The organism is Rhizobium binae (assembly GCF_017357225.1).
Lineage (GTDB): Bacteria > Pseudomonadota > Alphaproteobacteria > Rhizobiales > Rhizobiaceae > Rhizobium > Rhizobium binae.
This window is the reverse complement of record NZ_CP071606.1, coordinates 57,672-113,419: the sequence shown is the minus strand read 5'-3', so window position 1 is coordinate 113,419 and position 55,748 is coordinate 57,672. Positions and strand designations below refer to the sequence as shown.

Here is a 55,748-nt window from a genome sequence, read left to right as displayed (position 1 = left end):
TCCTTGGCGACGTCAAGTCTGCCTCGTTCGTCCCGTGGATTCGCCGTCACGCCGACAAGCTCGGCCTTTCCCAAGATTTTTTGCACGCCGGCGCCGACCGGATCGAACTTGAGGTCGCGGGACCTGTCGAGCTGATCGACATGCTTGAAATGGGATGTTCACTTGGTCCGATCGATGTCTGGGTCGACGAGATTCAGCGCAGGATTGTAGACCCCGCCGACACACATCCATTCCCGTAGCATTGACCGATGCACTTTATTTAATCATTGTTGCCAATGCGAATCTTTTATGCAAGCCTCTGCGGCTGAGATTGCAAAGCTTGGGAAGCCGCGCTACATCAGTAGTGTCAAGCTACTGGCAAGATTGAGGAAATAACCGTCATGCCTTCCGATACGGCCGGCTCCTGGACGCCCGTCGCGCTTTCTGCCGATCTGCCGCCGGCAACCGTCATTCCGGCCTGGACCCCGGCAGGAGCGATCGCCCTCTGGCGCAGTCAGTCCGGGCGGGCATCGGCTTCTTCGGATCGCTGTCCGCATCGCGGCATGCGATTGTCTCACGGCTTCGTACGGGGCGAGGCGCTCTCCTGTATCTATCACGGCTGGAGCTATTCTGTGGCGGGGGGGTGCGTTCGCATCCCTGCTCATCCCGATCTTGCGCCGCCGGAAACGATTCGCGTCGCTGTCCAGCGAGTCGAAGAATCAGATGGTATTGTCTGGGTGGCAGTCGGCGAACCGGCACTGCCGCCGCCACGCCTTGGCGATCTCGTTCCGGTACGCTCGCTGACGCTCAGTGCCGAGATTGCGGCAATCGAAACGGCGGCCGGTGGAAAAGCGAATGCGGACGGGCTGATCCAGCTCGTCGAATCTCCGTGGATCCGGCTGCTGCCGGCGGCGCAGATCGGGGGCACTCTCGTACATGTCCTGGTCGAACTGGAGCGCACTGTCGCAGATCGGATTATGGCGTCCCGCATCGCCGAAGCCCTGCGCCGCCGGGTGGAGAAACGCCAGAAGGATGCCGCATGAACGAAGCCGGCGCGATGCTCGATGAATGGTACCCGGTCGGCCTCTTCAGCCAGCTCACCGAGGCAGGAAGCAAGACCGGCTTGATGGGCGAACCCATCGAGGTGATTCGCACAGCTGATGGCGCGGCGCGGGTCACATCGGGCGATGGACGTGCCCTGCCCGTTCGCGTCCGCTATGGTCACGTCTGGTCTTCTCTTGGCACCCCCGCCAAGGAGCTCTTCGCCATTCCCGAAGCCGATCAGCCCGGCCGCCGCTTTGTCGATGTCGGTGTCGTTCGGGTGCGCTGCTCTCCCTTAAGAGCAGTCGAGAATTTCCTCGACATCGCGCATTTTCCGTTCGTTCACACGGATATCCTCGGAGCCGAACCGCACACCGAAGTTCAAAATTATAAAGTGGAGATCCGTGAGAAAGAGGATGAAGTCTGGGCAACGCAGGTGAAATTCTTCCAGCCGCAGGCTGCAAAGTCGGCAACCGGGGGAATAACCACCGAATACATGTATCGCGTACCGGCTCCGACTTGCTCGGTGCTCTACAAGACCTGCCCTCCCCGCCCGGGCGAATGGGATGTCATTACCCTCTTCGTCCAGCCGCTTGCGGAAGACCTTTGTGACGTGTGGCCGTGGATGGCGCTCTTCGACGACGTGACGCCAATGACAGACCTCATCCATTTCCAACAGATGATTTTCCTGCAGGATCGGTCGATCCTCGAAAACCAGATCCCGGCGCTTCTGCCGCTCGACCCCGGCATGGAAATTCCGACAAGGGCAGACCTGACATCGATCGCTTACCGGCGCTGGCTGAAGCGCCACAACTATCTCTATGGCGCACAGCTGGTCGCACAATGAAGCTCTACGACTACATCCTCTCACCGAGCTGCTACAAGATCCGCCTGATGGCTGCCATCCTCGGCGTCAAGCTGGACATCCGCCCGGTCGATTTCCATCCCGGCATGGAGCATCGTGGTCCTGAGCTTTTGGCCCTCAATCCGGCCGGCTCGATCCCTATCCTCGTGGACGGCGATCTGGTGCTGACAGAATCCTCGGCCATGCTCGCCTATCTCGCCGCCCGAAGCGGGCCTGACTGGCTGGGTATGAGCCCGCCCGAGGAAACCGCGCGGGTGCACCAATGGCTCTCGTTTTCGCACCGGCTGACGACAAATCTCGGAGGGGCACGACTGCATCAGATGCTTCTGCGCCCCGGCAATATCGAGGCCCTGCGGGCAGAGGGGATCGCGGCACTGCGCGAACTCGAGGCCGGGCTCTTTGAGCAGCGGCTCCGCCAAATGCGGTTCCTCACATCAGACCGTGCGACGATCGCCGACATCGCCTGCTTCCCTTATGTGGCGTTGGCGCCGGATGGCGGAATCTCGCTCGATCCCTATCCGAACATCCGGCTCTGGCTGCGCGCCATCCGCAGCCTTGAGGGTTTCATCGAAATGCCGGGCATCCACCGGCTGCACGAGTTGAAGCCCGATCCTCATCCGGTCGACGGAGAGAAGTGAGATGGCGGGTTACCTTTTGAAGAATTGCGCAGCCATTATCGTCGACGACGGCAGTGGGCCTGCCGTGCGAAGAAATGCGGATCTGCTGACAAATGGCCCGGCGATCCAGGCAATCGGTACCAACCTACCGCAAGGGACGCTTCCTGACGATACAATCATTCGCGATGCATCCGGCTGGTTTGTCTACCCGGGCCTCGTCAACACTCATCATCATTTCTTCCAATGCTTCGTGCGCAACCGGGCCGATCTCGACTGGACGAAGCTCTCCGTGATCGAATGGCTCGACCGGATTTATCCGATCTTCTCACGGCTGAACGAGGATTGCTTCTATCATTCGTCGGTCACGGCCATGGCCGAGATGATCAAGCATGGCTGCACGACAGCCTTCGACCACCAATATTGCTTTCCCCGGCATGCCGGAAAGCGTCTGATCGACCGCCAGTTCGAGGCGGCCGAACTTCTCGGTATGCGCTTCCACGCAGGACGCGGCGGCAACACACTGCCGAAGTCCGAGGGCTCGACGATCCCGGACGCCATGCTGGAAACGACGGACGAGTTCATCGCCGATTGCGCCCGGTTGATCGACAGCTATCACGATGCCGGCACCTTCAGCATGCGGCAGGTGGTCGTCGCCCCTTGTCAGCCGGTCAATTGTTACCGCGAAACCTTCGTCGAATCGGTCGCGCTTGCCCGTGATCGCCGCGTCCGGCTGCACACGCATGTCGGTGAAGGCGAAAGCCCGGTCATCCAAGCGCGGCATGGGATGCGGACAGTCGACTACTGCGCCGAACTCGGCTTTGCCGGGCCTGACAGCTTTTATGCCCACTGCTGGGAGCTGACACACGAGGAACTGCGCAAGATGGCGGCAAGCGGCACGGGTGTCTCGCATTGCCCGGAACCGGTCTATCTGGTGGGCGCCGAAGTGACGGACATACCGGCGATGGCGGCGTTCGGCCTGCGTATCGGGCTCGGCTGCGATGGCGCGGCCTCGAACGACAATTCCAATCTCATGCACTGCATCCACTCTGCCTATATGCTGCAGTGCCTGACGGCCTCGACGCGCGCCCATCCGGTTCCAGCGCCGGTCGATTTCCTGAGCTATGCGACCACGGGCGGCGCAAGCCTGCTTGGCCGCAGCGATATCGGCCGGCTTGCTCCCGGCATGGCCGCCGACCTCTTCGCGATCGATACCAGGAGGATGGATTATGTCGGCACCCGCCACGACCCGTTGAGCCTGATTGCGAAGGTCGGGATCGGCATGCCGACCGATCTGACGATGATCAACGGGCGCATCGTCTGGCAAGCCGGCGAATTTGCCGGTCTCGACGAAGCTCAGCTTTTCGCCGCCGCGGAAGCGGCGCTTCAGACAGTCGAATTCTAAAAACCAAAAGAGGGAACTGACATGACCAACAATTTCACCCGCAGAACACTGATGAAGAGTGCGGCGGCTGCCGGTCTCGCGACTGCCTTTGCCGGCCGCTCGGCGCTTGCCGCCGACGAACCGCTCGGCATCGCCCTCGTCGTTCCCTCGCCTATCGGCGATGTTGGCTGGGGCCACGCGCTTGCCGCCGGCATCGACCCGATCAAGGCCACCTATGGCGACAAGGTGAAGGTCACGGTCATCGAAAACATCGCCGAAGGCCCGGACGCCGACCGCATCATGAACAAGACCGTCGCGGACGGAAACCATTTCCTGATCGCCGGCTCCTTCGGATATCAGAATGGCGCGCTGCAGATTGCCCGCCGTAATCCCAAGGTTACCGTCCTGCACGCTTCAGGCTTCCAGGTCGCACCGAACTTCTCGCCCTTCGCCGCCAAATATTTTCAGGGAACCTACCTGCTCGGCATGGCGGCCGCGGCCGTCTCCAAGACCGGCAAACTGGGCTCGGTATCGGCCTTCGCCATTCCCGAGCTGATCACCTCCATCAACGCCTTCACCCTTGGCGCGCAGGCCGTCAAGCCGGATATCGAAGTGTCTGTCGTCTGGGTCAACTCCTGGTTCGACCCCGCCAAGGAGCAGGAAGCCGCCAAGGCGCTGATCTCGCAGGGCTGCGACGTGATCTTCTCGAATGCGCAGGACACCCCCTCGGTGATTTCGGCCTGTGAGGAAGCCGGCATCTATGCCTTCAACCTCAACTCGTCGATGAAGAAATATGCCGAGAAGACCTATCTCGGCTGCGTCGCCACCGACTGGTCGCCCTTCTTCAAGGCATCGGTCGACGCACATCTTGCCGGCACCTTCAAGGGCACAAACGCCTTCCTCGGCGTCGCCGACAAGGTTGTCCAGGTCGTCGACTGGAACCCGGCGATTCCGGCCGATACGATGGCCAGGATCAAGGAAATCGAGGCCAATATTGCCGATGGCAGCTTCTCGCCGTTTACCGGTCCGATCACCAAGGCTGACGGCAGCGAAGGTGTCGCTTCGGGGACCACGGCGACGGACGCAGAGATCGTCGCGATGGACTGGCACGTCAAGGGTGTGACGACGCCGTTGCCGAAGTAAGCCATGCTGAGCCCGCTCCTGTCGCTGCGCGGCATTACCAAGAGCTACGGCCCGGTCGATGCCAATCAGCAGATCGATCTCGACGTCGCTCCACGATCCATCCATGCCATCCTCGGAGAAAACGGGGCTGGCAAGTCGACGCTGATGAAGCTGATCTACGGCGTCGAACAGCCGGACAGCGGCACGGTCGCATGGAATGGACAGCCCCTCAGCCTTGCCTCTCCCGCAGAGGCAAGGCGCGCCGGCATCGGCATGGTGTTCCAGCATTTCTCGCTGTTCGAGAGTCTGACGGTCGTCGAGAATATCCGCCTGATCGTGTCCGGCAAGAAGAGCGAGCTTGCCGAGCGCATTCGAAAGCTCGGTCATGAGTTCAGCCTCGAGGTCGACCCACACGCGCATGTCCATTCGCTTTCCGTCGGCGAGAGGCAGCGGGTGGAAATCATTCGATGCCTGATGACCGATCCGAAACTGCTCATCCTCGACGAGCCGACATCGGTGCTGCCGCCGCAGGCGGTTGAAAAGCTCTTCGAAACATTGCGCCGGCTGCGCGACGGAGGCGTGTCCATCCTGTTCATCTCCCACAAGCTCGGAGAGATCCAGTCGCTCTGCGATCGCGCGACGATCCTGCGCGGCGGTCGCGTGACCGGTCATGTCGATCCACGCGAGCATGACGCCCACGAGCTCGCGCGCATGATGATCGGCCGCGACATGCCTGAACCCATGCCTCCCCTGGCTTTGGCCGAGGGCGAGAAGCGCCTGGAGCTTATCGGCCTCGAATATCGAGTGGATCCCCTCGCCGTGCCGCTCTTCGATGTGAGCCTGACGGTACGCGCCGGTGAAATCCTCGGCATTGCCGGGATCTCGGGAAATGGCCAAAGCGAGCTTGCGGCGTTGATTTCGGGCGAAACCGTCTTGCCGCGCGACCAGATCTTCATGATGGGCCGAGATGTCGGCGGGCTCGACGCCGCCGCTCGCCGGCGACTCGGTTTCGCCTTCGTTCCAGAGGACCGCCTCGGCCGCGGGGCGGTCCCCGAAATGTCGCTCGCCCTCAATAGTCTGCTGACCGCCCATCCGTTCGACCTCGTCAGGCATGGCCTGCTCGACAAGACACGGGCGAAGAGCTTCACCAATGAGTGCATCCGCGACTATGACGTACGCACCCCCGGCCCCGAGGCTGAAGCCGGATCGCTTTCCGGCGGTAACCTGCAGAAATTCATTGTCGGGCGCGAAATCATGCTGGCGCCCAAGCTTCTTTTCCTCGCCCAGCCAACTTGGGGCGTCGATATTGGTGCAGCGGCGGCAATCCGCCAGCGGCTCATCAGCCTTCGCAACGAAGGCATGGCGATCCTGATCATTTCGGAGGAGCTTGAGGAATTGTTTGAACTCTGCGACTTCATCCAGGTTCTGCATCACGGTACGCTGAGCCCGCCGCTGGTCACGCGCGACACAGAGCCTGAAGAGATCGGCCGCTATATGATCGGAGCCCAGCCGCAGCGCGGGAAAGCCCCCGCATGAACAGAACCTTCCTCGCCCTGCCGACGCTGGTCCGCCGCGAGCGGGCATCGCTTATCGCCAATCTTCTCGCACCGCCCATAGCCCTCATCGTCACTGTCATTCTCAATCTTGGACTTTACGTCGTCATGGGCCGCGATCCGGCTGCGGTCGTCTATGCGATGCTGGTCGAGCCGTTCTTCTCGTGGGCCTCTTTCTCCGAGGTGCTCCTGAAGACCGGGCCGTTGCTCCTCATCGCGCAGGGGCTTGCGATCGGCTTTCGCGCCAAGGTGTTCAATATCGGAGCCGAAGGACAATTCGTGCTCGGTGCGATTTTCGCCTCCGCCATTCCGATCTGGTGGCCTGACGCAACGGGCCAATGGATCTGGCCGGCAATGCTGCTGCTCGGCACGATGGGCGGCGCGTTCTGGGCGTCATTCACCGCTTTCTGGCGCGTCAGGCTCAATGCCAATGAGATCCTCGTTTCACTGATGCTGAGCTTCGTTGCCGTGCAGCTCCTCAATTATCTGCTGCTTGGCCCGTGGAAAGATCCGAACGGCTTCAATTTCCCGCAATCCGTCATGTTCCAGTATGACGCGATGGTGCCGATCCTGATCGAGGGAACGCGCGTCAATGTCTCGCTCATCCTCGCCCTCCTCCTGTCGAGTGCCGCCTGGGTTTTCATGCAGAAGAGCTTCATCGGCTACAAATTGCAGGTCGGCGGATTGGCCCCCCGGGCGGCGAGCTACGCCGGATTCAGGGAAAGCCGGGCGATCTGGCTTTCCCTGCTGATCGGCGGCGCGGCAGCCGGTCTTGCCGGTGCGGCCGAGGTCGCCGGCCCACTCGGTCAATTGCAGCGTTCTATCTCCACCGGATACGGCTATGCGGCAATCATCGTCGCCTATCTCGGCGGCCTTCATCCGATCGGCATCATCATCTCAGCCATCGTCATGGCGGCGCTCTATATCGGCGGTGACAACGCCATGGTCTCCGCCAATCTCCCGGTTGCTGCCGTCCGGGTTTTTCAGGGAAGCCTGCTTCTCGCCTATTTGGTCGCCATCGCCTTCACGCGCTACCGCCTTGCTTGGCGTCCGGCGGCAGCGAGGAGCGTGACGTGAACGCCATCGAGTTCATCCTCGCCGGAATGCTGGCGGCTGCGACACCCTTTCTCCTGGCAGCCCTCGGGGAACTGGTCGCTGAGCGCGCCGGGGTTCTCAATCTTGGCGTCGAAGGACTGATGGCATTCGGCGCCGTCATCGCCTTCATCATCGTCTACCACGGCGGCGGCCATGTTCTGGCTTTCCTGGCCGGCGGCCTCGGCGCCGCCCTCCTGTCGCTGATCTTTGCGGTAATCGTCCTCGGCTTCAACGCAAACCAGGTCGCGACGGGGCTCGCCATCGGGATTCTCGGGCAGGGCCTGTCCGCACTGTTCGGCAAGAGCTACGAGAGCCTGACGGTCAGGGCTCTGCCGAAGATCGCCATTCCCGGTCTTTCCGATCTTGCCGTCGTCGGCGGACTGTTTGTCCAGGACATCGTCGTCTGGCTTTCGCTGGCCTTGACCAGCGCGATCTGGGCGATGTTTTCCTATAGCAAGGTCGGTCTGATCATCCGCGCCATTGGCGAAAACCCGAAAGCGGCGCATGCCATCGGCTATCCGGTCATCGCCATCCGCTTTGCCGCGGTCGCATTCGGCGGCATGATGGCAGGCTTGGCGGGCGCCTATGCGGCGACGATCTACACCCCGCTCTGGGCGGATGGGATGATTGCCGGCCGCGGCTGGATTGCGATCGCGCTCGTCGTCTTCGGAACCTGGCTGACCGGCCGCATTTTTCTGGGAGCGTGCCTGTTCGGCGCAGTGTCACTGATGGGCCTTGCCGCCCAGGCAACCGGTCTTGCCGTTCCCTCGCAGTTGCTCGCATGCCTGCCCTATCTGGTGACGGTCATCGTGCTCGGCATCATTTCGGCGGACCGCCGCCTGCTCAAGCTCAATGGCGTCGCCTCGCTCGGCGAGCCTTTCGAGCGATGATTGTGACGCCGTCGGAGCCGGTGGCAATTGAGAGACAACGCGCTTTGCGAACGCAGCCGCGAACCGTAGCCAGAACAAGAGACCGAACAATCGTATCAGCCGAGGCCAGACTTCCTCTGCCCGCGAGGTCGAAATTCGACGAGCAGCGACTTGAGTTCGACCTCTCGAACACGACGCGCCGCCTCATCAGGGCTGACCCATTGGAGAATGCGCTGGCCTTGCTCCTTGAAGTCATTTTCGATCTTGGTGACTTCAATTTGAAACAGGTCGACGATACATGGCGCCACATCGCCGTCGTCCAATTCCTTCAGATAGGTGTAGCGGCCGACAGGTTTCCTTTTCACCGCCCCGCGCACGCCCGCTTCCTCCCAGGCTTCGATCGCCGCCGCTTCAAAAGGCTTCTTGCCCTTCATCGGCCACCCCTTCGGTACGACCCAGCGCGCGCGCTCGCGCGATGTGATCACGAGAATTTCGATCTTCGACCCAGCATTGCAATAGCGAAAACAGAGGGCGCCGTACTGTTGGCGGAACGCTCCGGAAAAGAGCTTTGCAGGAACCGCAGCGAGCTGCCGCAGCAATGGCTGAGACTTGTCCGGTCGGGACTTGCTGGGTTTTTTCGTAGGCTTCATGACGCTCCGTCTTCAGCTCATCGTGCGGGCCGCGCATGGCTTTATCGGCTGCTCGCGGGTTATTTGCCGGTAGCCCTGGCATTTAGGATCGTTATCGCAATGTCGGCAAAGCCAAGCCCCGCAGGTTGGGCGGAGATCCATTTCGGCACATGCTGCAGATGCGGAAGAACAGGAAGGATATTGCTGACGCCGAAAGAGTTCCGGATGAAGCCGAACATCGACGCATCGTTTCGAGAATCGCCGACGAATGCCGTGACGGAGGGGAGTTCCGCGGGATCGACCCCGAACATGCCGGTCAGGAGGCGCTCGCTCATAGCGCGTTTGTCATAGCCGCCAATCCAGGTGTTGATGTGGATAGAACTGATGGCGACGGTCCCGCCCATTCCCCTGATTTCGGAGGCCAGCTCCTCGACGGCTCCCGCGTCGTGCCCCTGAATGTCGATTGCCACGTCAGCCAGGCGGAAGACCTGATCATGGGCAATCTTGAAGGTGCGACCCTTTTTCGAAATCAGACCTTCGATCGCCTGGAGATGCCGACGCTGACGCTCGCCCTGCAGCGCGCCGTCCTCCCAGTAATCGAAAACAACCGCACCGCTGCGGCGCGTAACGGCATAAGCGCCGCTTTCGCCGATGACCGCGGCAACGGGCCAGGCGCGGACAATATGCTCGCACCATCCGGCTGAACCACCGGTGACCGGAACGACGGAAATCCCCGCCCGGCTGAGATCCCAGAGGGCATTGTAGGTCTGGGGCAGAAGTTTCCCCTCGGTCGTCAGCGTGTCGTCGATATCTGTGAAGAGATAACGCACGTGCTGCAACTCGACCGCGGACGGCACCTGATCTACGAACGTCATATCGTCTCCTCGCCGCAGGTCACCACCTCCATGCTGCTCTCGGCGAGCACGCTGGCGATGGACGCATCGGCCGGCAGCCGGTCGGTGTAAAAGCGGGTGATCTTGTTGAAGGGCGCGACGCGCACGCTCGCGTGGCGAGTCCACTTGCTGACGTCGGCCGCCAAAAGGCGCGTCTGCGAATTCTCGAGCAGCGCATTGGTGATCTGCGCTTCAGCATAGCTGAAGTCCATCAGGCCGGTCAGCGGGCTGAGGGCGCCGGCGCCGACCACTGCATGGGTCGCATAGAATTTTTCGACGAACTTGATCACATCACTGCCCACGACGTCACGATCGTCGTGACGCAACAGCCCTCCGGTGAGATGGACTTCGACACTGGGAGATTCGCATAGCGTCAAGGCGACGTGGATATTGTTGGTGATGACCCGCAGACCCCGGTGATCGCGCAAAGCCTCGGCGACGAACTGGACCGTGCTGCCGATCCCAAGAAATACCGTCGCATCCGGGCCGATATCGGCAGCGACGCGCTTGGCAATCTGTCGCTTGGCACGGCGATTGAGCTGGGCGCGGGCGTTGAGCGAGATGTTGCTGCCCTCGACCGGCACATCGACGCCGCCGTGAAAGCGGCGAGCATGACCGAGGTCGCACAGGGCATTGATGTCGCGCCGGATCGTCTGGGTCGTCAGGTCGTACCGGCGCGCCAACTCGTCGATATACTGGACGCCCTCGGTTTCGATCAGCGCCAGTATTTCGCGTTGTCGGCTCGATATGACCCGGTGCGCCATCGCTGTTCCCTACGAGAGATAAAGGCTCGGGTCGTCTGTTATCACACCGGTCAAGCCGGCATGCCAGAAGGATGCGAGTTCTCTAGGATCGTTGGAAGTCCAGGCGCGAACCTTGATGCCGTGACGCACCGCTTCTTCGAGAAAGCCGATGCTGAGAGACTTGTAGCCAAGATGGACCGTCGTCGCGGGAATCGATTGGAGCACCTCTTTCCAATCATCCGGCACTTTGCTCCACAGCATGGCGAGCTCATAGCTTGGGTTGATTTCGTGCATGCGCTTGAGCGCTGCAGCATCGAAGCTCGATATCATGATCTTGGTGCGCGGCGCACGTGCCCGAAGATGCTCATCAACCGTTCTCACCAGCTGATCGAGCGATTTGTGATGCGGGTGCTGCTTGATCTCGACATTGGCATTGAGTCCCAGTTCTCCCAAGGTGGTTACCACCGCGGCAAGGGTGGGCAGGGGTTCGCCCTTGAAGCGGGGATCAAACCATCCCCCCGCGTCGATCTTATCGAGATCGGTTGCGCTGAGGTCGCCGAGGTTGCCCTGCGAAGAGGAGCAACGATCGACCGACACGTCGTGAATGACGACCGCCGTGCCGTCGCCTAAAAGCGCGACGTCGAGCTCAACCCATTCGGCCCCCTGTTCAGCCGCCGCCCGAAAAGCGGCAATCGTGTTTTCCGGGGCGACGGCCGATGCGCCCCGATGCGCCTGAACCTCACTGCGATCAGGTCCAGACCGATGCTCTAACTTTGCCATTGTCTCGTCTCTTTCGTCACTTCTTGAGGCTTGAACATATCCGAGGCTCATGGCGGCCCCTCAGTCCGTGCGCCTTCCGGTCCTGCTGTTGAAAGGGTGCATCTGATCGATGCGGGCAAAGACATCGATCCTGGCGGACTCGGCAAAGTCCGGCCGCCCCTGAACGGTCAGCACGATCGTCTGCTGGCCCTCGCCCAACCTGACATGCAGGTGGCTTTCTCCGCCGATCGGCTCGAGCAACTCGACGATCGCATTCAGGCGAATGGAAGGCCCCACAGGCTTTTCGACCAGCAATGCATCCGGCCGAAGCCCGACCACATCCGTTCCCTCTGGCAAAGCGAGGGTGCCCCCTGACGCATGGAATATCTCGATCGGCACCAGATTCATCGGCGGCGAGCCGATGAAGCCGGCAACGAACAGGCTCGCCGGGCGGTCGTAGACCTCCACCGGCGTGCCCACTTGTTCGACCAGCCCGCCATTCATGACGACGAGCCTGTCAGCGAGCGTCATCGCTTCGAGCTGATCATGCGTCACATAGATGCTGGTGGTCTTCAGGCGGCGCTGCAGCCGGCGTATTTCGACGCGCATCTGCACGCGCAGTTTGGCATCGAGATTGGACAGGGGCTCGTCGAAAAGAAACGCCGCCGGTTCGCGGACGATGGCACGGCCCATCGCGACGCGCTGGCGTTGACCTCCCGACAATTCGCGTGGCTTGCGATCGAGCAGCGGCCCGATCTCGAGGATGTCGGCCGCCTCCTTGACGCGGCGATCAATTTCCGCGCGTCCCGTGCCACGGTTTTTCAGCCCATATTCCAGATTTCCGCGCACCGTCATATGCGGATAAAGCGCGTAGTTCTGAAAGACCATGGCGATGTCTCGCTCTGCCGGCTCCGCCTTGTTGACGTTGCGGCCGGCAATTTCGACTTGCCCGTCACTGATCGATTCCAATCCGGCAACCATGCGAAGCAAAGTTGATTTGCCGCAGCCGGAAGGGCCGACGAGCACGATGAACTCGCCGTCTGCAACAGCCAGATTGACACCTTTGACGGCGGGAACGGAACCATAGTTTTTCTTGACGTCGATAATATTGATCGTGGCCATTTCATTTCTCCGTTTCGACCAGGCCTTTGACGAAAAGGCGTTGCATGGCGACGATGACGAGGACAGGCGGCAAGGCGGCGAGGATGACCGCCGCCATGACGAGATTCCATCTCGGCTCGGCGTCCGCGACGGCCGCCATGCGCTGGATCCCCATCACGACCGTGTAAAGGCTCTGGTCCGTGGTGACGATCAGGGGCCAGAGATACTGGTTCCAGCCAAGCACGAAGAGGATGATGAACAGCGCCGCGATATTGGTGACCGAGAGCGGCAGCAGGATATCGCGGAAGAATTTCATGGGCCCCGCGCCGTCGACGCGCGCCGCCTCCATCAGTTCGTCGGGGACGGTGAGGAAGAACTGGCGAAACAGGAAGGTGGCGGTGGCCGAAGCGATCAGTGGAATGATGAGCCCGCCATAATTGTTCAGCATTCCGAGGTCGGCGACCACCTTGTAGGTCGGTACGATGCGCACCTCGACCGGCAGCATCAGGGTGATGAAGATCATCCAGAAGGCGAGCGTGCGAAAGGGGAACCGGAAATAGACGATGGCAAAGGCGGAGAGAATGGAAATGGCAATCTTGCCGACCGCGACGCCGACCGCCATGATCAGCGAATTGAGCATCATCGGCCCGATCGGCGGCGCGCCGGAACTTGTCATTCCCGACGACAGCATGGTCGAATAGTTTTCGATCAGGTGCGGTCCCGGCACGAGCGGCACAACGCCGGACAGGAAGTCGTTCGGACCGTGGCTCGATGCGATGAAGGCGATATAGACCGGGAAGACCACGATCGTGACGCCGAGGATCAGGACGAGGTGGGCCAGGACATTCAGGATAGGACGGTTTTCAACCACCTTTGACGCTCCTCAATATTGCACGCGGCGTTCGATGAAGCGGAACTGGACTGCGGTCAGAGCAATGACGATCACCATGAGGATGACCGACTGCGCCGCCGAGGAGCCCAGGTTGAGGCCGATGAAGCCGTCGAAATAAACCTTGTAGACGAGAATTTCCGTGGCGCGCGCCGGTCCGCCCTGCGTCGTCGCATGAACGATGCCGAAGGTATCGAACATCGCGTAAACGATGTTGATGACGACCAGGTAGAAAGTCGTCGGCGAGATCAGCGGAAAGACGATCGTCCAGAAACGCTTTACCGGCCCGGCGCCATCGATGGCGCCGGCTTCCTGAAGCGAGCGCGGCACGGATTGCAGCGCTGCCAGGAAGAACAGAAAATTATAGGAAATCTGTTTCCAGGTGGCGGCGATCACGATCAGGATCATCGCATTGTCGGGGTTGATCAGATGGTTCCAGCTGATCCCCATGCTGCGTAGCATATAGGCGACGATGCCGATCGACGGATTGAACATGAACCACCAGAGGATGCCGGCGATCGCGGGCGCAACGGCGTAAGGCCAGATCAGCAAGGTCGAGTACAGCCGAGACGTCCGTAGCACACGCATGGCCGCGGCGGCGAGAATGAGCGCAATCATCGTCGACAGGACCGTCACCGCGACAGCAAAGACCAGGGTGTGGCCAAAGGCGTCCATATAGAGCGGATCGGCGAAAAGCCGGCGATAATTCTGGAACCAGACGAAGTTCGTTTTGAAACCGAAGGCGTCCTGGCGAAGGAACGACTGCCAGAAGGCGGTAGCGGCTGGCCAGAGAAAGAAGACGACGGTTATCAGAAGCTGGGGAGCAATAAGCAGATAAGGCAATACCTTGTTGGGAAAGACGGTCCGTTTGGTTTGCATGGGCCCTCACTGACGAACGGCAAGGCAGGGGCTGGCGCAGCCGTCCCCTGCCCCGCGAGCCCTTAATTGGCAGACTCAAAATCGCGAAGCTGTTCGTTGCCGCGCGCGACAACGGAATCAAGCGCTTCCTTCGCCGTCTTCTTGCCGCCGAGCAGTGCCGCGAATTCATCATCGATGATGCCGCGGACCTGGACGTAATTGCCGAACCGGATGCCCTTGGAATTTTCGGTCGGCGTGACCCGCGTCAACTGCTTGATGCCAACGTCCGCGCCAGGATTCTTCTCATAATATCCCTGTTCCTGGCTAAGCTTGTAAGCATCCTCAGTGATCGGCAGATAACCTGAGAACTGATGCCAGTCGGCCTGGACTTCCGGCTTCTGCAGGTAGGTGAAGAACTTTGCCACACCCTTATATTCTTCTTCCGGGCGCCCCTTCAGCGTCCAGAGTGTGGCGCCGCCGATGATCGAGTTGAGCGGCTGCTTGATGACGTCGTCATAATAGGGAAGCGGCGCAAAGCCGACCTTGAAGGCCTTCGCATTGTTGATGACACCCGCCCGCCCGGCCGACGAGTTCATATACATTGCGCATTCCTGCGAATAGAACATCGGAGGCGCATTATCGCCGCCGACAGGTCCGCCGAACTTGAAGAGCCCTTCATCCTGCCACTTCTTCAGGTTACCCCAGTGACGGACCGTCAGATCGTTGTTGAAGGTGAATTCCGCATCCAGCCCACCGAAACCGTTCGCCTTGGTGGAGTAAGGCTTGTCATGCAGGGCATTGAGATTTTCGGTCTGAATCCAGGAGATCCAGGCGCTGGTGAACCCGCACTTGGCAGCCCCCGACTTGATGATCGTACGCGAATAGGACTCCACATCCGCCCAGGTTTTGGGCGGGGTCTCCGGATCGAGGCCAGCTTTCTTGAACACGTCCTTGTTGTAATAGAGGATCGGCGTTGAGGAGTTGAACGGCAAGGACAAGACATTGCCGCTGGTGTCCGAATAATAACCGACGACGGGCGCAATGAACTTGTTCTGATCCCAGGACTCGCCTTGATCCTTCATCAGTTGGTACACTGGGTAGACGGCTCCCTGCGCTGCCATCATGGTTCCGGTGCCGACTTCGTAGACCTGCACGATCGCAGGCTGCTGGTTGGCGCGGAAGGCAGCGATGGCGCCCGTCAGCGTTTCGTCGTAGGTGCCCTTGAAGACCGGCACGATTTCATAATCGGATTGAGATGTGTTGAAGCCCTTGGCGATTTGCTCCAGCTTCGCGCCGTTCTCGCCGCCCATCGCGTGCCACCACTGGATCTTCGTGGCGGCCATCGCCGGAACGGACAAGGACAGGCTGGTCAATCCTGCGGACAGGAAAAAAGCGATCTTGTTCATAGTCTCTCCCACTTTCTCTCGGTCCGCAGCCTCCCGCTCCAGACGCGCGGCAATGGTAGCAGCCGAGTTTCACTTTGCAACAACGGAATGTTCAAATGAACATTTGAAGCGCTCGCAAACCAAAGGCCGAACCGGCCTCTTGCTTTCCAAAGCGTGATTAGCTGGCGGATTTCGCCACCAGCCGCTCGGATCCTCGATACAGTGTTCAAATGAACATCTTGTGTCAGTTGGCGCCGAAATAACATTCTGTCGCGCGAACGCGGCCGCAGGCACCGTTCGATCCTCGCTTGAAGCTCAGCGAAAGAAGGGTGCACATGATTGCCCAGGCGCGTCGAGCCGAGCGATACGCGCGAGCAGCGTTTCATCGACTTGTTTTCGCTCGACGAAATGGAATGCTGGTGCTTGTTTCTTCCAAATGAACTAAACTCGTGCGCCAGCTTGATCGAGCTGACATTCATCGGATCATCATCATGAATATCACGCAGATGACCGAGATCGCCGAGCAGTGGCTAAGGACATTCATTCTGAACGAATGGACGTTCTTTCAGCTTGCGATCATCGTGGCGGGCTTGGGTTTTGCGTCCTTACTTGCGTCACGCACAGAGCCTGCGATGGAGGCAAAGGCGCGCCGAATCAAGGGCAATCCAGACCTGCTTCGGGTCATCATCGCTCCTATGCGGCGGATGATGTGGCTTTTCCTTGTGGGTTGGTTGTGGCTCGCCAATGTCGTGCTGAGCAAAAGCGCATGGCCCTCGCAACGCTGGCTTGTGTCAACGGCTCTGACGCTGGCGGCTGCATGGTTCGTCATCTCCGTCCTGACCAAAATTATCCGCAATCCGACGCTGTCACGCGCCGTCGCAATCGGCAGCTGGAGCTATATCGCTCTTTATGCAGTCGGGCTTGACGGCCCGGTTCTATCTGTTCTTGACGGGCTCGCAATTAATTTGGGTGCGGTGAGACTCTCGCTTCTGCTTGTACTCAAAGCCTTCGTGCTGGCGATCGCCCTGATCTGGTTGGCCGTCCTCATTGGCAATATGCTTTCCCACTGGGTTCAGCAGTCGGCCGACCTGTCGCCTTCCATCAAGGTATTGATCAGCAAGTTCATCAAGATCGGCCTGATCATAATCGCTGGCGCTATCGCTTTGTCGGCGACCGGGGTGGACCTGACGGCGCTGACCATTTTCTCAGGCGCAGTCGGCGTCGGAATAGGCTTCGGCCTTCAAAAAGTGGTCTCGAACTTCATATCCGGCATAATCATCTTGATCGACAAGTCGATCAAGCCGGGTGACACGATCACCCTTGGCGACACGTTCGGGTCGATCCGTGACCTGCGCTCGCGGTTTGTTTCCGTCATCACCCGCGATGGCAAGGAGTACCTCATTCCAAATGAAGACTTCATATCGCAGCAGGTCGTCAACTGGTCGTTCTCAAGTGATTATGTACGCATAGACGTGGACTTCGGGACGTCCTACGACAGCGATCCGCATCAGGTGGTTAAGCTCGCCATTGCGACAGCATCGACCGTACCCCGCGTCGCAAACCAATATAAGCCACCCGTCTGCTGGATGACCGCCTTTGGCGCCTCGTCGCTCGACTTTCGGCTTCGCTTCTGGATCTCGGATCCAGCGAACGGGCTGACGAATGTGCGTGGGCAAGTCCTGATGGCGCTGTGGGATGCCTTCAAGAAAGCGGGAGTCTCTATCCCGTTTCCGCATCATGAAATCATCATGAAAAGCCCGATAGAGATCAAACAACCGGACTGACCTGCCAAGCTCCTTCAATAAGATCTTGGCAGGGGACGAGGTGTTCGCCGCGATCAGCCGCTCCGACAAGGCTCAGGCGGCGGCCGTGGTTATCCGAGGAGACGACGCGGTTCCTCCTGCGGTCGGTCGCCGTTCTCCGTCGCGCCGGTTTTCCGCATGAGGTATTCGCAGACATGTTCGCGGCCCATGGGTTTGCCGAACAGATAGCCCTGCAGCGTGGTGCAGCCCATTTCCAGCAGACACATCGCTTGCCGATGGCTCTCTACGCCTTCGGCCGTGACCTTCATATCGAGTTTGCGCGCCAGATTGAGCACCAGCTCAACGATTGCAAGGCTCGATTCATCCACGAGCATCGTGTCGATGAAGCTCTTGTCGATCTTGATGATATCGACCGGCAGGCTTCGCAAGTGCGTCAGCGATGCATAGCCAGTCCCGAAGTCATCGAGCGCCACTGTCAGGCCTTTCTTGCGCAAGCGCTGCAGGATTGTTGCTACAGCATCTTCCAGTCCCTGCAGGAAGACCGTTTCCGTCACCTCCAGAACAAGCTTGTCCAGCGGAATGCCTCTTGAAGCGAAGGCGGCAACGATCCGGGTTTCCAGGTCGCCCCTCATGAAATCAGAGGCGCTTATATTGAGACCGACCCGCCCGAATTCCAGCCCGCGGTCGATCCAGCTTCGAATGTCGGTCGCGACCTGCTCGAGCATGCGGGTCGTAATGTGGTGGGCAACGCTTGGATCTGTGAACGCCTCGTGAAATTGCGCCGCCGACATGATTGAACCATCCGAACGCTGCATTCGCACAAGCGCTTCAAACGCCCATACCCGACCGTCGGCACAACCGACGATCGGCTGATAGTGCGGCACCATCCGATGTTCAGTAAGAGCCGACTCAACCTCCCGAATAATCTGAATGCGTCGCGCTATCCTCGAACGCAGGCTGGGCTCGTAGTGGACATAGCTGCCGCGCCGCGTTTCTTTGGCATGATAGAGGGCGAAGTCGGCGTTTTGCGAAAGCGTTGCGGCATCCATCTTGCCCTCCGAAATCGCGCCACCCACGGTTATCGCCGGATTTATCATCGACCCCCCAACTTCCAGAGGGCGACCGATATATTCGATCAGGTGGCGCGCGAGTGAGCCCATGCGGCGCAGGCTTGCGGGTGCGTCCAGAATAACGGAGAACTCATCGCCACCGAGGCGAAAAACCTTTCCTCGCTTTCCCAAGCGTTCATCCACGCATGATGCCACGCCTTTCAACAGCAGGTCACCTGTCGCGTGGCCGAGAATATCGTTGACTTGCTTGAGGCGGTCGACGTCGATCAGCAGCAAGCCGATGGAAGGAGCGTCGGCTGCCGTGAGCCGCTCCATATGAGCATTGTAGGCGGCCCGGTTGGCAAGTCCGGTGAGGGGATCGGCGTTTGCCGCCTGCAGCAGACGTTGCTCGTAGAGCACTTTTTCGGAAACATCCTGAACGATGCCGAACAATCGACTGGGCTTGCCGCTCAAGCGCTCGATATCGCTGACCACGCGAACCCAGCGCTCCTGCCCCTCTGGCGTAACGATGCGATATTCCCTGTCGATGCCGGCCGCAGAACCATCGAGGACATCGCGTATCCTGCGTCTGACGCTCTCGCGCTCTTCGGGAGCATAGCAGCCGATCACCTCCTCCGAGGTCATGCGTTTGCCGACCGGTAGTCCGACCGTGCGGTAAATCTGGTCCGACCAAATGATCGTGCCGGTGTCGAGATCCATCTCAAAGCCGCCGACCTTGGCAGAGCGTTCGGTCTGCTCGAAACGGGCCTGCTTCAATTCCAGCTCGCGTTGCTGCTCTCTCAACAGGCTTTGCTGACGATGTTCCCGGATGAGGCCGACGACGACGCTTGCCAAACTGCGAAGCTGTTCGATATCCCGATCGCCGAAGCGGCGGTTCTTCGTGTCGAGGACGCAGAGGCTGCCGTAGCAGGTCCCCCCTTCCGAAAGCGGCACGCCCGCATAGAACCGGACCGAACGCTCTCTGACGAAAGTGTTTCCGGAAAAGCGAGAATCCTTCTCGGCGTTTTCGATGACGAGCGGCAACTCTGTTTGCACGATATGGCTGCAGAAGGAATGCTCGCGTGGCGTCTCTTTCAAAAAGAGGCCGTGCTCGGCCTTGAACCACTGCCGATGCCCGTCGACAAACGACACCGCCGCCATCGGCATGTCGAACACACTGCAAGCCAGCCGCACGATAGCATCGAACTCTTCCGTCGGCGGCGTATCGAGAATGCTGGCCTGGTGGAGGAGATGCAATCTCTCATCTTCTGAAAGTGACATGCGACCTTGGGCTCCTCGCAGCGCTTAATGACGCGGAGTGAAACCCTTCATGGGTCATAGAAGCGGAAGAACTAACCGCTGACGCTCTATAGAATTGCATAATCTGGTTGCCAAACATTGAAGCTGTCGACATATAGCTTGGTCGTAAGACGCTGGCCGCCAGCGACCTTCAAAAGACATAGGCCACGCGGCTCGCATCCGTGTAACGCGCTTAGCCAACTTCGCCTTTATGAGCGCGTAAGACGGCTTGAACATGAGCCTTTGACGCCTCCGTCTTCCTCTTTGTAATTTTCGACATACATTAAATACTATGTACGTCCCGCAGGTTGTCACGCGGGATTAAGCTGTCGGCGATGGCAACAGCCAATCTTCACTTATTGTTTTTGCTGCTTTCAGCTTGGGGCCTCGTCGCACTGTCGGCGTCTCAAGGTCAACGGCGCCATTGGCCCCGCGATAGCTGACTACGTGGTACGAGGAGTCACGATAGTTGCAGCTGCTGTCGGATAACCGGCAGAGCCAAGGTAAGGAGCAGGGCGAAAACCATGAGGACGCCGTAAGGTATTTTCCGGCTCGTCCGGATTTCGTCGATTCGCACGAAAAAGCCGAGATGTGCGACGCGCAGCGGGACCGGCAGCCGCAGGACCAGCAGCGTCACGATGCCGAGGACGAGGAGCAAGAACGAAAACGGCAGCATTCCGTGCCATCCGACAAAAAGGCCGATCGGCAGGAAAAGCTTGGCGTCTCCTGCGCCAAACAGCCGGAACGCCCATAGCACTACCCCAAGCATGAACATCAGCAGACCGGCCCCGACGTCACCGCCAATTCCGCTCGAAGCAAAAAGTGCCGCGCCGACATCGTCGGACCCAAGTAGCACGACCACCGCGCGCAGCGCATAAAGCGTCATAAGCGCAAGCACAACCGTATTGAGAATCTTCCATGTACGGAAATCGGTCCAGGCGGCATAGAGAAAAAGTAATACTGAAAGCGAATTAATAACAACGACCGCTTCAAGCATAGGCTTCAACCTTTTAGGCTATGATTAGCTATCACGTAACTTCGATTTTCACTCAACTTCGGCGAACTATCCTGTTTTTGCGGTCGACCCCCCGGCCTTTCGTCTTAACCATAAGTATAAATCTCAATTCGTGCGGGTATAAAACAATTGACTAAATTAGAATTAACAGACTATTAATATTCCCAGTCGAGGCGGTCTCGACGACAAGGCGGCCCGGGGGATCTACGGCCGCAACTTACCGGAGGAAAATTCTCGATGAAAGCATTTGTAAACAGCGTACGCGCTTTCGCGCGGGAAGAAGATGGGGTCGCACTCACGGAATACCTTATTCTGCTTGCCTTGCTGGTTGGCGGCGTGATCACGGCGGTGACTCTGGCCGGCACCAATCTGTCAAACGTTTGGACGGCATGGGCGGGATGGTTCACCACCGCGCTCGCCGTCCCAGCCTGATATTGGCCTGCAAGGAAGAGAGGGGTTTTGTTAACCCCTCTCCTCTAAATTAGCAAAAATGAATGGATGCACTCCGTCCAGTGTAGCGAGTAACCGTGATGCGTTCTTCAACGATTCTCAGTCTCGTCATTGCGTTTGTACTCGCGGCAGCAGCAGTTTTCGGCATGCGCGAGTATCTCTCCGACCAGAAGGCCCGGCTGCTGGCGATGAACGGCATGAAGGCCGAGGAACGGACGCTTGTCGTCGCCGCCAAGCCAATGCGCTTCGGCGACCGGATCCGATCCGAAAATCTGAAAGCCATTCCATGGCCCTCCAATGAAACACCTGCAGGCTCCTTCGTCAGCATCGAGACGGTTGTCGGCAACGATGCCCAGCCGCGCTATGCGATGGCGGCGATCGACCCTGGTGAGCCGGTGCTATCCTCGAAAATCACCGGTACCGGCGAACGCGCCACGCTGTCGGCGGCGCTCGACCAGGGCATGAAAGCGGTTTCTATCCGCGTCAACGACGTGCTCGGTGTTGCCGGTTTCGTACGGCCCTCCGACCGCGTCGACGTGCTTTTGACGCGGGTCGTGCGCGGGCCGGCAGGCAATGATCAGACCTTCGTCGACGTGCTTCTGCAAGGCGTCAAGGTCCTGGCGGTGGACCAGACGGCAGACGAGCGCAAGGACGAACCATCCGTCGTCAAAACCGTCACCTTCGAAGTCACGACCGATGAGGCGCAGCGTCTTACCCTCGGCTCCAGTATCGGCACACTGTCGCTGGCGCTTCGCAATGTTGCCTCTTCCTCTGTCGAGCAAACCCGACCGATCACCGTCGCCGACCTTGGTGGCGGGGCGATGGCGACGGAATTGGGCAAGGATCTGGAAAAGAATAAGTTGCCAGAGCCTGAAAAACAAGTGCAGATTGTGGAACAAAAGGTCGAACCGGTGTTGCCGGTCGAGCCGAAATGGGTGACGGTGGGGGTCTGGAACACGACGAAGCGTGAGGAGCACCGAGTCGGCCTGGTCCAGTGATGTTGTTTAGCCGGCATGCCGCTGGTGCGGCTAGCCGAACGAGGGGGCTAAAGCAGGCATGGCGAATGGCAAGAGAAGAATCGCAGCGGCCAAAGGCCTTGCGGCACTGGCGGCAGTGTTTTCGGCCTGTGTGTGTTTTGGGCCTGGATCTGCCGGCTACGCCAGCGCACAGGAAAAATCGGTCACGCTCGGCAAATCTGTCCAGCGCGTGACCCTGCCTCCGAACGCGACGCTGACGATCAATACCGGCCAGGCCTTCGGCGATCTCGTCATCGGCAGTGCCGATATGATCGACGTGGTGCCGCTTTCCGACCGGTCCCTGTTCATCCGCGGCAAGAAGATCGGCGCCACCAATATCTCGGTCTATGGCGACGACAAGTCGCTTCTCGGCGTCATCGATGTCCGCGTTGCCAGCGATTTTAGCGAAGTCGCCTCCGCCATTCGTTCTGCCGCGCCCTCGGCCCGGGTTATCGTGGCCAACTCCAACGACCGCATTCGCCTGACAGGCATGGTCCGTGACGGCGTCGAATTGCAGCGGGTGATGGACATCGCCCAGTCCTATTCCGACCAGCCGGTGCTGAACCAGTTGCGCGTCAGCGACAGCCAGCAGGTGATGCTGGAGGTCCGTGTCATCGAAGCCTCGCGCCAGACGGGTCGTGACCTCGGGATCGGTTGGTCCGGGCACGGCAATAACGGCATCGGCAAGGCAACGACCAGCCAAGGTATCACCGTGGATGATGACGGCAATCTGGCCCGCAGCCTCCTTGACCCCAAGGGTGCGGCGACGGGTATGCTGCCCTTCGGGCAGTTGATCGCCAAGGTGCTGGAAATCTCCGGCGGCCGCATCGACGTGGTCATCAACGCGCTCGAGCAGAAGGGATTGGTGCGTCGCCTGGCTCAGCCGAACCTGATCGCAATGAGCGGCTCGACCGCCAGCTTCCACGCCGGCGGTGAAGTGCCGATCCTGAAGACGACCAACAACGGCACGACAGTCGCCACCGAGACGGACTATCGCCCCTTCGGTGTGCGGCTGACCTTCAAGCCCGTGGTTCTTGATGATGGGCTTATCAATCTGGAGATCGAGCCTGAGGTTTCCGAGCTCGATCCGTCGATCAACGTCAACGGCAATCCGGGTTTCATCTCGCGCGCGGCCAGTACCACGGTCGCACTTCGCGACGGCCAGAGCTTTGCCTTGGCAGGCCTGCTGCAGTCGATTAACGCCAAGGACATCCAGCAATTGCCGGGCCTCGGGAAGATACCGATCCTCGGCGCACTGTTCCGTTCGACGAGTTTCCAGAAGAAGGAATCCGACCTGGTTATCGTCGTCACCCCGCACATCGTGCGGCCGGCCCGTCCGGGGGAGGACCTCTACAGTCCGCTCGACCAGACGCGGTCGTCCAACGACGTCGAACTCTTCGCGCTCGGTGTCCTGGAAGTCGACAAGGACATGCTTCGACGCTTTCGCAACGGCGAAGGCGTGACTGGGCCCTATGGCCACCGTCTCGACCTGAACCAGGGAGTCCAAGCCGTTGCTACAAAACGTTAAGCGCATCCTTCTCGTCTTTGCTGCCGCCGGCCTCGCAACCGGCTGCGCCGACTATATGAACCACCGCGACACGATCACATTCGGGGCCGGCAATGCCGTGGAAGCAAACAAGGCCATCCATATCCAGGATCCGTTCCCGCCGGAAGCCCAGCGAACTCACATCGCAAGCGACGGCAGGGTGATCCGCAGGGCGGTCACGCAATATCAGAACGGCGGGTTGGGCGTTGTTCAGCCCTCGCCAGCCATGGGGGCGGATGGCGCTTCCAACGGGGCATCCGCCACGCAATAGCTGGCGAAAGGCATGAACGGCGGCAGCGCCGGAGGGGAAATGCAAGAAAAGGGGTCATCACGGCGATAACGCCGTGATGGGGGTGGGCCAATGCTGAACAGGGTTGTCAGACGGTTCTGGAACGATCATCGCGGCTATGTCATCGCCTTGACGCTCGTCGCCATGCCAATGCTTCTCGGCTTTTCGCTGCTGGTCATCGATGTCGGCCGCAGCAGCAACCTGCATACCGATCTTCAGAACGCCGTCGATGCGATGGCGCTCGCCGGAGCCCGCGAACTCGATGGCCGTGACGATGCCATTACCAGGGCGCAGACGGCGATCGAGAAAATCGCCAACAGCGCGGCTTTTTCCGGGGGCGGGACCGGCATGTCGCTCGGCTCGCATATATCAGTGGCCTATGACGCTGGAAACGATGCCGGGAGCACTGTTACCGTGCTCTTTCTGAAAAACATCCCAGCCAACGACGATACGCCCATCCCATCGTCGATGGAAACGACAGTGGCCAGCGAAGCTTCCTATGCCTGGGTCATCGCCAAGCCGCAGGCGATGCAGACGATCTTTCCGATCCCGGTCGGATTCACCCGCGATACGATCAACATCGCTGCCGACGCCGTGGCAGTCTATCATGCCAGCGCCTGCGACGTGACACCGATCTTTATCTGCAATCCATTCGAGCCAGCAGGAAACACAAGCGAAAGCGCCAGCGAAGTCGCAGCGACGGCCTTGCACACCAATTTTGCGGCCGGCAATCTCTACGGGCGACAGATCGAGCTTCACAGCACCGCAGCGTCGAATCCCGGTCCCGGCAATTTCGGCTTCCTCCGGACCCCCTTGGGCAATGGTGCATCGGTGCTGGCGGAGGCTCTTGCGACCGGCAATCCCGGTACCTGCTACACCCAGGACAGCCTCGATACGGAGACCGGCGCAAAGGCGGGGCCCGTCGAGGACGGCGTGAATACACGCTTCGGCTTTTACTCATCATCGTTCAACAAGGCGAACGGAGATTATCGTTACCGGCCTGCCCAAAACGTGCGCGCGGCTCAGACAATCACCGGCAAGGGAAAGAAGGCCTGCGATACCTATGATCCAGTCATGGTCGGATCCGTTGTCGGCGATACCACCAAGGCTTTGCCGCTAGGCTACGGAGCGGCGATGACCTCGCTTGCCGGCGGCAAGATCAGCAGCGGCAACAATTGGAATTACGCGACCTATTGGAATGTCGCGCAGGGAACGGCTGCGCCCTCGGCGAGCACGGTCCTCAGCAACTACTCCAGTTATCCGCCGCAGGCGACGGGAGCACCGAGCCAACCCTCCGCTTACGATGTTTATCGCTACGAGCTTGCAAACCCGTCTCTCATCAGCCACGCCTCGGCGAATGGTGAGACCGGAACACCGGCAACGGGTGGCCAGTGCTATACCGGCCCGGATCTTTCGAACTATACGGCGGCCGAATTTGGTGACCGCCGCGAGATCTTCTCGGCCATCGTCAACTGCGGCTACGAAGCCTCGGTCGGCCATCTGAACGGCCACAAGGCCACGCGCGCCGTGGCCTTCGCCCGCATGTTCCTGACCAAGCCGGCGATAAAGGATGCCGGTGAGCGATATCTTTCACTGGAGATGATCGATATCACCGGCAAAGGTGGCCGGGGTACGCTGGACGAATTCCTGCGGGAAGAAGCGGAGCTGGTCAGATGATGGCGCTGCGCAATTTGATCCGGAACTGGCTTTGCCTCGGCTTCTGGCGGCGGGAGGAAGGCGCAGTGCTTGCCGAAGCGCTGCTCGCGATCCCCTTCGTGACGCTCTTTGCCGCAGGGATACTGGAGTTTGGCAGCATTTTCTGGCAGCGCATGCAGATCGACGCAGGCTTGCGCGATGCCGGGCGTTACCTCTCGCGCTGCCGGCCGGCGTCGGGAACCTATGTGCCGACATGCAATCAGGCGACGGCGAAGACGATCGCCTTTTACGGAACGCAGACACCCGCGGCAGACGCTGAACCCCGCGTCCCGGACTGGAAAGACCCTTCCGACATCACCATCACGGCCCCCGATGCGGATGGCAACATCACCATTTCCACTGCTCATCTCTACAAGAGCTCGCCGGTGTTCGGCTTTCTCGGGATCGATGCCATCACCATCAGTTCCTCCCATGAAGAGAGATACATCGGATGGTGACCTCTAGGGCAATCAAGACATTCTGGCAGGATAGCGATGGTGTCAGCCTTGTCGAAGCCCTGCTGACCTTTCCAATCGTCATGCTGGTCTTCGCCGCCTTCATCGAGTTCGGCTATGCCATGTCGCAGTGGAATCAGACGGTCAAGGCACTGCAATATGGTGCTCGTTTGGCGGCCGTATCCGATCCGTTGACGACCAATTTCAATGCCGTTTTCCCGATCGAAGCTGCCGATCCGCTCAATAACGGCAAAGCGGCGCCGAACGATGCAACAATATCCTCGACCTGCGGACCGGCTCTTGCCAACTGCACGACGGCATTGAACCGGATCGTGCTCGGAAGCGACGGCGTTTGCAACGTGGGAACCGACCCCCACCCCGGTATTTGCGACCTGAATTGGCGCATCACGCCGGATAAGCTGATGGTCACCTACCAGCGATCGGGGCTCGGCTATTGGGGCCGGCCGGACGGGCCTGTGCTGACGATGCGGCTGGAGGTGCGCGACATCACCTTCGATCTACCGATCCTCGGCGGACTGTTGGGACTGAACGACATCACCATCCCGGCCCATCCGGTGACGATCACGACGGAAGATCTAAAGACCTGCTCAACCTGCTGACTCCTTTTATCACGCGTAGGAAGGCGAAATGACAGCGCACATGAACATTGCCGCATCCACCAAGATCCTGGTCCTCTCCGACGACGCGGCTGCAGCGAGCTTCATGCTCGATACGTTCGGGTCGCTTTCGCGTTACGATGTCCGCCATCTGGCACTGAAGGCGCTCGGTGAAAAGGGCAGGTTCGATCCGACGCAGTTCGACTTGATCGTTCTCGACGTGGACAGGGGCGAGTCGCTGCAGCGTCCGGAGCTCTTCACGTTTCGCGCCAGCTACCGGGATATCCCCCTCGTCGTCGTTTCCGAAGATCTGCCGGACGACATGCTGCGGCTGCTCTTCCGCCTGAACGGCAATGACTGGCTGAAGAAGCCGCTCGAGCGCCGCGCCCTGATCGACATGATTTCGACCCATGCGCCAGGCACTGGGGCCAGCGACAGCCGGGTGCATGCCGTGGTCTCGGCCGTCGGTGGCGCCGGCGCCAGCATGATCGCCTCATCGCTTGCGCATGTGCTGGCCCAACCGAGCAAGAATTCCAAGCCGCGGGTTGACCTGTTCGACACGGATTTCTGCGCTGGGACACTTGGCTATTATCTCAACCTTGTCAACGATTACGATTTGAAGCCGGTCATCGCCAATCCTTCCCGGGTCGATCTGGAATTCATCGATCTGGTCAAAAAGCGTCATTCAGGAGGCTTTTCACTGCTGTCCTTCAAGCAGCCATCCGTCCTTCTGGCCCCGAAGGGCGGCGAGCTCGTGCTGCGGATGCTCGACGTCGCCGCCTTCGAGAGCGACCACACGATCATCGACATTCCCTATTATGAGACGCCGTGGAAATACGATGTGCTCACTTCGGTCAACAGCATCTGCATCGTCACCGAAATGACGGTTCCCGCGCTTTCTCAAGCCAAGGATTTGTTTGCCAATCTGGTGCGGCTGCGAGGCAGTACGGATCAGATATTCATCGTCATCAACAAATACCGCGCCAAGCTTTTCGGCCTCGGCGTGCGCCGACAACAAACGGAAAAGATATTCAAGGATATCCCGACGCATGTCATTGGGGATGACTGGGAGACCTTGAGCGAGGCGGCCAACCGCGGCGTGCTGCCATTTCAAGTGAATTCCCGGGCGCGCTTCTGCGCCGCAGTCGGCAAACTCGGAGCACTGGTGCGATGAAGGCGATCGACAGTGGACGCATAAGGTCCTGCCCCGCCTATGTCAGCCTTGTGGTTTTGGCAATTTTGGCCGCCGCCGGGGATGCCGCGGCAGCCGCGCTTGTCCCACGAAGCCTTGGGCCGACGACAAGCGCCGTAGTGACGATCGAACAGAACTACGCGCCCGGAACAATCGTCATCGTCACCGCGAACCGTACGCTGGATCTCGTCATCTCCCAGGGACGCGCGATCCGCTACAAGATCGGCGTCGGACGCGACGGCTTTCGCTGGAGCGGTACAGTCAAGGTTGGACGCAAGGCTGAGTGGCCTGACTGGCGCCCGCCTGCCGAGATGAAGGCACGCGCCGCCGGACTTCCGGATCTGGTGCCTGCCGGGCCGCTCAATCCTTTGGGGGCGCGCGGAATCTATCTCTACAAGGGCGGGGCCGACACGCTGTACCGCATTCATGGAACGAACGAGCAGTCGACGGTCGGGGGGTTCGCGTCGTCGGGCTGTTTTCGCATGAGCAATGCCGACGTCATCGATCTCTACGAGAGGGTGAAGGTCGGCTCCACGGTCATTGTAAAATAGTTCAGGGGTGGGAAGCATGGCGAACGGCATCATCGGGCGTTTCTATAAGCAGCAGGAGCCTGAAAGCCCGAAACCTCAGGAGGCGGCCGAGCTGTCTCTGGTCGGCGCTGCTCAGAACATGCCTGCCCAACCGGCTCCTGATAGCGCCGCGGCAGGTGTCGATGACGCTTCGCTCGGGCCGGACCTGGTTTCCGAGCGGGTCAATTTGCACCGCTACCTGCTCGATCGCATCAACCTCGGGATCCTCGACACGCTCGACAACGAGGAGATCGCCACGGAAATCCGGCCATTGGTCAAGGATTATATCCGGAATAACAACTTTCCGCTGAATGCCAAGGAAATCAATGATCTGATCCGCGACATCACCGACGAAATGCTGGGGCTCGGACCGGTCGAGCCGCTGCTGGCCGACGACACCATCGCGGATATTCTGATCAACGGCTACAACAGCGTCTATGTCGAGCGGAACGGCAAGCTCGAGAGCACGGCCGTGCGGTTCAAAGACGAGGACCATCTGCTTCGGGTGATCAACAAGATCGTCTCGGCGGTTGGCCGCCGCGTCGACGAATCGACGCCGATGGTTGACGCCCGCCTCAAGGATGGCTCACGTGTCAACGTCGCCATCAGGCCGATCTCGGTCGACGGACCGCTCGTTTCCATTCGCAAATTCACCCGCAAGCCACTGACATTGGAGCGCCTCGTGCAATACGGCGCCATGGCCGACGCGATGCGCATCCTTCTCAGCGCCGCGGTCAAGGGCAAGGTGTCGATGGTGATTTCAGGCGGCACCGGTTCTGGCAAGACCACCTTGCTCAACGCTCTCTCGTCGCAGATTTCTCCAAAGGAGCGCCTGATCACCATCGAAGATGCGGCCGAACTTCAACTGCAGCAGCCACATGTCGGACGTTTGGAAACCCGACCGCCAACGCTCGACGGACGCAACGAGATCCGCCAACGCGAACTTTTGAAAAACGCCCTGCGCATGCGGCCAGACCGCATCATCGTCGGCGAAGTCCGCGGCGATGAGGCGTTCGACATGCTGCAGGCGATGAACACCGGTCACGAGGGATCGATGACGACGATTCACGCCAACACGCCCCGCGACGCCGTCGGCCGGCTTGAGCAGATGGTCGGCATGGCCGGGATGCCGATGTCGCAGTTGAGCATTCGCTCGCAGATCTCGTCCGCCATCACCGTCATCGTGCAGGTCCAGCGCCTGAGCGACGGCAGCCGCAAAGTCGTCTCGATCTCCGAGATCACCGGCATGGAGGGTGAAGTCGTGCAGATGCAGGAGATCATGAAATTCAAGAAACTCGGCACAGATGAAGGCGGCCGGATCCATGGCGAATTCCGCGCCACCGGCATTCGGCCGCGCTTCGTCGAGGAATTTGCCGAGCTCGGGATCGAGATCCCCGTGGCGATTTTTGATCCCGGTAAACCGCTGCAAACGGGGCCTGTTCAATGACCCTCACTCTGCTTTACGCGGCCGTTTTCACCGCGGCGCTGGTTGCCGTCGAAGCGATCATGCGCGGCTACTTCAAGACATCCGAACGCCACCGCGCCGTGAACCATCGGCTGAGATTGCTCGAGGTCAGCGATGATCACCGCAAGACCTATGGCGACATGCTCAAGGAGCGCGGTGCTGCTGGCAGCTGGCGGCAAATCCCCATGATGCAGCGGCTGCTGCAGTTCTACGCCCAGTCGGGGATCAAGTTCGATGCCAGGCGATTTGCTCTCTTCACCATCGCGGGCGCACTCTTGACGTGGCTGGTCGTTCAGTTCCTTGTGCCGAGCAATCTGTTCAGAGTGCCGATCTTTCTCCTGATCTGCCTCATCATCCCTGCGCTCGTCGTCTGGCGCGCCCGGGCGCGCCGCATGAAGAAATTCGAACTGAAGCTACCTGAAGCGCTCGATGTCGCCACTCGCAGTCTGGCCGCCGGCCACCCGCTGCCGGCGGCGATTTCCTTGGTGGCACGTGAGATGCCTGATCCGATCGGCACCGAGTTCGGCCTCCTCTCGGATGAACTCACCTACGGCGTGACGCTGGACGATGCCCTTGTCAACTTGGCCGACCGGGTCGGCGTCGAGGATCTCAACCTGCTTGCCATATCGCTGAGCGTACAGGCGGGAACCGGCGGCAATCTGGTGGAGATCCTGCAGAACCTTTCGAAGACTCTGCGAGACCGGACAATGCTCAGGGCAAAGGTCAGGGCAATTTCCTCGGAAGGACGCATCACGGCGATCTTCATGTCGGTCTATCCGTTTCTGCTCTACGCGATGATCAAGGCATTGTCGCCGACCTACTTCGATCCCGTCTGGGACAGCGGCCACGGAACCACCGTTGTGTGCGCTTTGCTGGCCGTCATGGCGATCGGGAATGTCATTCTCTACAAGATGGTCAACTTCGAGTACTGAGGCGTTCATGTCGAGTGAGTATGCAATCTACCTCATCGTCTTCTTTGCAGTGCTGATCTTTTCGGCAGCAGCCTCGGAATTGTTTTTTCGACAGCGCGAAGTCTCGGTTCGGGTATCGAAGAGTTCGGCGGCGGCCGGCGAGGAATTCCACCTTGGCGATACCACGATTGCCGATCTCGGCGAGGCGGAAAACCGCCTGATCCGTCGCTATTTCGAGATTACCCGACGTGACACGAATGTGAATTCCACCCAGAACCGGCTGATTCGAGCGGGCTATTTCGCGGCCGGCGCCGTGACCACCTTCCAGGTGGTTCGCGCGGTGATCTGTATCAGCGTGCTCGTCGCGGCGGTCTGGGCCTTAAACCGTGTCGCGCCGAACATGTCGCAGATGGCGACTCTGATCGTTGCCATGTTTGCTGCGGGCGTAACCTTCATTCTGGTCAATATCTATATCGACCGGCGTGGCGCCGCCAAGGAGCGGGAATACCGCCGCCTCTTTCCCGATTTCATGGATATGCTGATCGTCTGCCTCGACGCGGGGATGAGCATCGAGGCAGCGGCGAATCGGGTTGCCCGGGAATTCGTCGACAAGCAGCAGGACTTCGGCCTGCATCTGTCGATCATGATGCTGGAAGTGCGGGGCGGCCGGCGATTGCGCGAGGCGCTCGCGAACCTTGCCACCCGCCTGCGGATCGACGAGGCCCGGGCCCTTTCCGTTCTGTTCCGCCAATCGGAGGAGCTTGGAACCAGCGTAACGCAGACGCTGCGGGTCTACAGCAAGGAAATGCGCGACCTGCGCATTGTGCGCGCAGAGGAAAAGGCAAACGCCCTGCCGGTCAAGATGCTGCTGCCGCTCGGCGCGTTCCTTTTTCCGGTAAGCCTCATCATCGTTCTCGTTCCCATTGTTATCCGCGTCGTCAGTCTTCTCATCGGCATGAAACCCGGCGGTTGAGCCAAGCGAGGTCGTATGCAGCATTCGCTCGAACAGAATCGTAACCACGCCATCATTTCCTTCGATCCGCGTATGCCGGTGGCACCGGCGAGCATAGAACAAGCGGGACTGGATCCGTCGTTCCTATTGCGGCTGGCGTCAAAATGTGCGGCCGAGCAGGATACGATCACGGCATCGTATCTGGCTGAGCGCATGAAACTGCCGAAAGTGATCGTCAATATCCTGATCAAGGAACTCGTGAAACTCGCCTATCTCGAGGCTCGCGGCCTGGCTGGTGAGGATGTACGATCCGATGTTCGATATGCGCTGTCAATGAAGGGGTTCGAATATGCCCACGTGGCGTCGCGTCAATGCCAATATGTCGGACCGGCGCCAGTGTCTCTGGATGCGTTCTGCCGGCAAATCTCTTTGCAGTCCATCCATGACGAGCGCGTCACCCCAGAGCGGCTGACCGAGAGCCTTGACGGGCTGGTGCTCGCAGACGCGCTTGTCGAAAAGCTCGGCCCGGCCCTGAACTCCGGTCGCTCTATCCTGCTTTACGGGCCACCCGGAAACGGAAAGACAAGCATCGCCGAGCGGACGTCACAACTGTTTCGCCAAACCATCTGGGTGCCCTATGCCATCGAGGTCGGCGGCCATGTCATCGGTTTCTATGATGAAGCCGTGCATCACCCCGTATCGGAGGCTGCCACGGAATCCCATCCGAAAGCGGATCAACGATGGATCGAATGCCGCCGTCCGGTGATCAAGACGGGCGGGGAATTGACCCTCGACCAGCTCGATCTCACCTTCAACGCGGGACCAAATGTTTACGAAGCGCCCATCCATCTGAAGGCGTCCGGCGGCGTTTTCATCATCGACGACTTCGGGCGCCAGCAGGTGGCGCCGCAGGCGCTGATCAATCGTTGGATCGTGCCGCTCGAGCGCGGCTATGACTTCCTGACGCTGCATACCGGCAAGAAGTTCAAGGTTCCCTTTGACGAGCTGGTCGTGTTTTCGACGAACATCGCACCGAAGGACCTTTCCGACGAGGCGGGATTGCGGCGCCTCAAGTACAAGATCTTTGTGAACACTCCGTCGCGCGACGAATATATCAGAATTTTCAAGTCCTATGCGAGCGCCACCGGATTGACTGTCTGCGATCCAGACCTGAACCTGTTCTACGATCGCAAGTATGACGGCGATGTGCTAGCCTCTTGCTATCATCCGAAGTATCTTTTGGATTTCGTCGGATCTTACTGCGATTTCAACGGTATAGCGAGAATCGCTTCGCTCGATATGCTCGAGCGGGCATGGGAAGGTGTATTCACGTCGGAATGATTGCGGATTTGGCGCTGAGCACGGCGTCCCGATTCCATCCAGTTAACGGGGGAGTAAACGAATGACCAGCATCCCGAGCATTGACGGCGAAGTAGGCGGCGCGAGACCGAGCAATTTGCGAACAGCTGAACCGAGAGCCGCAAAAAACCCGGTCCTCGTCGGCCTGCTCCTCATGCTCTTGCCGGTGAATGCCGGCGTTCTCATCTACACGGCCAAAAACTCGGCGGATGTTCGCGAGAGCCGCGAGACCATCGCCGCGCTGAAAAGGTCCATTGATGGCCTGAAAGGGCAAATGGAAAAGCAGTCGGGCAACATCGCGAGCAACGCCAAGGCCGACGAACTCGCAGTTATCAGGCAAGAGATGGAAAGCCTGCAAAAGGCTGTGCTTTCGATGAATGAACGGACGCGGAACGTCACTGGCGGAACAGGCTTTGGTTCAGCCTTGGTCCTGAGCGCACCCGGCAAGGAACCGGCACAATTTTTCGCACGCTCACCCAGTGCGCCGCCAGCGGAAACTCGAGATAGCAGTCTTACCTCGATAGAAGCCGCGGGAATTGCTGTCAGTGACCTGCCGCGTTACGAAAGAACACTCTCGCCGGAAGGCCAGCTCATACTTCGGAAGGCACGGTAAACAAACGACATCAGCGAAATCTCTAAAGCGCGCCGCGATCTTTCAGATTCGCTCTTGCGCCCGAGCTCTTTATTTCTCGCATTTCGATGACGCAAAACCGCCGCACACTTCGCGCGACATGTTTAAAGTGATCGCGGACTCTGCCAGGGCGCCGCCCGACGCTCCCAATGGGGCGCTAATCTCGATGCAGACGATCGCTCAAAAGCCTATCACCGCTGAGCGTAATTGACGCTGTTCTTCATCAATTCGAGATTTCGGGCAGTGACTTCGTTTCCGGGATCAAGCTCATAGGCTTTCAGGAAGTACCGTCTGGCAGTGCGCAAGTCACCGCGTAACAGGTGAGAATATCCGATATTGTTATAGTAGACGGGGGTATTGCCGATCATTCGCGCCAGTTGTTGGTAGGCGCGGTCGGAGGTATCGAAGCGGGCAACCATATCGGCCGAGGCCGCAAGGCCTAGCCAGGCGGCCGGATCCTGCGGGAAAACGTCAACAGCTCGCTTGTAAATGGCGTAGGATTTTCCGTAGTTCTTTTCCTGAAACTGCAGTTTCCCGTTGGTGATCAACTCGTCGTTCTTATAGAAGGCGACGGCAGAGTCATCCTCAAGGGTCTTTGCACTATCGCCATAAGCCGCGAGACCGTCGCTGGATGACTGGCAACCAGCCAAAATTGCGCCAGCCGCTATCAAAATCGCAATGCATTTAGTCCCGGCTCTGATCTGCAACATTGGCAATTTGCTCCCCCATCAGACATTCTTACCTGAGATTCGGATGCGTCCCCCGAGAATCATCGTAAAAAAAAGCTAACAACTCAAGAATTTGGGCAAATTGTCGCAAAAAAACGACAGATGCCGTCTTCGCCGGAACGCGCCAACATGGTAAACGCCAACCATTCAGAGTTGGTACCATGTGCCCGCTGATTCTCAGAGTAGAAAATTAATCAGCCTTGCCTACCCTGTTCGTCAGGTCAAAGGATGGAGCGCCTTATGCGGATCGCTATTTTCACCCTGATGCGACTTGGCCCATCGCTGGCTTACGCGATAGCATCGATCTTCATCCTCAGCATGCCGCTCTTGGAAAGCTACCCATCAAGTGCGTCCGCCTGGTGGCTGCATATGACAATTCTTCCTGTCATGCGCGAGCCGATCTATCTGCTTTTGGCAGTACCCGGCGTTGGAATTTGGAGCGCCATGGTCCTGCTGGTGCTTGCATCGATTTTCGGGATTCGAGTGGCTTTGCAACCGCAACGACACCACCGGTCAGGATTCATCCATGCCCATGTCGCGCTGTTCGCGACCGGTCTGGCGATGGGGCGGGCAGCAGTTGCGCAGGCCGGTCTTTCCGACGTTGCGATGCCTCAGCTCCAACGAGGCGACTGGTCGTTCCTGCCGCTGTCGTACTCACCGCTTGGCGCCTTCCTTTTTATATCCGTGTTAGCGGCGTGCATCTGCTGCCATCTCACAATCATCAAGCGGGTTATATCGGCGTGATGCAAAGGAGCCGAACCGCTCTCGCGCAATAGCAATCGCCAGAGTCTCGGCGTTCCTCGCTTGTTCGTAAACATGAGACCCCTCTTTCTTTTTCTTTGTAATTTCCGACATATATTAAACGAATTATGTACGTTCCGCAGATTGTCACGCGGGGATTAAGCTGTTGGCGATGGCAACCGCCAATCTTCACTTTGTTGTTTTTGCTGCTATCGGCTTGGGGCTTCGGCGCACCGTCGGCGTCTGACCGCGCGTCTGTCGTCCTCAAGGTGAACGGCGCCATTGGCCCCGCGATAGCTGACTACGTGGTACGAGGCATTCAGCGTGCTGGCGAGCGTGGAGCGGTCTTGATCATATTGCAAATGGACACACCGGGTGGCCTTGACACCTCAATGCGGGAAATCATCCGCGCGATCCTTGCCTCACCGGTGCCTGTCGCGAGCTTCGTCGCACCAAGCGGGGCACGGGCTGCCAGCGCCGGCACCTATATTCTCTACGCAAGCCACATTGCGGTAATGGCCCCTGGGACCAATCTAGGTGCGGCGACACCAATCGCGCTCGGCGCAAAGCCTTTCGGCGGTGATCAGGAACCCGAAAAGAAGCCGAGCGAACCTGGTGGCAAGCAGGCAGAGGCTCCAGACAATGCCAGCGAGGCAAAAGCCGTTAACGACGCCGTCGCGTACATTCGCGGGCTTGCGGAATTGCGCAATCGCAACGCCGACTGGGCAGAGCGTGCTGTCCGCGAAGCTGCGAGCCTTTCATCGACAGCGGCAGTGCGCGAACACGCCATCGATTTCATGGCAGTTGACGTCGCCGATCTCCTTGCAAAGGCACAAGGGCACATGGTGCGGGTCGGCCAAACGGACGTCCGGCTCGATACCGCCGGTTTGGCCGTGCAGGAATTCGAGCCTGACTGGCGCACGCGCCTGCTTTCCGTCATTACCGATCCGAACATCGCAATCATCCTGATGATGGTCGGTATCTACGGCCTGATCTTCGAGTTTCTCGCACCCGGGACAATGCTTCCTGGCACGATCGGCGGCATCTGCCTCCTCCTCGGTCTCTATGCCCTGGCATTGCTGCCGGTGAGTTTTGCCGGCCTTGGGCTTATTTTCCTCGGCGTCGGATTGACTGTGGCTGAGGCGCATTCGCCAAGCTTCGGCGCTTTGGGCATCGGCGGCGGGATAGCCGCGATCCTTGGAGCAACCATTTTGTTTAATACCGACATACCCGGCCTGGAAGTGTCACGCCCTCTACTCGGCGCAATCGCATTTGCGATTCTTGCCTTTAGCCTTGTCGTTGCTCGCCTGGCATTCACCTCGCGCTTGCGCCAGGTTGCCACGGGTGCAGAGGAGATGATTGGCATTTCCGGTAAGGTTGAGAGTTGGACGGGGCTCACGGGGTATGTCATTGCGCATGGCGAACGCTGGAAGGCGGTTTCCGCCGAACCCCTTGTTGCCGGTGATCTTGTCAGCGTGATCGGCCGCAACGGACTGGCGCTCGAAGTCGCCAGCCATCCAAAGGACACCTAACGGCGCTCAGGAAGCAGGAGGAGGAGTCATGGATATGTTTGCAGATCTTGCCTTCTATTTGGTGATCATTGTCATTTTGGTCGCCATCCTCGCATCGGCGGTCAAGATCCTGAGGGAATACGAACGCGGCGTCGTGTTCACACTTGGTCGCTTTACCGGAGTCAAGGGACCCGGTTTGATTCTGCTCATCCCCTATGTGCAGCAGATGATCCGAGTCGACTTGCGCACGCGCGTACTCGATGTCCCGAGCCAGGACGTCATCTCACATGACAACGTCTCGGTTCGTGTCAGTGCGGTGATCTATTTCAGGGTTATTGACCCCGAGAAGTCGACAATACAGGTCGAGGATTTCATGATGGCGACAAGCCAACTTGCGCAGACGACGTTGCGCTCCGTGCTTGGCAAGCACGACCTCGATGAGATGCTGGCAGAACGTGACAGGCTCAACTCGGATATTCAGGAAATCCTTGACTCTCAGACCGATGCTTGGGGGATTAAAGTAGCCACCGTCGAGATCAAACATGTTGATATCAACGAGTCGATGATCCGTGCGATTGCTCGCCAAGCGGAAGCCGAACGCGAACGCCGCGCAAAAGTTATCAATGCCGAGGGCGAACAGCAAGCTGCAGCCAAGCTACTGGAAGCGGCCGAAATTCTGGCCAAGCAACCGGAGGCGATGCAACTTCGTTACTTGAGCACGTTGAACGTCATCGCGAACGAGAAAACTTCGACGATCTTATTTCCCTTCCCGATGGAGTTGGGCAATCTGATGGCCATTAAGCCGAAGTGATTGTACGGCACTGGCTTTGATTGATGCAGGCTTGGATTTCAACGTTGAAAGCAAAATCAGGCTACGCTCAAGAGAAATAGTCGCATCAAACATGCGCGGATTAGCAACACGATATGACCGCTGCGCCGACAACTACATGGCCGCACGCAAGCTTGTGGCCGCAAGAGTATGGGTCGCCTCATTTTGCGAGTCCGCGTCCTAGCAGCAGATAGTGGCCAGTCAGCCGATTAGCGGGGAATTCTGAGGGGTCCAAGGTGGTTGTGGGCGCCCGACGTGCTATCCGCCTGTTGCGTTTGAGGAAAGCACTTCGAGTTGAAATGACGATGCGATATGTTCCGAATTGCGGCTGCGAGAGTTCGCTTTTTCAGACATGAAACTGATGCGACCCATTGGGTTTGGGTGATCGAGAAACAAGGCCACCGCCGGACGGATCGCAACGGCGGCGACAAACCACGGAATATGGGGAGCAGACAGTGAAACGAGAGGCCAGTTGTTCCTGTGGCCAGCTTTCGATCGCGGCCGATGGAGAAGTCGTCAAGATCTCCGCGTGCCACTGTCAGGCATGCCAGCGTCGCACCGGCAGTGCGTTCGGGGTGGCGGTCTTCTTCAACAAGAAAGACCTGACAATTTCCGGAGTGTCGAACAGTTATTCCAGATCGGGCGATAGCGGGAGATCGATCGAATTTCGGTTCTGCCCGGACTGCGGGTCGACGGTCTACTGGATGCCCGAGTTCCGGAGGAATCTCGTCGCGGTCGCATTGGGATGCTTCGCCGAACCAGCTTCTCTAATTCCGACACAAAGCGTCTACGAGGAAAGGCGCCTGGGGTGGGTGGGATTCAACCTGCCCGGTGCAGGCTGACTCCCGCGACGCTTCGCTCGCCCAGCCGGTGCAGACCGCTGACGGTATTATCAGTTTCCTCACACCCAAAAATGAATTAGTATCACGACATGATATTTTCAGCCACTGCGATAGGCCTGAAGCTCATCGGGTTCGTAAGTCCTGTCTTCCATCGGCTTCCGGAAGCCCCGAAGACGGACGCACGTGAGCATGTTGCTGTGAGCCTCCTGCTCGACGAGTGGTGCAGGCGTTCGGCGATCAGCCGAAGCGATCCGAAGGCTTATGCGACTATTGCAACGATAGTCGCGCACCGAGAGGCGGGAAAAACCATCGAGGAGGTGCGATCCGAGATTTTTTCGGAAGCCGTGACAGACGCCGAAGACAGGGAATAGGGGAACAGATGCGCAGATTCGACCTGGTGGATAGTCAAACCGCCTCGGCCTATCCGGGGCACGTGATCGTCGTCGCGGGCGACGAAGTCAGGACAACCGGCGAACTGGCGATCAGAGGCCAACCTCATCAAGGCGAGGCGGAACCTCTCGAAACCGCCATTCATCAAGCCCTCCTAGTAAGGCAGAGGGACGCGTTGCCGATTGCGGTAAAAGACGCTCTGGGACTGTGGCCGCCGAGGCTTGGCGAACTGGTTCCATGGACCCTGTAACGGATCGCTTGTAGGCGGCGGCCGCGATAACGTACAGGTCTGCCAGACGTCTGCAGCTCATCTGAGGTGAAGATGACTCTTATGGTGAGTGAGGTCTTTCATCTTGATTCCGATAATCCATCCGCTGAACCGGACGGCCCTTTTGGAAGCCTTGCATGATATTCACTCGCTCCGTCTTTGTGGGGGGCCGGCCTTTTAAGGTATCTTGCGACCGCTGATCCTGCGGCCATCATCTCACGGATAGCATTTGGAAGACGAAAACCATCAGATGATGATCGAGGGGTGATCGTCGCGACCCCGAACCGTCACAAGTCTGCTTCGGAGAACAGTTCGACGACCCAGTCGAGAAAGACCCGCACCCGCGGCGAAAGCTGGCGATTCTGCGGGTAGAGCGCGGTAAGCGGTGTCGGCGGGGGAAGAAAGTCGGCGAGAACCTCGACCAGCGTCCCCTCGTCCAGATCCCGCTGCAGGCGGTAACGCGGTGCCTGAATCAGGCCGAAGCCGAGGCGGGCGAGATCGGACATCGTGTCGGAGTTGTTGACCGTTAGCCGGCAGGGCAAGGTTACGAAGCGGACAGTGCTGCCGACCGTGAACTCGAGCGGCATGATCTGCCCGGTGCGGGACGATATGAAACCAACGGCGCGGTGTCCCTCCATAGCGGCGGGGGAGCGTGGTATTCCGTGCTTCGCTATATAGGCTGGGCTGGCACAGGTGATTTCAGCGATCAAACCGAGGCGGCGCATGATCAGGCCGCTATCAGCAATCTCTCCGGCGCGGATCACGCAGTCAATACCCTCCCTGACGAGATCTACCAGCCGGTCGCCCTGCCCGATCTGAAGGTCCAGCAGAGGATAACGATCGAGGAACTCATTGAGCCGCGGCAACAGGAATGTGCGTGTCAGCAAGGGATGGGCGTCGACGCGCAGCAGGCCGCGCGGTTGCATATCACGGAAGACGTTTTCCGCCTCGTCTACCTCCGCGAGGATCGCAACACATCGCCTGTAGAAGGCCGCGCCGTCCAGTGTCGGCGCGACGTGCCGGGTGGTTCGCTCGAGAAGCCGAACGCCGAGATCGTCTTCCAACTGCTTGATCGCCTCGGTGGCCGTGGAACGGGCAAGGCCAAGGTCGGACGCCGCCGCGGCGAAGCTACGCCGCTCGACGATCCGGATGAATAGATGCATGCGGTCAAGCCGATCCATGCCTTTATTCACCACAGCCGAATTCTATTGTCAAATGTTAGCAGATTGTTCTGACGAGGCATCCGCAATATCTCCTGTTCCGTCAAATAGGAGAAAGGTGCCATGACCATCAAAGGACAGCGCGTCGCTATCGTCACCGGCGCATCGAAAGGCATCGGCCGAGCCATTGCGCTTCGGCTGGCGAAAGACGGCATCGCCGTCGTGGTGAATTACGCAAGCAGCCGTCAGGCGGCTGATGCGGTCGTCGCAGACATTGAAATGGGCGGTGGGAAGGCTCTCGCGGTGCAGGCTGACATAAGCGGTCCGACCGCGGCTGCCGATCTGTTCACCGCGGCCGAAGAGCGCTTCGGCGGGGCTGATATCCTGGTCAACAATGCCGGCATCATAAGGCTGGCTCCGATTGCCGATATGGACGACGCGAGCTTCGAACAGCAGATCGCCATAAACCTCACAGGGACATTCCGCGCCGTACGCGAAGCAGCCCGTCGTCTCCGCGATGGTGGGCGCATCATCAATTTCTCGTCCAGCGTCGTCGGCGCTTACGGGCCGACTTACGGTATCTATGCGGCAAGCAAAGCGGCCGTCGAGGCGATCACGCACGTCGCCTCGAAGGAACTCGGCCGGCGCGGCATTACCGTCAATGCGGTCGCGCCCGGCCCCGTCGAGACCGAACTGTTCATGTCCGGCAAGCCCGACGACCTGGTCCAGAGAATCATCGGTACCATTCCGCTGGGGCGCCTGGGCCAACCGGATGACATTGCCTCGGTCGTTTCCTTCCTCGCCGGTCCCGAAGGCGGCTGGGTGAACGGCCAGGTACTACGCGCCAATGGCGGCATGATCTGAAGCAGAACCCCAAGAAAGGAGAGTCCCATGCCATTCGTTAACATAAAGACCCCCGAAGGCGCGCTCAGCCGCTCCCAGAAGGAAGAAATCGTACACCGCGCCACCGACATGCTGGTAGAGTATTTCACCGAGGCGGCACGGCCACACACAATGGTGCTGATCGAGGAAGTGAAGGACGGCGGTTACGGGCGTGCGGACGAGATTTTCATCCTTCCGGATGCCTATCGCGTCAAAGAAGACAGTTGATTCCGGGAGTGATCGGAACTGGTGCGGAGGTTCCGCACCAGTTCGCCGCCCTGGGCACAGTGGCGGCAATCACTCGTAGAGCTGATGAATTCGTGGCCGCTCGCTGAAGAAAGATGGGTTTCACTAATCTGGAGAGAGCTGCCGGCAGGGAAAGCCGGCCATAACACAGAAAAGAAATCCAACGACCGTGTCGACTGTTGCAGCCGTCCCGGTTTACTCGCGCCAGGAAAAATCAGCGTCATGCAGACGGTCCCAAAGCCGAAAGGGATCGCTTCGAGCCTGTTCCGCCTGGCGATTTACTCAACGACTAGGCGGCGGCCGGCGCGCAGCGGTTCACCTCAATGCCGCATTCATATGCCTTTGAGCCGGTTGGGGTGGTGTTGCGCGGACCTGGCCCCTCAAGCGCCCAGCGCTCGCCATTGTTGAAGCTCGTCGCGGTCTCGATCAGCGCGTCCGCGAAACTCGCCGACATGCCGCTTGCGATCATGCCCGCGCGGGCATCCGCGTATGGCACAGTCTGGTAAACAGCTTTCCGGCCGATGGCACTGCCGAGGATGTCGGTCGCCTTAGTGAGCGTGTAGTGCCCGCCGCCATGCAGTTCGATGACGCGGTCCCGCGGCCAGTGCCGTGAGTGGAACCAAATCCTGCATCGGCGTATTCTTTCGGAACTACCTTCATAGCGGGTAGCAAATGGCCTTGCGCATCAAACGAATCTACGAGCCGAAAGAAGACAAGGACGGCACGCGTATTCTGGTCGACAGGCTGTGGCCGCGCGGCTTGAAGAAGCAGGGGGCGGCCGTCGATGCCTGGTTGAAGGACATCGCGCCGAGTCCGGCGCTGCGCCGATGGTTCGGCCACGATCCCGCCAAATGGAGCGAATTCCAGCGCCGCTACCGTGAGGAGCTCAAAAAGAACTCATCGGCCGTGGAAGAGCTCGAACGCCGGATCGGGCACTCGGACGCCACACTTCTCTATGCGGCGAAAGATCAGGCCCACAATCATGCGATCGTACTTCAGCGCTTCATCAGGGAAAACTGAACCCACGATAGGCAACCATTTCCGCTTCGAAAATACCCGGGAACCTTTTCGATCTATCTGCATCCAATGCTCGCTTCCATCTGACATAGGAGATAGATCATGTTGAAACGAATGCTCGCCGCAACCTGCATCGCGGCGGCGCTCGGCACGGCCTCAATCGCTGCCGACGCCAAGCCGACCGACCCTCAGATCGCCCATATCGCCTATACGGCCGGGCAGATCGATGTCACCGCCGCGGAGCAGGCGTTGAAGAAGAGCAAGAATACCGAGGTTATCGAATTCGCAAAAACCATGGAGCGCGACCATAAGGCCGTCAACGACCAGGCGCTCGCCCTCGTCAAGAAGCTGAAAGTGACGCCGGAGGACAACGAGATCAGCCAGTCGCTCTCGACCCAGGCGAGCAAGGAACTGACGACGCTTGACGCGCTCGACGGCGCAGCCTTCGACAAGGCCTATGTCGAAAACGAGGTCGCCTATCACAAGTCGGTCAACGATGCCCTTGCCAAGGTACTGATCCCTTCCGCTCAGAACAAGGAGCTGAAATCGTTGCTGGAAACGGGCCTGACCCTGTTCAAGCAACACCAGACGCATGCCGAGCATCTCGCTTCGATGATCAAATAGGCCTGCGATGAGATCGCTGACGAAATTGCCGCCGCTGTTGTTGGCGCTGCTCTGGGCAAGCAGCGGAGTCGCCTCAGCGGCGGAATATCAGGTCAACATCGCAGCCATGAAATTCGATGCGCCGCCTGCCAAGCTGCATGTCGGCGATGTGATCGTCTGGCGAAACGATGATATATTCCGGCATACGGCGACGGCTCGCGACAAGAGCTTCGATGTCGACCTGCCGCCGAAATCGGAGGCGCGGATGACGGTCGGCCGGGCGGGAGCGGTCGATTTCTATTGCCGCTTTCATCCCGCGATGACGGGCAAACTGGACGTCCGGCCGTAAGGCCGCGCTCCGATCCAAAGCAATGCGGAGATTTGCATGACAGCCATTGCGGTTCCGGTCGCGCGACGCCGGCAGAACATATCAACACTCCCCGATGCCGAGCTCGTGTCCCTCGCAAAGCAGGGTGACGAGCCCGCCATCCGCGCCATTGTCCAGCGTCACAACCAACGCCTGTTCCGCACCGCGCGCGCCATCATCCGCAGCGATTGGGAAGCGGAAGACGTCGTGCAGGCCGCCTATGTCAAGGCCTTCACCAATCTGGCGACATTCCGGGGCGAGGCCGAGCTTTCGACATGGCTGACCCGGATAACGCTTAACGAAGCACTGGGCCGCGTGCGCGCACGAAAGAACACCACCGGGCTTGAGGAAATCGACATGCAGACGACATCGCGGGGCGGCGAAGTCCTCCAGTTCCCCTCCTCGCTCTCCGCAACCGATCCGGAAAGCGAGCTGTCGCGAAGCCAGGCGCGGCATCTTCTCGAACAGGCCGTCGACGACCTTCCGGATGAATTTCGCGCCATCTTCGTGCTTCGCGAGGTCGAGGGCATGAGCACGGAGGAGGCCGCATCCTATCTCGGCATCAAACCCGAAACCGCCAAGACGCGGCTGCATCGGGCGCGCAAGCTGATGCGCCAGTCGATCGAGAAACAGCTCTCCGGCGCATTCTCTGCGCTGTTTCCCTTCGACGGCGCCCGTTGCGCCTCCATGGGCGATCGCGTCATCGCAAGTTTCGGGTCCCAGGCTTGATGCGCATATTCAGCGGTACGCTTGTATCCGAGCCTTTGCTCGTGTGTGAGGTCGGCATGGCAAGCTCCTGTTTGCACCTATGTAGCGTAACGACAATATCTTTACAGTGATTTGCAAAGGCATTGTCATTACACAATGCACGCATCCCCAATTCGCGGCTGCACGCCATACAAACCTTCTTGGATGCCGCACAAGGAAATCGGGAATGCGGGCGCCTGATCAGAAATGAACCTTGATGAACCAAAGTGGTTCACTTACATTCATAATGAACTGGAAAGGGAATATTCATGACAGCATTCACAATTCGCGTGCCTGACGACGTAGCCGAGCGCCTAAACCAACTAGCTCAGAAGCTCCACCGTTCCCGCTCATATATGGCTGCGCAGGCCATTGAGGATTTTATAGCACGTGAGGAATGGCAGCTCGCAGAGATCGAGGCCGGAATTGCCGACGCAGACCGGGGCGATTTTGCCAGTGACGATGACGTCGCACGCGTGGTCAGCAAATACATCAAGACGACGTCTCTGTCATGAAGGCGAGGCGCATCCGTTGGACTGTTCGGGCGGTGCGACGGCTGGACGAGATCGGCGCATATATCGAACATGACAACCCGGATGCTGCAGCCCGGGTTATCGCTCGTCTCGTAGCGTCAGTTGATATGCTGGTAGATCTGCCTACAGCAGGACGTGTCGGTCGCATCGCAGGCACGCGTGAACTTGTACTGTCCGACATTCCCTACATCATACCCTATAGGGTTCGTCAGGATGTTGAAATCATCACCGTGATGCACTCTTCTCAGAAATGGCCTACGAGGCTGTAAGTGACCATGTCCAGTGGACCGTATCCCAGCAGCGACCGAGCAAAATGCGGAAGCAGTTCCTTTGCCGTTGAAGGGAGTCGAACCTGCGATCCGTCGGATTCCTGGCTCGATCGCTGTGAAACGAGTTGACTGGAGCAAACATTTAGCGCGGTGCAGAATGACTGAAATGGGGCCGATCGCAAGCATCTCGGGATGATCTACATTCCCTATGAGATGTTTTAACGCGATTCCGGCTGCCAAATTCTTTGGGGCGAAGACACGTTGCATCAGTCCCCATTCCCTTGCGTGTGGTCCGAAGGTATCTATTGTCGACGAAGGCCGGGGGTTGGGAGTATCTAATGTCGGCAGTGCCGTTCTCAAAGATTTCGACGCCGTTCACCGCGCTGTTCGCTACAATCGGTCTCTTGGTCGTTGCCGCACTGACGGCGCAGGGCCTTACTGGACAGGAGAGGCTTGTCCTTGAGCTGCTACTTGCGGCAATTTGGCTGGCCTATGTCCTCCAATTGAGCGGCACATTGCTTTCTCGGCGACACCGTTTGTCGGGCGGGATGCCGGCCATCGTGATCGATTTGCTCGCGGTTCTGGTGCCGGCTGCTGCATTCTTGTTCGTTGGGTCCCGCGATCGGGACCTCTATTGCGCAGTTTGGCTTCTCAAGCCGTTGCGCGACTCAACGTTCTTCAGGCTGCTGGCAAAGGTGGTCGTGAATGAATCGCGCAATCTGCTCGGCGTGACGTCGGTATTCGGCATCGTTCTTTTTGGCGCAGCGTTGGCCGGTTATCTCATCGAGCGAGACGTCCAACCCGATAGGTTCGGCAGCATTCCGCAAGCGATGTGGTGGGCGGTCGTGACGCTGTCGACGACCGGCTACGGTGACGAGATCCCGCAGAGCCTTGCAGGTCGAGTTCTAGCCGGATTGGTGATGATGAGCGGGATCGGTATTTTTGCTCTTTGGGCCGGCATCCTCGCCACCGGCTTCTACGAAGAGGTTCGCCGCCAAGACTTCGTTCGCAACTGGCAATTGGTCGCTGCCGTACCCCTGTTCCAGAAGCTTGGTTCCGCTGCACTGATCGAGATCGTTCGGTCGCTGCGACCGCGCATTGTCCCCGCAGGAGCCGTGATCTGCCGCAAGGGCGATGTTGGCGATCAGATGTTCTTCATTGTCGAGGGACGGGTCATCGTGGCGACACCCGACCATCCAGTGGAACTCGGTGCCGGCAACTTCTTTGGCGAGATGGCGCTGATCAGTGGCGAACCTCGCTCAGCGACGGTCAGAGCTGCAACCGAGGTATCGCTGCTGTCGCTCTACGCTGTGGATTTCCAGATGTTGTCGAGCAGTAGTCCGGAGATCGCGGAGACCATCCGCAAGACGGCGCTGGAGCGGCGGGTCGGCTCGCCGAAGGAATAGTCCAAGCCTGATAGCGGTGGCGTCGCCTTAAGAGTTTGATGGCCACGGAGATGGCATCTTGTGATGCATGACCGAATTCTCGGCCAGGCGCAACCGCCGCCACCGTTTTCCAGCCGAAATCATCGCCCATGCGGTGTGGCTCTATTATCGGTTCTGCCGTGTGTGCGTGATGTCGAAGACTTGCTTGCCAAGCGCGAAATTGACGTCTCGTTTCAGACCGTCGCCGAGTGGGTGGCGAAACTTGGCTTGAACTTCGCGCATCGTCTTCGCCGGCGCTCGCGCGGCAGCTTTGCCGACAAGTGGCATCTCGATGAGATCATTGTCTCGATCAAGAAGTTGCAGCTCGAACATTGGCGAGATGCTGCAGGTGCTCAAAACACACCGTATTGACCAGATCAACTAACAGAGCGGTTTTCTCGGCACCCTGCGAGAAGAAATCGCCAGACGCTGCCATACGTGATCAGGTTCAGATATGTAAAGCGCTCCCCAAAGCCTTCAGCGCCGCTTCCATGACCGCTTCACTGCGGGTCGGATGCACGTGGATGGTGCCAGCGATGTCTTCCAGCCGCGCGCCCATCTCGATCGCCAGGGCAAAAGCCGCCGACAGTTCGGAAACCCCTGCCCCCACCGCCTGCAGGCCGAGCACGACGTTGGTGTCGGCACGGGCGACGACGCGCACGAAGCCCTCCTCCGAGACCATCGTCATCGCCCGCCCATTGGCGCTGAACGGAAACTGGCCGGTGCGGATTTCATAGCCTTGCGCTTGCGCTTCCGCCGGCGAGAGACCGGCGCTGACGATCTCGGGATCGGTAAAGCAGACGGCGGCAATGCAGCGCTTGTCCCAGGCGCGCTTCTTGCCGGCGATGATCTCCGCCACCATCTCGCCTTGCGCCATGGCCCGGTGGGCCAGCATCGGCTCGCCGGTCACGTCGCCGATCGCATAAATGCCGCGCATCGAGGTGCGGCAGCGATCATCGATCCTGAGATAGGGACCGGCGCGATCGAGATCGAGCTCCTCGAGGCCTGATCCCGCCGTTCGCGGCCGCCGGCCGACGGTCACGAGAATGCGGTCGGCCGGCAGGCTTTCTCGCCGGCCATCGGAGGTTTCGACAAGCAATGCCTCACCATTGTCGGCAAGGCCCATCGCCTTCGCGCCTGTCAGGACCCTAATGCCGCTTTCGGTGAGCTTGCGCATGACGGGGCGGACGAGTTCGGCATCATAAAGGGGCAGCACCTGCGGCGTCGCCTCCACCACCGTCACTTCCGAACCCATCTTGGCGAAGGCCATTCCAAGCTCCAGGCCAATATAACCGCCGCCGACCACGATGAGCTTTTTCGGCAGCTCCGTCAGCGACAGCGCCTCGGTCGAGGAAATGACGCGGCCGCCGAATGGCAAGTTGGAAAGCTCCACCGGATCGGAGCCGGTGGCGATCACCACGGTCTCGGCGCGAATGATCTGCTGGCCGGTTTCCGTCTCCACCTCCACCGTCTTGCCGTCGCGAAAGTGAGCCCGGCCATGGACAATCTTGACTCGTGCCTTCTGCAAGAGACCCGAGACGCCGCCTGTCAGCCTGCCGACAATGCCGTCCTTCCAGGCGATCGTCCTGCCAAGATCGATCGAGGCGCCTTCGACGCGAATGCCCATCGGATTCTTGCCGTCGAGCATCTTCTGCGTGGCAGCGAACTCCTCGGCCGCATGGATCAAAGCCTTGGAGGGAATGCAGCCGACCGTCAGGCAGGTGCCGCCCGGCTTTCCGGCTTCGACGATCACCGTATCGATGCCAAGCTGGCCGGCGCGGATTGCGCAGACATAGCCGCCCGGGCCGGCGCCGATGACGAGGAGCTTGCAGACAATTTCTTTCATGGATCAGCCTTCGATGAAGATGAGCGCCGGGGTTTCGAGGAGCGTACGGATGCGCTGCACGAAGGTCGCCGCATCCCAGCCGTCGATGATGCGATGATCGAAGCTGGAAGAAAGGTTCATCATCTTGCGCGGCACGAACTGCGCGCCGTCCCAGACAGGGCGCGTGGCGATTTTGTTGACGCCGATGATCGCCACTTCGGGGTGGTTGATAACAGGCGTCGAGACGATGCCGCCGAGCGCGCCAAGCGAGCTGATGGTGATGGTCGAGCCGGAGAGCTCGTCGCGCGTCGCGGTCCCCGAACGAGCCGCTTCGGCCAGCCGGTTCATCTCGGCGGCGCAATCCCAGATGCCCCGGGCTTCCGCATGCCGCACCACCGGGACGGTCAGACCCGCCGGCGTCTGCGTGGCGATGCCGATATGCACGGCACCATGACGCGTGATGATGCCGGCATCGTCGTCGAAGGTGGCGTTGACCTCGGGCTGCTCAGAGATGGCCTTGACCAGCGCCCGCATCAGGAAAGGCAGCACTGTCAGCTTCGGGTGGCTCGATCTGCGGTCGCGGTTCATCGTGGCGCGCAGCTCCTCAAGCGCGGTCATATCCACTTCTTCCACGTAAGTGATGTGGGGGATGCGCGAGGTGGACAACACCATCTTTTCGGCGATACGGCGGCGCAGTCCGGTCAGCTTGATCTCTTCGGTCGACGTCTTTCTGGCGAAACCATTCTTTAGCGTTGCGGGCGCTGCTCCCTGAGACAGAAACTGTTCGACATCTTCGCGCAGGACGCGTCCCGCAGGCCCCGTGCCCTGCACTTGCCGTAGATCGACGCCGTTTTCCCTGGCGAAGAGCCGCACGGACGGCGCGGCAAGCGGCTTTTCGGCGGGCGCCGCCGCGGGTGCCGGCGCAGGCGGAGCGACCGGCCCGGGCCGCGCAGCTTCGAGCTTGGCCGGTGCGGCAGCCGGCGCCTGCAAGATCTGCGCAGGCGTAGCCTCGCCAACATCGCTCACCGTTTCGATCCGCACCAAAGGCGCCTTGACCGCGATACGGTCTCCGATCTCGCCGGCAAGCCAGATGACGGTGCCGCTGACGGGTGAGGGAATTTCGACTGTGGCCTTGTCGGTCATGACGGCGGCGATCACCATGTCCTCGCGCACCGGATCTCCTGCCTTCACGTGCCACTCCACAAGCTCGGCCTCGGCGACCCCTTCCCCGACATCCGGCATCTTGATGATGAATTCGCCCATGGTCAGGCCTCCATGACTTCGGAAAGCGCCCGCCCGAGGCGGCCGGGGCCGGGGAAATAGTCCCACTCCTGCGCATGCGGATAAGGCGTGTCCCAGCCGGCGACACGCACGACCGGCGCTTCGAGATGATAGAAGCAATGTTCCTGGACCAGCGACACGACCTCGGCGCCGAAGCCCGAGGTCAGGGTCGCTTCATGGACGACGACGCAGCGCCCGGTCTTGGTGACCGATTTGACGATCGTATCGAGATCGAGCGGCAGCAGGCTTCTCAGATCAATCACCTCGGCATCGATGCCGGCATCCTCGGCCGCGGCAAGCGCCACATGCACCATCGTGCCATAGGCAACGACCGTCACCGCAGACCCGGCGCGCCGGACCTCGGCCTTGCCGATCGGGATGGTGTAATGGCCGTCAGGCACCTCTCCGAGCTCGTGTTTCGACCAGGGTGTGACGGGCCGCTCGTGATGACCGTCGAAAGGGCCGTTATAGAGCCGTTTCGGCTCCAGGAACATGACGGGGTCGGGATCCTCGATCGCCGCGATCAGCAACCCCTTGGCATCATAGGGATTGGAGGGAACGATCACCTTCAGCCCGCAGACATGGGTGAAGAGGGCTTCCGGGCTCTGGCTGTGCGTCTGGCCGCCGAAGATGCCGCCGCCGGTCGGCATGCGCACGACGATCGGACAGGTGAAATCGCCGTTGGAGCGATAGCGGATGCGCGCCGCCTCCTGCGTCAGCTGGTCATAGGCCGGATACATGTAGTCGGCGAACTGGATTTCGACACAGGGCTTCAGCCCGTAGGCTGCCATGCCGATTGCCGTGCCGACAATACCGGACTCGCTGATCGGCGTATCGAAGCAGCGCGTCCTGCCGTATTTTGCCTGTAGGCCCTGGGTGCAGCGGAAGACACCGCCGAAATAGCCGACGTCCTCGCCGAACACCACGACATTGTCATCCTTCGCCATCGAGACGTCCATGGCGCTGCGCACGGCCTCGATCATCGTCATCCTGGCCATGTCAGTACCCCGCCCTCTGCCGCTGGCGGCGGATATGCGCCGGCATTTCGGCATAGACCCCCTCGAAAATGTCGCGCACCGAGGGCCTGCCGCCGGCGTGCAGCGTGCCGTGCGCCTCCGCCTGGCGTTGCGCCTCGATCACCTCGTCCATGATTTCGGCTTCCGCCTGCACGTGCCGCTCCTCCGACCATGCGCCCTTGACGATCAGATGTTTCTTCAGCCGGAGCACGGGGTCGCCGAGCGGCCAGGCTTCCGATTCCGTCTTCGGCCGATAGGCGCTCGGGTCGTCGGAGGTCGAATGGGCGCCGACGCGGTAGGTGACATGTTCGATCAGCGTCGGGCCGAGATTACGCCGCGCCCGCTCGGCCGCCCAGCGGGCGACGGCGTGAACGGCGAGATAGTCGTTCCCATCGACCCTGAGCGCCGGAATACCGAAGCCGAGGCCACGGGCGGCAAAAGTCCCCGAACCGCCGCGGGCAATGCCCTGGAAGGTCGAAATCGCCCACTGATTGTTGACGATGTTGAGGATCACAGGGGCCTTGTAGGTCGAGGCGAAGACGAGCGCCGAATGGAAATCCGATTCCGCCGTCGAACCGTCACCGATCCAGGCAGCGGCGATGCGGCTGTCGTTCTTGATCGCCGAAGCCATCGCCCAGCCGACGGCCTGCACATATTGGGTGGCGAGATTGCCTGAGATGGTGAAGAAGCCATGATCCTTGGAGGAATACATGATCGGCAGCTGCCGGCCGTGCAGCGGATCGCTCTCGTTCGAGTAGATCTGGTTCATCATCTCGACCATCGGATAATCATCGGCGATCAGGAGGCCCGCCTGGCGATAGGTCGGGAAATTCATATCTCCCTTGTTCAGCGCCTTGCGGAAGGCGCAGCTGACGGCCTCTTCGCCGAGATGCTGCATGTAGAAGGAGGTCTTGCCCTGGCGCTGGGCCATCAGCATGCGGGCGTCGAAGGCGCGCAGTTTCATCATGTTGCGAAGCCCGGTCAGCAGCTCTTCATCGGAGAGCGACCCCGCCCAGGGACCGACCGCCTCGCCGTCGCGGTTCAAGACGCGGATGATCGAATAGGCGAGATCGCGAATGTCCTCCGAGGCGACATCGACCTCCGGCCGCGGCACGGAGCCGGCCTTGGCAATCTTGACGTTGGAAAAATCAGGCTGGCCGCCCGGTCGGACGGCGGGTTCGGGGACGTGCAGGCTCAGACGAGCGGAATCCACCATGTTTCTTCTTTCCTCCCTTTGCCGACCCTGCCTCCCTCCCCGGAAGCGGGCCGGATGTCATCCTTGTAGATTGCGGGCAATGACCATGCGCTGCACGTCGCTCGTCCCTTCATAGATCTGGCAGATGCGCACGTCGCGGTAGATGCGCTCGACCGGATAATCAGCCATGTAGCCATAGCCGCCGTGGATCTGAATTGCATCGGAGCAGACGCGCTCGGCCATCTCCGAGGCAAAGAGCTTGGCCATCGAGGCTTCCGACAAGCAGGGCAGCTCCGCTTCCCGGAGAGAAGCCGCGTGAAAGACGAGCTGGCGCGCCGCCTCGATGCGAACCGCCATGTCAGCAAGACGGAAGGCAACGGCCTGATGTTCGAAGATTGGCTTGCCGAAGGCGGTACGCTCTTTGGCGTAGTCACGCGCCGCCTCGAAGGCCGCCCGCGCCATGCCGACCGCCTGCGCCGCGATGCCGATCCGCCCGCCTTCGAGATTGGCAAGCGCGATGCGATAGCCTTCGCCTTCCGCACCGAGCCTCAAATCCGCAGGGATACGCATGGCGTTGAAGGCGATCTGGCAGGTATCGGTGGAATGCAGGCCAAGCTTCTCCTCGACGCGGATCACCTCGTAACCCGGCGTGTCCGTCGGTACGATGAAGGCGGTGATGCCCTTCTTGCCGGCATCGGGATCGGTAACGGCAAAGACGATGATGACATTGCCGTTCTTTCCAGAGGTGATGAACTGCTTGGCGCCGTCGATCACGTAGTGGTCGCCGTCACGCCGCGCCCTTGTCTTCAGGTTCGAGGCATCGGAACCGGCCTGCGGCTCGGTCAGCGCGAAGCCGCCGATCCATTCGCCGCTTGCGAGTTTCGGCAGAAAGCGCTGCCGTTGCTCCTCTGTGCCGAATTTCAGGATCGGCACGCAGCCGACCGAGCTGTGCACGCTCATGATCGTCGAGCAGGGCCCGTCGCCGGCGGCAATCTCCTCGAGTGCTGCGGCATAGGCGATGACACCCGTGTCCGAGCCGCCATAGGTTTCCGGCACCAGCATGCCGAGCAGGCCGAGTTCGCCCATCTCCTTCAGCTCGTCGCGCGGGAAGAGATGCTCCCGGTCGCGCTTCGCCGCCCCCGGCGCCAGCCGGTCGCGGGCAAAATCGCGGGCGAGATCCGAGATCTGCTGCTGGAGTTCGGAAAGGATCATGTTGCTCCCCCTCCCCGCTAGTGCCGCTCGATGGCGACGGCCGTCGCCTCGCCGCCGCCGATGCAGAGCGTAGCCATGCCGCACTTCAGGTCGTAACGCGCGAGCGCCGCAAGCAGCGTCACCAGGATGCGGGCTCCCGAAGCACCGATCGGATGGCCGAGCGCGCAGGCGCCGCCATGTACGTTTACTTTTTCATGCGGCAGGTCGAGATCGCGCATCGCCGCCATGGCGACGACAGCGAAGGCCTCGTTGATTTCGAAGAGGTCGACATCCGAGAGTGCCAGACCCGTCCGGTCGGAGAGCTTCTGCAGCGCGCCGATCGGCGCGGTGGCAAAAAGACTGGGCGCCTGCGAATGGGTGGCATGGCCGAGGATGGTGGCGAGCGGCGTCAGGCCGCGATGTTCGGCCTCGGAGCGGCGCATCAGCACCAGGGCTGCCGCGCCATCAGAGATCGAGCTGGAATTGGCTGCCGTCACCGTGCCTCCATCGCGGAAGGCGGGTTTCAGCGTCGGGATCTTGTCTGGCTTCGCCCTGCCCGGCTGTTCGTCGCGGCTCGCCACCTGCTCTGATTTGCCTGACTTGACCGTCACCGGCACGATCTCGCCGTCGAAACAGCCGTCCGCGATTGCCTTCTGTGCACGCGTCAGCGAGGCGATGGCGTAGCTGTCCTGCGCCTCGCGCGTGAACTGATAGGCCTCGGCGCAATCCTCCGCGAAGCTGCCCATCAAGCGCCCCTTGTCATAAGCATCCTCCAGCCCGTCGAGGAACATGTGATCCACGACACGCCCATGGCCGAGCCTGTAGCCGCCGCGAGCCTTGTCGAGGAGATAGGGCGCATTCGTCATGCTTTCCATGCCGCCTGCGATCGCGATCGAAGCGCTGCCGGTGGCGAGCTGGTCATGCGCCATCATGACCGCCTTCATGCCCGAGCCGCACATCTTGTTGACGGTGCTGGCCCCGGTACCGAAGGGCAAGCCGGCATGGATCGCCGCCTGTCGCGCCGGCGCCTGGCCTTGGCCCGCCGGCAGCACGCAGCCGAAGACGACCTCCTCGATCGCCTCGGCGGCGACGCGGCTGCGCTCAAGTGCTGCGCGGATCGCCGCTGCTCCAAGCTCGGGTGCGGTGGCGTCTTTCAGTTCGCCTTGAAAGCTGCCGATCGGGGTGCGTGCTGCACCGACGATGACGATGGGATCCTGCAAAACCATCTTTCCTCCTTCGGGCGACGCGTTTACCGCGCGCCCATCCGCAATGCGCCGTCGAGGCGGATCACCTCGCCGTTCAGCATGTTGTTTTCAAAGATATGGCGCACCAGTCCGGCAAATTCTGCCGGACGTCCGAGCCGCGGCGGAAACGGCACGCTCTTACCGAGCGCTTCCCGCACCTCGGTCGGCATGCCGGCCATCATCGGTGTCTCGAAAATGCCGGGCGCGATCGACACGACGCGAATGCCGTGGCGGGCGAGTTCGCGGGCAATCGGCAGCGTCATCGCCGCCACACCGCCCTTGGAGGCGGCATAGGCGGCCTGGCCGATCTGGCCGTCGAAGGCGGCGACCGAGGCCGTATTGACGACCACGCCGCGCTCGCCTTCCGCATCCGGCTCCGTCTTCTCGATCGCCGCGGCGGCAAGTCGGATCATGTTGAACGTGCCAATGAGATTGATGGAAATCGTGCGCGCAAAGCTTTCCAAACGGTGCGGCCCGTCGCGGCCGATCACCTTTTCGGCGGGCGCCACGCCCGCGCAATTGACCAATCCCCGTACGCCGCCGAAGGCTTGGACCGCTGCGGCGACCACCGCAGCTCCGTCGTCGCCATCGGTCACGTCGGCCTTGACGAACTGCACATCGCTGCCGAACTCCCGGGCAATATGTTCGCCCGCTTCGGCATTGAGATCGGCGATCGTCACGCGCCCACCGGCCTCGACGAGCATGCGCGCCGTCGCCGCACCCAAGCCGGAGCCGCCGCCGGTTACGATAAAGCTTGCTCCATGGATCAACATGAATCGGTTCCTCCCTGCCGACCGCGCCCTCCTCCAAGCGCAACCGACGGGTACGATTCTATTCGCTCCACCTATTGCAAGCGATGACAGAACTGCTCCATTATTTCGGCCAGTTTTGCCATAGGGAGTGCGATGGCCGAAATCGAGCGACGAATGATAGCGCCGGCCTTTGTCGAGGAAGCCCTCGACAGCCTGCGGCGGCTGGATAAGCCGACAGAGCCTATTCTTGCGCGCGTCGGACTGTCGCCGCGGGTCGATCAGCCGGTGTCGGCCGAGACCTATGGTGCGCTCTGGCTGGCCATCGCCGCCGAACTCGACGATGAATTCTTCGGCATGGGCGGACGGCCGATGAGCAGCGGCAGTTTTACGCTGCTCTGCCACTCCGTGCTGCACGCGCCGACGCTGGGTCAGGCGCTTCGCCGGGCGCTGCGTTTCCTCGATGTCGTGCTGGATGACCCCAGGGGGCAACTCGTCATCCGCGACGGACTGGCCGAGGTCGAGCTCAGGGATGCCGGCAGCCCGCGTTCGGCCTTCGCATACCGCACTTACTGGATCATCCTGCACGGCATCACCTGCTGGCTGGTCGGCCGGCGCATTCCAATCCGCCTCGTCGA

The 55,748-nt window shown here is 60.1% G+C and carries 59 protein-coding genes and 1 pseudogene (2 of these 60 cut by a window edge); 40 read left to right on the top strand and 20 right to left on the bottom strand.

The window, feature by feature from the left end:
• From J2J99_RS24955 to J2J99_RS24915, 9 genes are all read left to right on the top strand, one after another.
• A protein-coding gene (locus J2J99_RS24955) for an acylphosphatase (protein WP_168297485.1) crosses the window boundary here: on the top strand, positions 1–239 show its 3' portion. Its footprint begins 43 nt before the window's first position; the window shows 239 of its 282 coding nt (coding positions 44–282); its start codon lies beyond the left edge, outside the window; the stop codon is at positions 237–239.
• Between the two features lie 141 nt (positions 240–380).
• Entirely contained in the window at positions 381–1,022 is a 642-nt protein-coding gene (locus tag J2J99_RS24950) for a Rieske 2Fe-2S domain-containing protein (protein ID WP_168297389.1), read from the top strand.
• Complete coding sequence (locus J2J99_RS24945; protein WP_168297390.1) at positions 1,019–1,867, top strand: aromatic ring-hydroxylating oxygenase subunit alpha; 849 nt, start codon at positions 1,019–1,021, stop codon at positions 1,865–1,867. The genes J2J99_RS24950 and J2J99_RS24945 overlap by 4 nt, the downstream gene beginning before the upstream one ends.
• A complete protein-coding gene (locus tag J2J99_RS24940; protein WP_168297391.1) occupies positions 1,864–2,523 on the top strand; it encodes a glutathione S-transferase family protein in 660 nt (219 codons plus the stop codon). The genes J2J99_RS24945 and J2J99_RS24940 overlap by 4 nt, the downstream gene beginning before the upstream one ends.
• A gap of 1 nt (position 2,524) precedes the next feature.
• Complete coding sequence (locus J2J99_RS24935; RefSeq protein WP_168297392.1) at positions 2,525–3,904, top strand: amidohydrolase; 1,380 nt, start codon at positions 2,525–2,527, stop codon at positions 3,902–3,904.
• Positions 3,905–3,925: 21 nt separating this feature from the next.
• Positions 3,926–5,026, top strand: a complete 1,101-nt coding sequence (locus tag J2J99_RS24930) for a BMP family ABC transporter substrate-binding protein (protein ID WP_168297393.1) — start codon at positions 3,926–3,928, stop codon at positions 5,024–5,026.
• A 3-nt stretch (positions 5,027–5,029) separates the two neighbouring features.
• Positions 5,030–6,541, top strand: a complete 1,512-nt coding sequence (locus tag J2J99_RS24925; RefSeq protein WP_168297394.1) for an ABC transporter ATP-binding protein — start codon at positions 5,030–5,032, stop codon at positions 6,539–6,541.
• On the top strand, positions 6,538–7,635 hold the full coding sequence (locus J2J99_RS24920; RefSeq protein WP_168297395.1) for an ABC transporter permease: 1,098 nt from the start codon (positions 6,538–6,540) through the stop codon (positions 7,633–7,635). Before J2J99_RS24925 ends, J2J99_RS24920 begins: the two co-directional genes overlap by 4 nt.
• Entirely contained in the window at positions 7,632–8,543 is a 912-nt protein-coding gene (locus J2J99_RS24915) for an ABC transporter permease (protein ID WP_168297396.1), read from the top strand. The genes J2J99_RS24920 and J2J99_RS24915 overlap by 4 nt, the downstream gene beginning before the upstream one ends.
• A 95-nt stretch (positions 8,544–8,638) precedes the next feature.
• On the opposite strand, the gene J2J99_RS24910 is transcribed toward J2J99_RS24915, so the two are convergent.
• The 8 genes from J2J99_RS24910 to ugpB all read right to left on the bottom strand — a co-directional run bounded on the left by J2J99_RS24910 (position 8,639) and on the right by ugpB (position 15,800).
• Positions 8,639–9,172: an NUDIX hydrolase gene (locus tag J2J99_RS24910; protein WP_168297397.1), complete on the bottom strand. Its 534-nt coding sequence runs from the start codon at positions 9,170–9,172 to the stop codon at positions 8,639–8,641.
• A 59-nt stretch (positions 9,173–9,231) separates the two neighbouring features.
• Entirely contained in the window at positions 9,232–10,026 is a 795-nt protein-coding gene (locus tag J2J99_RS24905) for an HAD-IIB family hydrolase (protein WP_168297398.1), read from the bottom strand.
• The gene (locus J2J99_RS24900) at positions 10,023–10,808 is read right to left on the bottom strand and encodes a DeoR/GlpR family DNA-binding transcription regulator (protein WP_168297399.1); all 786 of its coding nucleotides are present in this window, start codon (positions 10,806–10,808) and stop codon (positions 10,023–10,025) included. Before J2J99_RS24900 ends, J2J99_RS24905 begins: the two co-directional genes overlap by 4 nt.
• Before the next feature lie 9 nt (positions 10,809–10,817).
• Positions 10,818–11,567, bottom strand: coding sequence for a glycerophosphoryl diester phosphodiesterase (locus tag J2J99_RS24895; RefSeq protein WP_168297486.1), 750 nt, complete (start codon positions 11,565–11,567; stop codon positions 10,818–10,820).
• A 60-nt stretch (positions 11,568–11,627) separates the two neighbouring features.
• Positions 11,628–12,668, bottom strand: a complete 1,041-nt coding sequence (locus tag J2J99_RS24890) for a sn-glycerol-3-phosphate import ATP-binding protein UgpC (RefSeq protein WP_168297400.1) — start codon at positions 12,666–12,668, stop codon at positions 11,628–11,630.
• Position 12,669: 1 nt separating this feature from the next.
• On the bottom strand, positions 12,670–13,518 hold the full coding sequence (ugpE, locus tag J2J99_RS24885; RefSeq protein ID WP_168297401.1) for a sn-glycerol-3-phosphate ABC transporter permease UgpE: 849 nt from the start codon (positions 13,516–13,518) through the stop codon (positions 12,670–12,672).
• A 12-nt stretch (positions 13,519–13,530) separates the two neighbouring features.
• Positions 13,531–14,415, bottom strand: coding sequence for a sn-glycerol-3-phosphate ABC transporter permease UgpA (ugpA, locus tag J2J99_RS24880; RefSeq protein WP_168297402.1), 885 nt, complete (start codon positions 14,413–14,415; stop codon positions 13,531–13,533).
• Between the two features lie 62 nt (positions 14,416–14,477).
• Positions 14,478–15,800 carry a sn-glycerol-3-phosphate ABC transporter substrate-binding protein UgpB gene (gene ugpB, locus J2J99_RS24875; protein WP_168297403.1) on the bottom strand — a complete coding sequence of 441 codons (1,323 nt, stop codon included), beginning with the start codon at positions 15,798–15,800 and terminating at the stop codon, positions 14,478–14,480.
• A 470-nt stretch (positions 15,801–16,270) separates the two neighbouring features.
• Here ugpB and J2J99_RS24870 point away from each other — a divergent pair, with 470 nt between their 5' ends.
• Positions 16,271–17,563, top strand: coding sequence for a mechanosensitive ion channel family protein (locus J2J99_RS24870; RefSeq protein ID WP_168297404.1), 1,293 nt, complete (start codon positions 16,271–16,273; stop codon positions 17,561–17,563).
• Between the two features lie 89 nt (positions 17,564–17,652).
• Here the strand turns inward: J2J99_RS24870 and J2J99_RS24865 are convergent, their stop codons facing one another.
• Positions 17,653–19,872 carry an EAL domain-containing protein gene (locus J2J99_RS24865; RefSeq protein ID WP_168297405.1) on the bottom strand — a complete coding sequence of 740 codons (2,220 nt, stop codon included), beginning with the start codon at positions 19,870–19,872 and terminating at the stop codon, positions 17,653–17,655.
• Positions 19,873–20,350: 478 nt separating this feature from the next.
• Positions 20,351–20,887 carry a prepilin peptidase gene (locus J2J99_RS24860; protein ID WP_168297406.1) on the bottom strand — a complete coding sequence of 179 codons (537 nt, stop codon included), beginning with the start codon at positions 20,885–20,887 and terminating at the stop codon, positions 20,351–20,353.
• 255 nt (positions 20,888–21,142) lie between these two features.
• Between J2J99_RS24860 and J2J99_RS24855 the strand changes: the two genes are divergently transcribed.
• The 14 genes from J2J99_RS24855 to J2J99_RS24790 all read left to right on the top strand — a co-directional run bounded on the left by J2J99_RS24855 (position 21,143) and on the right by J2J99_RS24790 (position 34,034).
• Positions 21,143–21,337 (top strand): Flp family type IVb pilin, encoded by a 195-nt coding sequence (locus tag J2J99_RS24855; protein ID WP_064831933.1) that lies wholly within the window; start codon positions 21,143–21,145, stop codon positions 21,335–21,337.
• 98 nt (positions 21,338–21,435) lie between these two features.
• On the top strand, positions 21,436–22,353 hold the full coding sequence (cpaB, locus tag J2J99_RS24850; protein WP_168297407.1) for a Flp pilus assembly protein CpaB: 918 nt from the start codon (positions 21,436–21,438) through the stop codon (positions 22,351–22,353).
• A 58-nt stretch (positions 22,354–22,411) separates the two neighbouring features.
• Positions 22,412–23,899, top strand: a complete 1,488-nt coding sequence (locus tag J2J99_RS24845; protein WP_168297408.1) for a type II and III secretion system protein family protein — start codon at positions 22,412–22,414, stop codon at positions 23,897–23,899.
• Positions 23,883–24,188: a hypothetical protein gene (locus J2J99_RS24840; protein WP_168297409.1), complete on the top strand. Its 306-nt coding sequence runs from the start codon at positions 23,883–23,885 to the stop codon at positions 24,186–24,188. The genes J2J99_RS24845 and J2J99_RS24840 overlap by 17 nt, the downstream gene beginning before the upstream one ends.
• Before the next feature lie 90 nt (positions 24,189–24,278).
• Positions 24,279–25,883, top strand: a complete 1,605-nt coding sequence (locus J2J99_RS24835) for a TadE/TadG family type IV pilus assembly protein (RefSeq protein WP_168297410.1) — start codon at positions 24,279–24,281, stop codon at positions 25,881–25,883.
• A complete protein-coding gene (locus J2J99_RS24830) occupies positions 25,880–26,359 on the top strand; it encodes a TadE/TadG family type IV pilus assembly protein (protein WP_168297411.1) in 480 nt (159 codons plus the stop codon). Before J2J99_RS24835 ends, J2J99_RS24830 begins: the two co-directional genes overlap by 4 nt.
• Positions 26,353–26,976: a TadE/TadG family type IV pilus assembly protein gene (locus J2J99_RS24825; protein WP_168297412.1), complete on the top strand. Its 624-nt coding sequence runs from the start codon at positions 26,353–26,355 to the stop codon at positions 26,974–26,976. Before J2J99_RS24830 ends, J2J99_RS24825 begins: the two co-directional genes overlap by 7 nt.
• Before the next feature lie 28 nt (positions 26,977–27,004).
• A complete protein-coding gene (locus J2J99_RS24820; RefSeq protein WP_168297413.1) occupies positions 27,005–28,147 on the top strand; it encodes a pilus assembly protein in 1,143 nt (380 codons plus the stop codon).
• Positions 28,144–28,716: a L,D-transpeptidase gene (locus tag J2J99_RS24815; RefSeq protein WP_168297414.1), complete on the top strand. Its 573-nt coding sequence runs from the start codon at positions 28,144–28,146 to the stop codon at positions 28,714–28,716. The genes J2J99_RS24820 and J2J99_RS24815 overlap by 4 nt, the downstream gene beginning before the upstream one ends.
• 16 nt (positions 28,717–28,732) lie before the next feature.
• Positions 28,733–30,181: a TadA family conjugal transfer-associated ATPase gene (locus J2J99_RS24810; protein WP_168297415.1), complete on the top strand. Its 1,449-nt coding sequence runs from the start codon at positions 28,733–28,735 to the stop codon at positions 30,179–30,181.
• A complete protein-coding gene (locus J2J99_RS24805) occupies positions 30,178–31,131 on the top strand; it encodes a type II secretion system F family protein (RefSeq protein WP_168297416.1) in 954 nt (317 codons plus the stop codon). The genes J2J99_RS24810 and J2J99_RS24805 overlap by 4 nt, the downstream gene beginning before the upstream one ends.
• Before the next feature lie 7 nt (positions 31,132–31,138).
• Complete coding sequence (locus J2J99_RS24800) at positions 31,139–32,083, top strand: type II secretion system F family protein (RefSeq protein ID WP_168297417.1); 945 nt, start codon at positions 31,139–31,141, stop codon at positions 32,081–32,083.
• A gap of 15 nt (positions 32,084–32,098) precedes the next feature.
• Entirely contained in the window at positions 32,099–33,403 is a 1,305-nt protein-coding gene (locus J2J99_RS24795; RefSeq protein WP_168297418.1) for an ATP-binding protein, read from the top strand.
• Between the two features lie 61 nt (positions 33,404–33,464).
• The gene (locus tag J2J99_RS24790) at positions 33,465–34,034 is read left to right on the top strand and encodes a hypothetical protein (RefSeq protein WP_168297419.1); all 570 of its coding nucleotides are present in this window, start codon (positions 33,465–33,467) and stop codon (positions 34,032–34,034) included.
• 209 nt (positions 34,035–34,243) lie between these two features.
• Here J2J99_RS24790 and J2J99_RS24785 read toward each other — a convergent pair whose 3' ends face one another.
• Complete coding sequence (locus J2J99_RS24785) at positions 34,244–34,762, bottom strand: tetratricopeptide repeat protein (protein WP_168297420.1); 519 nt, start codon at positions 34,760–34,762, stop codon at positions 34,244–34,246.
• 258 nt (positions 34,763–35,020) lie between these two features.
• On the opposite strand from J2J99_RS24785, the gene J2J99_RS24780 reads away from it, so the two are divergent.
• From J2J99_RS24780 to J2J99_RS24760, 5 genes are all read left to right on the top strand, one after another.
• Complete coding sequence (locus J2J99_RS24780; RefSeq protein ID WP_168297421.1) at positions 35,021–35,524, top strand: hypothetical protein; 504 nt, start codon at positions 35,021–35,023, stop codon at positions 35,522–35,524.
• A gap of 125 nt (positions 35,525–35,649) precedes the next feature.
• Positions 35,650–37,053 carry an NfeD family protein gene (locus J2J99_RS24775; RefSeq protein WP_168297422.1) on the top strand — a complete coding sequence of 468 codons (1,404 nt, stop codon included), beginning with the start codon at positions 35,650–35,652 and terminating at the stop codon, positions 37,051–37,053.
• A gap of 28 nt (positions 37,054–37,081) precedes the next feature.
• Entirely contained in the window at positions 37,082–37,843 is a 762-nt protein-coding gene (locus J2J99_RS24770; RefSeq protein WP_168297423.1) for a slipin family protein, read from the top strand.
• A 473-nt stretch (positions 37,844–38,316) separates the two neighbouring features.
• Positions 38,317–38,703, top strand: a complete 387-nt coding sequence (locus tag J2J99_RS24765; protein WP_168297424.1) for a GFA family protein — start codon at positions 38,317–38,319, stop codon at positions 38,701–38,703.
• Positions 38,704–39,082: 379 nt separating this feature from the next.
• Positions 39,083–39,343 (top strand): hypothetical protein, encoded by a 261-nt coding sequence (locus J2J99_RS24760; RefSeq protein ID WP_168297368.1) that lies wholly within the window; start codon positions 39,083–39,085, stop codon positions 39,341–39,343.
• A 305-nt stretch (positions 39,344–39,648) separates the two neighbouring features.
• On the opposite strand, the gene J2J99_RS24755 is transcribed toward J2J99_RS24760, so the two are convergent.
• Positions 39,649–40,542, bottom strand: coding sequence for a LysR family transcriptional regulator (locus J2J99_RS24755; RefSeq protein WP_168297425.1), 894 nt, complete (start codon positions 40,540–40,542; stop codon positions 39,649–39,651).
• A 102-nt stretch (positions 40,543–40,644) separates the two neighbouring features.
• On the opposite strand from J2J99_RS24755, the gene J2J99_RS24750 reads away from it, so the two are divergent.
• Positions 40,645–41,385, top strand: a complete 741-nt coding sequence (locus tag J2J99_RS24750; protein ID WP_168297426.1) for an SDR family oxidoreductase — start codon at positions 40,645–40,647, stop codon at positions 41,383–41,385.
• Between the two features lie 27 nt (positions 41,386–41,412).
• Positions 41,413–41,631 (top strand): tautomerase family protein, encoded by a 219-nt coding sequence (locus tag J2J99_RS24745; RefSeq protein WP_168297427.1) that lies wholly within the window; start codon positions 41,413–41,415, stop codon positions 41,629–41,631.
• A 307-nt stretch (positions 41,632–41,938) separates the two neighbouring features.
• On the opposite strand, the gene J2J99_RS24740 is transcribed toward J2J99_RS24745, so the two are convergent.
• Positions 41,939–42,118 carry a hypothetical protein gene (locus J2J99_RS24740; protein ID WP_168297428.1) on the bottom strand — a complete coding sequence of 60 codons (180 nt, stop codon included), beginning with the start codon at positions 42,116–42,118 and terminating at the stop codon, positions 41,939–41,941.
• Between the two features lie 203 nt (positions 42,119–42,321).
• Between J2J99_RS24740 and J2J99_RS24735 the strand changes: the two genes are divergently transcribed.
• From J2J99_RS24735 to J2J99_RS24700, 8 genes and pseudogenes are all read left to right on the top strand, one after another.
• Positions 42,322–42,669: a DUF488 domain-containing protein gene (locus J2J99_RS24735; RefSeq protein ID WP_168297429.1), complete on the top strand. Its 348-nt coding sequence runs from the start codon at positions 42,322–42,324 to the stop codon at positions 42,667–42,669.
• Between the two features lie 99 nt (positions 42,670–42,768).
• On the top strand, positions 42,769–43,290 hold the full coding sequence (locus J2J99_RS24730; protein WP_168297430.1) for a DUF4142 domain-containing protein: 522 nt from the start codon (positions 42,769–42,771) through the stop codon (positions 43,288–43,290).
• Between the two features lie 7 nt (positions 43,291–43,297).
• Positions 43,298–43,618 (top strand): cupredoxin domain-containing protein, encoded by a 321-nt coding sequence (locus J2J99_RS24725; RefSeq protein ID WP_168297431.1) that lies wholly within the window; start codon positions 43,298–43,300, stop codon positions 43,616–43,618.
• A 36-nt stretch (positions 43,619–43,654) separates the two neighbouring features.
• Positions 43,655–44,365 (top strand): RNA polymerase sigma factor, encoded by a 711-nt coding sequence (locus J2J99_RS24720; protein ID WP_168297432.1) that lies wholly within the window; start codon positions 43,655–43,657, stop codon positions 44,363–44,365.
• 287 nt (positions 44,366–44,652) lie between these two features.
• Complete coding sequence (locus J2J99_RS24715; protein ID WP_168297433.1) at positions 44,653–44,898, top strand: CopG family ribbon-helix-helix protein; 246 nt, start codon at positions 44,653–44,655, stop codon at positions 44,896–44,898.
• Entirely contained in the window at positions 44,895–45,185 is a 291-nt protein-coding gene (locus tag J2J99_RS24710; RefSeq protein WP_168297434.1) for a type II toxin-antitoxin system RelE/ParE family toxin, read from the top strand. The genes J2J99_RS24715 and J2J99_RS24710 overlap by 4 nt, the downstream gene beginning before the upstream one ends.
• 338 nt (positions 45,186–45,523) lie before the next feature.
• Positions 45,524–46,591 (top strand): cyclic nucleotide-gated ion channel, encoded by a 1,068-nt coding sequence (locus tag J2J99_RS24705; RefSeq protein WP_168297435.1) that lies wholly within the window; start codon positions 45,524–45,526, stop codon positions 46,589–46,591.
• A gap of 67 nt (positions 46,592–46,658) precedes the next feature.
• Positions 46,659–46,960 (top strand): annotated as a pseudogene (locus tag J2J99_RS24700) (IS6 family transposase); the annotation flags it as partial.
• A gap of 97 nt (positions 46,961–47,057) precedes the next feature.
• On the opposite strand, the gene lpdA reads toward J2J99_RS24700, so the two are convergent.
• Genes lpdA through J2J99_RS24665 form a run of 7 tightly spaced genes read right to left on the bottom strand, consistent with a single transcriptional unit; the run spans position 47,058 to position 55,134 of the window.
• Complete coding sequence (gene lpdA, locus J2J99_RS24695) at positions 47,058–48,455, bottom strand: dihydrolipoyl dehydrogenase (protein ID WP_168297436.1); 1,398 nt, start codon at positions 48,453–48,455, stop codon at positions 47,058–47,060.
• 3 nt (positions 48,456–48,458) lie between these two features.
• Positions 48,459–49,697, bottom strand: a complete 1,239-nt coding sequence (locus J2J99_RS24690) for a dihydrolipoamide acetyltransferase family protein (protein ID WP_168297437.1) — start codon at positions 49,695–49,697, stop codon at positions 48,459–48,461.
• Between the two features lie 2 nt (positions 49,698–49,699).
• On the bottom strand, positions 49,700–50,713 hold the full coding sequence (locus J2J99_RS24685) for an alpha-ketoacid dehydrogenase subunit beta (protein WP_168297438.1): 1,014 nt from the start codon (positions 50,711–50,713) through the stop codon (positions 49,700–49,702).
• A 1-nt stretch (position 50,714) separates the two neighbouring features.
• The gene (locus tag J2J99_RS24680) at positions 50,715–51,947 is read right to left on the bottom strand and encodes a 3-methyl-2-oxobutanoate dehydrogenase (2-methylpropanoyl-transferring) subunit alpha (protein WP_168297439.1); all 1,233 of its coding nucleotides are present in this window, start codon (positions 51,945–51,947) and stop codon (positions 50,715–50,717) included.
• A 57-nt stretch (positions 51,948–52,004) separates the two neighbouring features.
• Positions 52,005–53,138, bottom strand: coding sequence for an acyl-CoA dehydrogenase family protein (locus tag J2J99_RS24675; protein WP_168297440.1), 1,134 nt, complete (start codon positions 53,136–53,138; stop codon positions 52,005–52,007).
• A 17-nt stretch (positions 53,139–53,155) separates the two neighbouring features.
• A complete protein-coding gene (locus J2J99_RS24670) occupies positions 53,156–54,343 on the bottom strand; it encodes an acetyl-CoA C-acyltransferase (protein ID WP_168297441.1) in 1,188 nt (395 codons plus the stop codon).
• A 23-nt stretch (positions 54,344–54,366) separates the two neighbouring features.
• Positions 54,367–55,134 (bottom strand): 3-hydroxyacyl-CoA dehydrogenase, encoded by a 768-nt coding sequence (locus J2J99_RS24665; protein WP_168297442.1) that lies wholly within the window; start codon positions 55,132–55,134, stop codon positions 54,367–54,369.
• 132 nt (positions 55,135–55,266) lie between these two features.
• On the opposite strand from J2J99_RS24665, the gene J2J99_RS24660 reads away from it, so the two are divergent.
• A protein-coding gene (locus tag J2J99_RS24660) for an AraC family transcriptional regulator (RefSeq protein ID WP_168297443.1) crosses the window boundary here: on the top strand, positions 55,267–55,748 show its beginning. 523 nt of this gene lie beyond the right edge of the window; the window shows 482 of its 1,005 coding nt (coding positions 1–482); it begins with the start codon at positions 55,267–55,269; the stop codon falls past the right edge of the window.

Excerpts from the sequence above, each read along its gene's own strand:
- J2J99_RS24795 (WP_168297418.1), top strand. The coding sequence starts at position 32,099 with ATGCAGCATTCGCTCGAACAGAATCGTAACCACGCCATCATTTCCTTC.
- J2J99_RS24830 (WP_168297411.1), top strand. The coding sequence starts at position 25,880 with ATGATGGCGCTGCGCAATTTGATCCGGAACTGGCTTTGCCTCGGCTTC.
- J2J99_RS24835 (WP_168297410.1), top strand. The coding sequence starts at position 24,279 with ATGCTGAACAGGGTTGTCAGACGGTTCTGGAACGATCATCGCGGCTAT.
- J2J99_RS24860 (WP_168297406.1), bottom strand. The coding sequence starts at position 20,887 with ATGCTTGAAGCGGTCGTTGTTATTAATTCGCTTTCAGTATTACTTTTT.
- J2J99_RS24720 (WP_168297432.1), top strand. The coding sequence starts at position 43,655 with ATGACAGCCATTGCGGTTCCGGTCGCGCGACGCCGGCAGAACATATCA.
- J2J99_RS24710 (WP_168297434.1), top strand. The coding sequence starts at position 44,895 with ATGAAGGCGAGGCGCATCCGTTGGACTGTTCGGGCGGTGCGACGGCTG.
- J2J99_RS24870 (WP_168297404.1), top strand. The coding sequence starts at position 16,271 with ATGAATATCACGCAGATGACCGAGATCGCCGAGCAGTGGCTAAGGACA.
- J2J99_RS24665 (WP_168297442.1), bottom strand. The coding sequence starts at position 55,134 with ATGTTGATCCATGGAGCAAGCTTTATCGTAACCGGCGGCGGCTCCGGC.
- J2J99_RS24760 (WP_168297368.1), top strand. The coding sequence starts at position 39,083 with ATGCGCAGATTCGACCTGGTGGATAGTCAAACCGCCTCGGCCTATCCG.
- J2J99_RS24670 (WP_168297441.1), bottom strand. The coding sequence starts at position 54,343 with ATGGTTTTGCAGGATCCCATCGTCATCGTCGGTGCAGCACGCACCCCG.
- cpaB (WP_168297407.1), top strand. The coding sequence starts at position 21,436 with ATGCGTTCTTCAACGATTCTCAGTCTCGTCATTGCGTTTGTACTCGCG.
- J2J99_RS24675 (WP_168297440.1), bottom strand. The coding sequence starts at position 53,138 with ATGATCCTTTCCGAACTCCAGCAGCAGATCTCGGATCTCGCCCGCGAT.
- J2J99_RS24950 (WP_168297389.1), top strand. The coding sequence starts at position 381 with ATGCCTTCCGATACGGCCGGCTCCTGGACGCCCGTCGCGCTTTCTGCC.
- J2J99_RS24730 (WP_168297430.1), top strand. The coding sequence starts at position 42,769 with ATGTTGAAACGAATGCTCGCCGCAACCTGCATCGCGGCGGCGCTCGGC.
- J2J99_RS24735 (WP_168297429.1), top strand. The coding sequence starts at position 42,322 with ATGGCCTTGCGCATCAAACGAATCTACGAGCCGAAAGAAGACAAGGAC.
- J2J99_RS24715 (WP_168297433.1), top strand. The coding sequence starts at position 44,653 with ATGACAGCATTCACAATTCGCGTGCCTGACGACGTAGCCGAGCGCCTA.
- J2J99_RS24820 (WP_168297413.1), top strand. The coding sequence starts at position 27,005 with ATGACAGCGCACATGAACATTGCCGCATCCACCAAGATCCTGGTCCTC.
- J2J99_RS24805 (WP_168297416.1), top strand. The coding sequence starts at position 30,178 with ATGACCCTCACTCTGCTTTACGCGGCCGTTTTCACCGCGGCGCTGGTT.
- J2J99_RS24680 (WP_168297439.1), bottom strand. The coding sequence starts at position 51,947 with ATGGTGGATTCCGCTCGTCTGAGCCTGCACGTCCCCGAACCCGCCGTC.
- J2J99_RS24825 (WP_168297412.1), top strand. The coding sequence starts at position 26,353 with ATGGTGACCTCTAGGGCAATCAAGACATTCTGGCAGGATAGCGATGGT.
- J2J99_RS24845 (WP_168297408.1), top strand. The coding sequence starts at position 22,412 with ATGGCGAATGGCAAGAGAAGAATCGCAGCGGCCAAAGGCCTTGCGGCA.
- J2J99_RS24810 (WP_168297415.1), top strand. The coding sequence starts at position 28,733 with ATGGCGAACGGCATCATCGGGCGTTTCTATAAGCAGCAGGAGCCTGAA.
- J2J99_RS24775 (WP_168297422.1), top strand. The coding sequence starts at position 35,650 with ATGTACGTTCCGCAGATTGTCACGCGGGGATTAAGCTGTTGGCGATGG.
- J2J99_RS24890 (WP_168297400.1), bottom strand. The coding sequence starts at position 12,668 with ATGGCCACGATCAATATTATCGACGTCAAGAAAAACTATGGTTCCGTT.
- ugpB (WP_168297403.1), bottom strand. The coding sequence starts at position 15,800 with ATGAACAAGATCGCTTTTTTCCTGTCCGCAGGATTGACCAGCCTGTCC.
- J2J99_RS24940 (WP_168297391.1), top strand. The coding sequence starts at position 1,864 with ATGAAGCTCTACGACTACATCCTCTCACCGAGCTGCTACAAGATCCGC.
- J2J99_RS24920 (WP_168297395.1), top strand. The coding sequence starts at position 6,538 with ATGAACAGAACCTTCCTCGCCCTGCCGACGCTGGTCCGCCGCGAGCGG.
- J2J99_RS24815 (WP_168297414.1), top strand. The coding sequence starts at position 28,144 with ATGAAGGCGATCGACAGTGGACGCATAAGGTCCTGCCCCGCCTATGTC.
- J2J99_RS24925 (WP_168297394.1), top strand. The coding sequence starts at position 5,030 with ATGCTGAGCCCGCTCCTGTCGCTGCGCGGCATTACCAAGAGCTACGGC.
- lpdA (WP_168297436.1), bottom strand. The coding sequence starts at position 48,455 with ATGAAAGAAATTGTCTGCAAGCTCCTCGTCATCGGCGCCGGCCCGGGC.
- J2J99_RS24855 (WP_064831933.1), top strand. The coding sequence starts at position 21,143 with ATGAAAGCATTTGTAAACAGCGTACGCGCTTTCGCGCGGGAAGAAGAT.
- J2J99_RS24705 (WP_168297435.1), top strand. The coding sequence starts at position 45,524 with ATGTCGGCAGTGCCGTTCTCAAAGATTTCGACGCCGTTCACCGCGCTG.
- J2J99_RS24750 (WP_168297426.1), top strand. The coding sequence starts at position 40,645 with ATGACCATCAAAGGACAGCGCGTCGCTATCGTCACCGGCGCATCGAAA.
- J2J99_RS24910 (WP_168297397.1), bottom strand. The coding sequence starts at position 9,172 with ATGAAGCCTACGAAAAAACCCAGCAAGTCCCGACCGGACAAGTCTCAG.
- ugpA (WP_168297402.1), bottom strand. The coding sequence starts at position 14,415 with ATGCAAACCAAACGGACCGTCTTTCCCAACAAGGTATTGCCTTATCTG.
- J2J99_RS24685 (WP_168297438.1), bottom strand. The coding sequence starts at position 50,713 with ATGGCCAGGATGACGATGATCGAGGCCGTGCGCAGCGCCATGGACGTC.
- J2J99_RS24690 (WP_168297437.1), bottom strand. The coding sequence starts at position 49,697 with ATGGGCGAATTCATCATCAAGATGCCGGATGTCGGGGAAGGGGTCGCC.
- J2J99_RS24770 (WP_168297423.1), top strand. The coding sequence starts at position 37,082 with ATGGATATGTTTGCAGATCTTGCCTTCTATTTGGTGATCATTGTCATT.
- J2J99_RS24900 (WP_168297399.1), bottom strand. The coding sequence starts at position 10,808 with ATGGCGCACCGGGTCATATCGAGCCGACAACGCGAAATACTGGCGCTG.
- J2J99_RS24945 (WP_168297390.1), top strand. The coding sequence starts at position 1,019 with ATGAACGAAGCCGGCGCGATGCTCGATGAATGGTACCCGGTCGGCCTC.
- J2J99_RS24800 (WP_168297417.1), top strand. The coding sequence starts at position 31,139 with ATGTCGAGTGAGTATGCAATCTACCTCATCGTCTTCTTTGCAGTGCTG.
- J2J99_RS24785 (WP_168297420.1), bottom strand. The coding sequence starts at position 34,762 with ATGTTGCAGATCAGAGCCGGGACTAAATGCATTGCGATTTTGATAGCG.
- J2J99_RS24905 (WP_168297398.1), bottom strand. The coding sequence starts at position 10,026 with ATGACGTTCGTAGATCAGGTGCCGTCCGCGGTCGAGTTGCAGCACGTG.
- J2J99_RS24725 (WP_168297431.1), top strand. The coding sequence starts at position 43,298 with ATGAGATCGCTGACGAAATTGCCGCCGCTGTTGTTGGCGCTGCTCTGG.
- J2J99_RS24780 (WP_168297421.1), top strand. The coding sequence starts at position 35,021 with ATGCGGATCGCTATTTTCACCCTGATGCGACTTGGCCCATCGCTGGCT.
- J2J99_RS24755 (WP_168297425.1), bottom strand. The coding sequence starts at position 40,542 with ATGGATCGGCTTGACCGCATGCATCTATTCATCCGGATCGTCGAGCGG.
- J2J99_RS24930 (WP_168297393.1), top strand. The coding sequence starts at position 3,926 with ATGACCAACAATTTCACCCGCAGAACACTGATGAAGAGTGCGGCGGCT.
- J2J99_RS24895 (WP_168297486.1), bottom strand. The coding sequence starts at position 11,567 with ATGGCAAAGTTAGAGCATCGGTCTGGACCTGATCGCAGTGAGGTTCAG.
- J2J99_RS24790 (WP_168297419.1), top strand. The coding sequence starts at position 33,465 with ATGACCAGCATCCCGAGCATTGACGGCGAAGTAGGCGGCGCGAGACCG.
- J2J99_RS24740 (WP_168297428.1), bottom strand. The coding sequence starts at position 42,118 with ATGATCGCAAGCGGCATGTCGGCGAGTTTCGCGGACGCGCTGATCGAG.
- J2J99_RS24745 (WP_168297427.1), top strand. The coding sequence starts at position 41,413 with ATGCCATTCGTTAACATAAAGACCCCCGAAGGCGCGCTCAGCCGCTCC.
- J2J99_RS24865 (WP_168297405.1), bottom strand. The coding sequence starts at position 19,872 with ATGTCACTTTCAGAAGATGAGAGATTGCATCTCCTCCACCAGGCCAGC.
- J2J99_RS24935 (WP_168297392.1), top strand. The coding sequence starts at position 2,525 with ATGGCGGGTTACCTTTTGAAGAATTGCGCAGCCATTATCGTCGACGAC.